Origin of the sequence: Pseudoalteromonas sp. SR41-4 (genome assembly GCF_014163985.1) — a bacterium.
Taxonomy (GTDB): domain Bacteria; phylum Pseudomonadota; class Gammaproteobacteria; order Enterobacterales; family Alteromonadaceae; genus Pseudoalteromonas; species Pseudoalteromonas rhizosphaerae.
On the sequence record NZ_JACJEI010000033.1, the window covers coordinates 1 to 50467 of the forward strand.

36 protein-coding genes and 1 other RNA gene are annotated in these 50467 nt (G+C 39.7%); 7 read left to right on the top strand and 30 right to left on the bottom strand.

The genetic code is table 11. From position 1 onward, the window contains the following. The 10 genes from H5180_RS19735 to H5180_RS19780 form a co-directional block, all read right to left on the bottom strand. The coding region (locus tag H5180_RS19735; protein WP_259399594.1) for an Ig-like domain-containing protein at positions 1 to 5895 on the bottom strand (5895 nt) is incomplete at its 3' end. A gap of 5 nt (positions 5896 to 5900) precedes the next feature. Continuing rightward, complete coding sequence (locus H5180_RS19740) at positions 5901 to 7049, bottom strand: TIGR03032 family protein (protein ID WP_259399595.1); 1149 nt, start codon at positions 7047 to 7049, stop codon at positions 5901 to 5903. Further along, on the bottom strand, positions 7039 to 8286 hold the full coding sequence (locus H5180_RS19745; protein WP_182758901.1) for a S8/S53 family peptidase: 1248 nt from the start codon (positions 8284 to 8286) through the stop codon (positions 7039 to 7041). The genes H5180_RS19740 and H5180_RS19745 overlap by 11 nt, the downstream gene beginning before the upstream one ends. 121 nt (positions 8287 to 8407) lie before the next feature. After that, the gene (locus tag H5180_RS19750; RefSeq protein WP_054205193.1) at positions 8408 to 8944 is read right to left on the bottom strand and encodes a phage tail protein; all 537 of its coding nucleotides are present in this window, start codon (positions 8942 to 8944) and stop codon (positions 8408 to 8410) included. Between the two features lie 12 nt (positions 8945 to 8956). Next, positions 8957 to 9487, bottom strand: coding sequence for a phage tail protein (locus H5180_RS19755; RefSeq protein WP_054205192.1), 531 nt, complete (start codon positions 9485 to 9487; stop codon positions 8957 to 8959). A gap of 14 nt (positions 9488 to 9501) precedes the next feature. After that, complete coding sequence (locus H5180_RS19760) at positions 9502 to 10047, bottom strand: phage tail protein (RefSeq protein WP_145242941.1); 546 nt, start codon at positions 10045 to 10047, stop codon at positions 9502 to 9504. A gap of 58 nt (positions 10048 to 10105) precedes the next feature. After that, positions 10106 to 10387, bottom strand: a complete 282-nt coding sequence (locus tag H5180_RS19765; RefSeq protein ID WP_054205190.1) for a DUF6916 family protein — start codon at positions 10385 to 10387, stop codon at positions 10106 to 10108. A 29-nt stretch (positions 10388 to 10416) separates the two neighbouring features. Continuing rightward, positions 10417 to 10926, bottom strand: coding sequence for a GNAT family N-acetyltransferase (locus tag H5180_RS19770; protein ID WP_182758902.1), 510 nt, complete (start codon positions 10924 to 10926; stop codon positions 10417 to 10419). 7 nt (positions 10927 to 10933) lie between these two features. Then, positions 10934 to 11608: an aspartyl/asparaginyl beta-hydroxylase domain-containing protein gene (locus tag H5180_RS19775; RefSeq protein WP_145242937.1), complete on the bottom strand. Its 675-nt coding sequence runs from the start codon at positions 11606 to 11608 to the stop codon at positions 10934 to 10936. A 551-nt stretch (positions 11609 to 12159) separates the two neighbouring features. Next, a complete protein-coding gene (locus H5180_RS19780; RefSeq protein WP_182758903.1) occupies positions 12160 to 13215 on the bottom strand; it encodes a phytanoyl-CoA dioxygenase family protein in 1056 nt (351 codons plus the stop codon). A gap of 137 nt (positions 13216 to 13352) precedes the next feature. Here H5180_RS19780 and H5180_RS19785 point away from each other — a divergent pair, with 137 nt between their 5' ends. Together H5180_RS19785 and H5180_RS19790 are read left to right on the top strand one after the other, a co-directional pair. Next, positions 13353 to 13865, top strand: a complete 513-nt coding sequence (locus H5180_RS19785; RefSeq protein WP_182758904.1) for a hypothetical protein — start codon at positions 13353 to 13355, stop codon at positions 13863 to 13865. 18 nt (positions 13866 to 13883) lie between these two features. Further along, positions 13884 to 14681, top strand: coding sequence for a hypothetical protein (locus H5180_RS19790; protein WP_145242932.1), 798 nt, complete (start codon positions 13884 to 13886; stop codon positions 14679 to 14681). Between the two features lie 127 nt (positions 14682 to 14808). Here the strand turns inward: H5180_RS19790 and H5180_RS19795 are convergent, their stop codons facing one another. Further along, on the bottom strand, positions 14809 to 15561 hold the full coding sequence (locus tag H5180_RS19795; RefSeq protein WP_182758905.1) for a sulfite exporter TauE/SafE family protein: 753 nt from the start codon (positions 15559 to 15561) through the stop codon (positions 14809 to 14811). Positions 15562 to 16084: 523 nt separating this feature from the next. Between H5180_RS19795 and H5180_RS19800 the strand changes: the two genes are divergently transcribed. After that, positions 16085 to 16909: a hypothetical protein gene (locus tag H5180_RS19800; RefSeq protein WP_182758906.1), complete on the top strand. Its 825-nt coding sequence runs from the start codon at positions 16085 to 16087 to the stop codon at positions 16907 to 16909. Between the two features lie 137 nt (positions 16910 to 17046). Here H5180_RS19800 and H5180_RS19805 read toward each other — a convergent pair whose 3' ends face one another. The 15 genes from H5180_RS19805 to ssrA all read right to left on the bottom strand — a co-directional run bounded on the left by H5180_RS19805 (position 17047) and on the right by ssrA (position 38050). Then, the gene (locus H5180_RS19805) at positions 17047 to 18159 is read right to left on the bottom strand and encodes a hypothetical protein (RefSeq protein ID WP_182758907.1); all 1113 of its coding nucleotides are present in this window, start codon (positions 18157 to 18159) and stop codon (positions 17047 to 17049) included. Positions 18160 to 18425: 266 nt separating this feature from the next. Continuing rightward, positions 18426 to 19736: a hypothetical protein gene (locus H5180_RS19810; protein WP_182758908.1), complete on the bottom strand. Its 1311-nt coding sequence runs from the start codon at positions 19734 to 19736 to the stop codon at positions 18426 to 18428. Positions 19737 to 19752: 16 nt separating this feature from the next. Further along, a complete protein-coding gene (locus tag H5180_RS19815) occupies positions 19753 to 23025 on the bottom strand; it encodes a type I restriction endonuclease subunit R (protein WP_182758909.1) in 3273 nt (1090 codons plus the stop codon). 18 nt (positions 23026 to 23043) lie between these two features. Further along, the gene (locus tag H5180_RS19820) at positions 23044 to 23931 is read right to left on the bottom strand and encodes a DUF4145 domain-containing protein (protein ID WP_182758910.1); all 888 of its coding nucleotides are present in this window, start codon (positions 23929 to 23931) and stop codon (positions 23044 to 23046) included. A 52-nt stretch (positions 23932 to 23983) separates the two neighbouring features. Next, positions 23984 to 24991 (bottom strand): virulence RhuM family protein, encoded by a 1008-nt coding sequence (locus tag H5180_RS19825; protein WP_182758911.1) that lies wholly within the window; start codon positions 24989 to 24991, stop codon positions 23984 to 23986. Next, positions 24984 to 26318, bottom strand: a complete 1335-nt coding sequence (locus H5180_RS19830) for a restriction endonuclease subunit S (RefSeq protein ID WP_182758912.1) — start codon at positions 26316 to 26318, stop codon at positions 24984 to 24986. Before H5180_RS19830 ends, H5180_RS19825 begins: the two co-directional genes overlap by 8 nt. Further along, complete coding sequence (locus H5180_RS19835; protein WP_182758913.1) at positions 26311 to 26511, bottom strand: hypothetical protein; 201 nt, start codon at positions 26509 to 26511, stop codon at positions 26311 to 26313. Before H5180_RS19835 ends, H5180_RS19830 begins: the two co-directional genes overlap by 8 nt. Then, positions 26504 to 27547, bottom strand: a complete 1044-nt coding sequence (locus H5180_RS19840; protein WP_182758914.1) for an Abi family protein — start codon at positions 27545 to 27547, stop codon at positions 26504 to 26506. Before H5180_RS19840 ends, H5180_RS19835 begins: the two co-directional genes overlap by 8 nt. 286 nt (positions 27548 to 27833) lie before the next feature. Further along, the gene (locus H5180_RS19845; RefSeq protein ID WP_182758915.1) at positions 27834 to 30281 is read right to left on the bottom strand and encodes a class I SAM-dependent DNA methyltransferase; all 2448 of its coding nucleotides are present in this window, start codon (positions 30279 to 30281) and stop codon (positions 27834 to 27836) included. After that, positions 30278 to 33172, bottom strand: a complete 2895-nt coding sequence (locus H5180_RS19850) for an N-6 DNA methylase (protein ID WP_182758916.1) — start codon at positions 33170 to 33172, stop codon at positions 30278 to 30280. The genes H5180_RS19845 and H5180_RS19850 overlap by 4 nt, the downstream gene beginning before the upstream one ends. A gap of 3 nt (positions 33173 to 33175) precedes the next feature. Further along, the gene (locus tag H5180_RS19855; RefSeq protein ID WP_259399596.1) at positions 33176 to 34123 is read right to left on the bottom strand and encodes a restriction endonuclease; all 948 of its coding nucleotides are present in this window, start codon (positions 34121 to 34123) and stop codon (positions 33176 to 33178) included. A gap of 528 nt (positions 34124 to 34651) precedes the next feature. Continuing rightward, complete coding sequence (locus H5180_RS19860; RefSeq protein WP_182758917.1) at positions 34652 to 35683, bottom strand: replication initiation factor domain-containing protein; 1032 nt, start codon at positions 35681 to 35683, stop codon at positions 34652 to 34654. Next, positions 35676 to 35888, bottom strand: a complete 213-nt coding sequence (locus H5180_RS19865; protein WP_182758918.1) for an AlpA family transcriptional regulator — start codon at positions 35886 to 35888, stop codon at positions 35676 to 35678. Before H5180_RS19865 ends, H5180_RS19860 begins: the two co-directional genes overlap by 8 nt. A gap of 392 nt (positions 35889 to 36280) precedes the next feature. Then, positions 36281 to 37474, bottom strand: coding sequence for an integrase domain-containing protein (locus tag H5180_RS19870; RefSeq protein WP_182758919.1), 1194 nt, complete (start codon positions 37472 to 37474; stop codon positions 36281 to 36283). Between the two features lie 219 nt (positions 37475 to 37693). Beyond that, positions 37694 to 38050, bottom strand: a transfer-messenger RNA (tmRNA) gene (gene ssrA, locus H5180_RS19875). A 300-nt stretch (positions 38051 to 38350) separates the two neighbouring features. Here ssrA and H5180_RS19880 point away from each other — a divergent pair. Next, a complete protein-coding gene (locus tag H5180_RS19880) occupies positions 38351 to 39976 on the top strand; it encodes a DUF342 domain-containing protein (RefSeq protein ID WP_182758920.1) in 1626 nt (541 codons plus the stop codon). Here H5180_RS19880 and rnt read toward each other — a convergent pair. After that, complete coding sequence (gene rnt, locus H5180_RS19885; protein WP_145237162.1) at positions 39960 to 40655, bottom strand: ribonuclease T; 696 nt, start codon at positions 40653 to 40655, stop codon at positions 39960 to 39962. The two genes, H5180_RS19880 and rnt, sit on opposite strands and share 17 nt — an antisense overlap. Positions 40656 to 40872: 217 nt before the next feature. On the opposite strand from rnt, the gene H5180_RS19890 reads away from it, so the two are divergent. Further along, entirely contained in the window at positions 40873 to 41751 is an 879-nt protein-coding gene (locus tag H5180_RS19890; RefSeq protein ID WP_145237165.1) for an OmpA family protein, read from the top strand. A gap of 40 nt (positions 41752 to 41791) precedes the next feature. Here H5180_RS19890 and H5180_RS19895 read toward each other — a convergent pair whose 3' ends face one another. Further along, positions 41792 to 42694, bottom strand: a complete 903-nt coding sequence (locus tag H5180_RS19895) for a DMT family transporter (RefSeq protein WP_149980787.1) — start codon at positions 42692 to 42694, stop codon at positions 41792 to 41794. Positions 42695 to 43081: 387 nt separating this feature from the next. Here H5180_RS19895 and H5180_RS19900 point away from each other — a divergent pair, with 387 nt between their 5' ends. Beyond that, positions 43082 to 44281 carry an aromatic amino acid transport family protein gene (locus H5180_RS19900; RefSeq protein ID WP_182758921.1) on the top strand — a complete coding sequence of 400 codons (1200 nt, stop codon included), beginning with the start codon at positions 43082 to 43084 and terminating at the stop codon, positions 44279 to 44281. Positions 44282 to 44352: 71 nt separating this feature from the next. Here H5180_RS19900 and H5180_RS19905 read toward each other — a convergent pair whose 3' ends face one another. Next, positions 44353 to 47343 (bottom strand): EAL domain-containing protein, encoded by a 2991-nt coding sequence (locus tag H5180_RS19905; RefSeq protein WP_145237174.1) that lies wholly within the window; start codon positions 47341 to 47343, stop codon positions 44353 to 44355. A 360-nt stretch (positions 47344 to 47703) separates the two neighbouring features. Here H5180_RS19905 and H5180_RS19910 point away from each other — a divergent pair, with 360 nt between their 5' ends. After that, on the top strand, positions 47704 to 48861 hold the full coding sequence (locus H5180_RS19910; RefSeq protein ID WP_145237178.1) for a chorismate mutase: 1158 nt from the start codon (positions 47704 to 47706) through the stop codon (positions 48859 to 48861). Positions 48862 to 48931: 70 nt separating this feature from the next. Here H5180_RS19910 and tyrA read toward each other — a convergent pair whose 3' ends face one another. Then, a complete protein-coding gene (gene tyrA / locus H5180_RS19915; protein WP_145237181.1) occupies positions 48932 to 50065 on the bottom strand; it encodes a bifunctional chorismate mutase/prephenate dehydrogenase in 1134 nt (377 codons plus the stop codon). Positions 50066 to 50467: the final 402 nt, after the last annotated feature.

The window sequence follows — 50467 nt, forward strand, 5'->3', positions numbered from 1 at the left end:
CTCAATCGGGGTCGTTATGGTCAAGGCATTCGGTGCTGCGTTATCTAAAATCACCGCGGTGCTGGCTGCACTGGAGGTGTTACCCGCCGCATCACTTTGTGTGGCGCTGACGGTGAGCGTGCCATCGTTAAAGCTGCTGACATCAAACTCACTACCACTGATAGTCCATGCCCCAGAGCCATCAGCCGTCACAGTACGCGATTGGTTATTCGAACCATCGCTGATAGTCACACTGACACTGGCATTGGCTTCCGCCCCAGAGCCGGTGATCAATACACTGTCATCTTCTACGGCATTGATCCGGCCATCAACCTCAATCGGGGTCGTTATGGTCAAGGCATTCGGTGCTGCGTTATCTAAAATCACCGCGGTGCTGGCTGCACTGGAGGTGTTACCCGCCGCATCACTTTGTGTGGCGCTGACGGTGAGCGTGCCATCGTTAAAGCTGCTGACATCAAACTCACTACCACTGATAGTCCATGCCCCAGAGCCATCAGCCGTCACAGTACGCGATTGGTTATTCGAACCATCGCTGATAGTCACACTGACACTGGCATTGGCTTCTGCCCCAGAGCCGGTGATCAATACACTGTCATCTTCTACGGCATTGATCCGACCATCAACCTCAATCGGGGTGGCGATCGTCAAGGCATTCGGTGCTGCGTTATCTAAAATCACCGCGGTGCTGGCTGCGCTTGAAGTATTACCCGCCGAATCACTTTGTGTGGCGCTGACGGTGAGCGTGCCATCATTAAAGCTGCTGACATCAAACTCACTACCACTGATAGTCCATGCCCCAGAGCCATCGGCCGTCACAGTCCGTGATAAGTTATTCGCGCCATCGCTGATGGTCACATTAACCGTAGCGCCAGAGTCAGCGCCGCTACCTTGTATAAGCACATGCGCATCTTCCACAGCATTGATCCGACCATCTACTTCAATCGGGGTGGTAATACTCGGTGCACTCACGTTAGTATCAATGGTTATTGTAGTACTCGTTCCATTGGTAATATTACCAGCAGAGTCCGTCGCGCGTGCCACAATAGTATGCGAGCCACTCGTCATTGCTGAGCCTACGGTGATACTCCACACCCCACCACTAACAACAGTACTGCCTATTGAGCCATCAACACTTGAAATAAGAGTAATAGTGTCGCCTGTGGTGCCTGTACCTGTAAAAGTGGGTGTTGTATTATTGGTTATATTATCTGTACTCGAAGAACCACTATCACTGGCTGCTGTTAGATCGGCTGCGCTCGGTGCGCTCGGCGCGGTTGTGTCAATTGTCACTGTAAGTGCGCTTGAGCTACTACTTACATTACTTGCTGAGTCTGTTGCTTTTGCTGAAATAGCATGGTCTAAACCGGCAGTTAAAGTGCTAGTGGTAATTTGCCAATTGCCATCGGTCGCTATGCCAGACCCGATTACAGTTGCTCCAGCACCAACTTGGTCGCTGTAAAGACTAACTGTTGAACCGCTCTCAGCAGTGCCACTAAATGTTGGCGTGGTATCGTTGGTAATATTATCCGTAGTAGATAACCCTGAATCAGCAGCCGCATTTAAATCAGGGGTAGATGGCGCACTTGGCGCAACATTATCATTTACCGTTATAGTAAACGCTTTTTGAAAAGTTGTTGTTGCATCGTTACTTTGTACGCACACAATGTAACTTCCTGCACTAAGTGCAGCTTGCGTCTGAATTAAGGTGCCACTGATCTGAAAACTGCTATTGTTTGTGTCAGCGCTACATGTACCGTTTACACTTGCGCCTGAGCTTACAAACGTATAACTATGACTGTCGGTGGTATCTACATCTGAGGTAGTGAGCGCCCCTATATTAGCACCAGGTCCAGTTGATGATTGATTTATACTTGCCGATGAAAGTGAAATATCCGTTGGTGCATCATTTTGCCCAGTAATATTCACTATCGCTTGATTTGTACCCGCGCTGTTTGCTATCCCATCATTAAAGACATAATCCAAAGTCACTGATGATGATGGAGATTCGGAACTATTTTGATAGGTAATGCTTTGTAAAACTGAGTCAACAATTGCAGATGTAGCATTAGCATTAAAGGTCAGTACCAAGGTACCTGAGGAGTTAGTCGTTACCGTTCCGACTGTGGTCGAATTATAAGTAAACGTATTGCCCTCAATTAGCGCGCCCAATAAGTTATTGTTCGCAAAAACATCTTCAGTACTTGCCCCACCGTTTCGACTAATAGTTAAACTGGCATTATTATAATTACCCATCGCGCCATTAAGGGCATCGAGCTCAGTATCAGCGATAGTCACATCTGAGTCGATAACAATTGCAGAGCCATTTTCAATGAAGGTTGCACCGCCATTCAAACTACTAAATACGGGGGCGCTATTTGGCTCAACAAAAGTTATTATGGTATCGCTACCACTTTCAGCAACGCTAAAAGCTAAACTTGAGCCTGGTGAATTACTTAATGAGAGCGTAAGCTCAGAAATATTAAAATCGGTGGCATCTGTATCAACTTCTAATGTACTCGTGCCATTAAATCGCACATTTGCACTTGAAAGCCCTGTCACGCCAGTAATCGTTAAGGTATCACCTACGGCTAGATCGGTGATGGTATCCCCTGATAATTGTGATGCACTGCCGACAAAATTATCGTTACCTGCATTGCCCGTCATCGAATCAGTACCACCGCCAGGGCGGATGGTATCTGCGCCGCTACCGCCAACAATAGTATCATCACCATTAAAATCGCTGGCTGTAATTGTCAATATGTCACTGGCAAAGGCTGAAGCATTTATTGATAGGGCTGCTGTAATTTCACCGCCACTCGCATTTGACACTGATACTGCTTGACCATTGGCATTAAAGTTGTCAGTTAAGGTTACTGTGGCATTATTGTCAGTTCCTATTGCCACGCCTTCAACAGCAGACACTGAGGTACTGGTAAAATCAAACGCCCCACCATCCATAAGTTTCAGTGTTTCAGTACCCGCACTACCCGTTATAGCAGTGCTAAAATTACCAATATTAGCGGCATCAATAGCCACTGTTGCGCCACTAGCTAACGAAAGAGTGCCTATATTTAAAAATCCACCGCCGCTAATGTCTGCACCATCAGTTACTTGTACTTGGTCGGTAACACTATTTTCGCCAATTAACGTGCCCGTGTATGCACTGTTACCAATTGCAAAAATTATGGCGTCGGTTGATGAACCAGCCGTAACATTAGTGGTCCCTGTTGATACGGTGATCGTTCTGGTATTTGTACTGTCATCAGCTACATCGTAGCTTTCAATGCCAGTTAAAGTTGTGAAATCACCATCACCGGTGATAGTAATCGTTTCTGAACCTGGCGCTGTTATGGTGCCCGTAAAACTGCCATGCTGGCTGGCCGTCATCGACACTGACGCGCCCGAAGCGAGTGTTAAATTAGTCACATTACTAATCGTGGCATTACTAATGTTTGCGCCGCTACTCATAGACAATGTATCAGCAACACTATTTTCGCCGGTAATTGTTCCCGTATAAGCTAGTGTGCCAATATCAAACGTAATGGCATCAGTTACGGAGCTAGCTGTTACTGAGTGCCCCGCGGCACTAATAGATACTGTACGCGCGTTCGTGCTATCGTCATTTAATGTGTAGCTTTCAATTGCTGATACTGTAGCGAAATTACCATCACCTAAAATATCTAGCGTCTCATTACCACTGCCTGATACAGTGCCTGAGAACAATGCTAGCTGTGATGCAGCAATACTTGCTGAACCGCCACTTGCTACCGTCAAGTTTTCAAAGCCGCTAATTGTGGCGCCAGAAATACTGCCACCACTACCAATAGATAACGTATCAGTGCCGGTGTTGCCCGCTAAAATACCGGTTGCGCTAACTGAGCCAATATTGAGAGTATCGTCGCCGGTGCTACCAGTAAAATTTTGCCCTGCAGCGCCAAGGGTGAATGCATTTGGTGCAGATAAAACATACGTTTCAATCGCACTGTTGCCTGTTAGTCCATCCGTTGCTGAGCTAATAGTTATCGTTTCTGTGCCTGGTGCTGTAAACGTTGTAAAACTATCGTGCTGTGCCTCAGTCATCAATACACTCGCACCACTGGCAAGTGTTAATGATTCAAAGGCAGATATTGTTGCACCACTAAGATCAGCACCAGTGCCAGCCTGCAATATATCGGTACCCGCAGCGCCGTTCAATGTACCTGTTACCGTGAAGGCATTAATATTAACGGTATCATCTGCGCTGCTGCCAGTTACATTTTGCGCTGCGCTACCAAGCGTAAAGATCATTGCAGCGCCAAGCACATAAGTTTCAATATCCGCATCACCCGTTAGCGTTTGATCGCCATCGGCACTAGCGATAGTAAATTGATTTGTACCTGTACCATTTATAGTAGTGAAACTGTCATGCTGCGTTTCACTTAATGTCAATGAACCATTGTTATAGGGCGTTAAGGTTTCAAAACCCGTTAAGCTTGTGAACCCAGTTAAGTCGCTCCCGGTAACAACACTGATTGTATCGGTACCGCCGCCGCCATCAGCCGTTGACCCTGTAATATGCGCTGCATTGTTAATATTTAATGTTTCATTATCGTCACTAAATATAATTGCTGGGCTTAAATTTATACCGTTTAAGGTACTAAATCCAGCAGCGGCAGAACTCGCTGAAGTAATATTAGCAACCGAAATTGTCGCTGTACGACTTACACTATTTACAGTGCCATCATTAATTACCACTGTCACCGTTCTAGCGGTTTCATCGGGCGTATTTGAAGTATTATCGTAAGTGATATTCTGCAAAAAGGTAGCCACTTCAGCGGCCGTTACGGTTGCCCCTGTGATAGAAATTGTGTCTTGAAGTATAATATCCGCCGCAGACCCACCCGTGAGTGCGTTTTGCGCCGCAGCTGTTACGTTCAGGCCTTCTGAGGCGCCATTTTGATCGTTGGTTAATGCAACGGTTATTGTTGTTATTGTATCCGCATCACTATCAGTTGCACTAGCGCTGGGCGCGATATTCACAGCACCGCTGCCTTCAGAAAACGAAACTGAACTATCTGTTCCTGCCAGCACGCCATTTAAATCAACAACCGGGGCGGAGTTTGTAGAAGTACCTGTGGCACTCAAAGACACATTATACATACTCTCATTCGCATCATTGCTACTGATCCTTAGGTTTCCTACTAACGCCCCAACTGTTGACGTTTGTACAGTAACAAGTATCGTACATTGCATACCTGAGGTTAATGTTTGCCCATTCGTAGCACATGTGCCGCCTGTAATTGAAAAGTCGCTACTACCACTTGTTATAGAAACAGCTGAAGTTGTTAAGTTACCTGTGCCCTCATTTTTTACCGTAAAGGTTTTTGTTATAGTTGCTACACCATCCGCTGCAACACTGCCAAAGTCTTCGCTTACAGTTGTCGATCCACTTTCTTCAACATCTATTTCTGGAGACGTGCCACAAGCGCCAGATATAGCACCGGGGATAATGCTACAGACAGATGTATCGATACATCTCCCATCTGCCAATAAGCAATTTCCACTTGCAAATACCTTTCTTATTAATAGATCACTTTTTACCTGTGTATTGTCGCCCGTAACAATACTCACTTTTTGTTCATTCGTTTCAAGTAATCCCTGCTCTTTTAAAAAGCTTAATGTATTATTTATATCTGGGTTTACTAAGTGTGATTGGGCTTTTTGCCCTCGACTAAATGTCGAAAAGGGGCTTTTTGACTCTGTATCAACTATTTCATCTTCAGTTTCTAACGCTAACTTTTTTGAAAATTGTTTTAAATCTACAGCTTCATTTACTGTTTCTGCGTAAGCCCCGCTAGCTATTACTGCAGAAATCGCAACGCCTAAAAAAGTTTTATTTAAGCTTAAACGTTCCATGATACTCATCCTCGACAAAATTCAAAAATATGGCTAGACAACGCGTCTGAGCTTTGAAATAGCTCTGGTTTCCTGCTGTTCGGTACAACAGCAATATCGTAAATCTGTTTTACATCACCCGAAAAAGTTAAATTACCAATCACCTCACCGGTACTTACATTCACTAACCATATTGCGCATTCACTTTGCCCATTCAATAATCTTGGGTTTGCTTTAAAGCGAATATGCTCTTCTGATTTACGTAATGTACTCGTACCGACAAGCATCAAGTCACCAAAGAACGTCATTCCCCTTGTAAAACCTTGCAACTCACATAAAATTCTATTAGTACCTGACTTTGGATCGTATACATGAATATCGCCATCTCCAGATGCACAATAATAAACCTTGCCTGCATGGCATCTTGGCGAATGTGGCATTGAAATACCTGATTTGATGACCTTATTCTCAACGACATCAATAAGCACCCCTTTATTCCCTAGCTCTTCACGCCAACCTTGTGCTGTATCTGATTCACTAAAAGCTGTAACATAACGAGGTATTCCATCTAACAACGCCATGCCATTTAAATGGCATCTATTTTCCGGCTTCAGTTCTGAAATAAACGACGGCACCCAAGCAGCGACAAAACTATGGTCAGGACTTAACTTACTTAAACAAGAGAACATCGAGTTAACTACCCACAAACCATCATTACCCCAACAAATATCATGGATGTTGATCATACCTGTTGATAAAGTCGCTCTTTCTATAAACAAACTGTCGGCTGCCTTTACACTTTTGACTTGTTCATCCCACTCTTCACGAAATTTGGGGCTATCTCTGAGTTCATTATCTTGTAATTTTTTTGGCAACTCTTCATAACGATCAAGGTTCCCATTAATAACATCAGCATAACCACTTGGTGTTTTTTGAAAGTCGATTACTTGATTTAGTGTTCCAAGCGTGACCCTATTTTCGTCGGCATAAAGTCCCATTGGTCTTGGAAATGCCTTTAATTTTGTTTCTAGCTTGCCATTATTGGAACGCACTAAAATAACACGTTGTGATTGATAACTTGTCGCAATCAACGATACGCCCAACTGAGCCAATATTTTTGGGAAGTTGTCACTGTGGGTGCTACTAAAATCTAACGGTTCCATTTCAGTGCTCATTAATTTCACTACCTTTTGATCTAATCAAAGTTACACTCTTTATATTATTTTTATTAACTACATGTGCAGGCAAAATATTTTCAACCATCGTTAATTTTGTTAACGGGTATTCAACTCCGCATGCTTTTAGCTGTGCCACAACGCCTGAAACAATAGCGGCTGATGATGAGGTGCCACCAAAATTTACATACCCATTAAGTGACGTTGATGCAATTGAAGAAGGGGCGTAATAATCAACACATTGCCCATAATTAGAAAACTCAGCAACATTCCCATTTTTATTTATTGCCCCTATAACAACCACTGAACTTAATGCCGATAGATGATTGACTTCACAAGCTTTCTTACCCGAATTTCCTGCTGAAACAACGATAATAGGTGCATTTGATGCAGATGCAACATTCTCAATTACCAGTGACGTAATACCCGATAATAACGGTAAAACCCAACTACAGTTGATAACATCCGCTTTCATCAACTTAGCGACCTGAAATGCCAATATTATAGAAGATGACCATGTTGAAACTTGCCTGATAGCTATTATTTCACTAGTCGGTGCGAAACCCTCAACCCCTATATTATCTTGCTTTGCAGCAATAACTCCAACAACACGTGTACCATGGTAATCAGTTGGGTTTTTAGCACTGGTTGCCAGTGTTTTTTCATCAGGATCATATTCAAACAATACTGTTAAATCATCAAACTCTGGGTGAGTAAAATCAAAGCCGTCATCAATAATTGCAACCCGCACAGTATTCTCTGGTTTATCGCATAAAGGAGCATTTTGTGACACAAGCACGCTGCTAGTCTGCCTGCTTGTTCCTGACGTAACTAACTTTGTGACAGGTGCAATATCTGGTTCGATCTCTAGCACATCTTGATGTTTGCTTAACGCTAAATAAACATCAAAAAAATATTCGGGTCTAGGTGTTACCCAGTAAACCAATTCACTTCCTATATTAGCGATTACTTGAACTTGTTTTATTTCATCATGTAGCTGTGAGATCTCATCGACTGATAGCAAAGAGAGTATTATTATTTTTTTGTTAAAAGCGTACATATTCCCTGCATCATCAATCAAAAAATTACTGTCATGCTTGGCAAATACAACACTACCTTTAGAGCTTTTAAATTGCAGCTTGTCTAAACTCGCCTGAGCAGATACATCTCTTGCAAATAAGCACACAACTATAATTAAACAGCTGAAAACAATATGCCAATTAAGGTATTTCAACATAAGTAAATAACAACCAACAGAGCTCTTTCAAACAACATATAACTTACTTCCTGCACAAACATAATGGTTTTTCATCATATGTAGAATACAGATTTCAAACTAAAATCTGTATTCTCACACATCAATTTCTTGGTGGATAAATTCCATCTAGTGCAATGCAAAAGTTTAACGCTAAGCTAGGTTGCATATTTTCATGCCGCTGACTCTTACCTGACGATGCTAAACTGCTGCTACTCATAGCACTTGTATTACTATCCAGTGGCGCAGTATATCGCAGTGCACCACCTGAGGAGGCAACGTCTATTGCAAGTTGATTATCACTTGGTTGGTCAGTATTACCAGCTTGAAATACACCTGAAATAACATGGTCATGCTTAGGTAGCTGTATGGGGGCCAACGCTACTTGGCTAACACCACCAAAGGTAGAAAATGGCCGAGTCGTTAGTCCTATCCCTGATCCCGCATGCATTGGTGCTCTGCCTTGTAAATCAGGGACTCCAAATGTTGTTCGTCCATCACCACCGAAATTAGTTCCCAGCAAACTAAATAGCGCTGTAGATTGTGAAATACTGAGTATTTGCCCTGCGCATTTAGCCCAAGCTCTAGGACTATACGTAAGACCAAATATTCTAATTTCAGCCATAAATGGTTCAGCCATAATATTTCTCCTTTAATTTCTTGATGGGAAGAGGCCGTTGAGGCAAATAATAAAATGTATAGCCAAATAAGGCATCATATTAGTATGCGGCTCATTAGCACCCACAGTTTCAACTGCAGCGTCATTTAGTTGCTGACTTTCTCCCGTGACAGCGCCTGATATATAAGTTGACTCAGTTGCAGGGCTTCTCGCCAAAACATTACCAATGGCTGTAGATGTAGTTGCACGATTATTATTTGCCTGCAAGCTATGGGTGTGTGCTGGCATCTGCTGTGGTAGAAGCGTCACTTTTTCTACGCCAGCCTGACGCGCTATAGGGTAAGGTTGTAATCCTGGGCCTTGCCCAAAATGTACGGGTACACGCCCTCTTAAATCAGGCAGCATAAATGACGAGCGCCCATCACCGCCATATTGTGCGCCAATCAATGCAAATAACACTTGGTTTTGACTTATTGAAAAAGTAGACCCGCTACAAAATGCCCACTGCCTAGGTGAGAATGTAGTAGCAATCATTTTTATTTCACCGACAAATGACTCAGACATGCTAGTTTCCTTTTTTAATTTCTAGCTGGAAAGGTACCTTCCAGTGCAATACAAAAATTAAGTACGAGTAAAGGTTGAAGATTAGTATGTGGCGACCCACTCCCGCTACTACTAACAACATCCTGAGCAAGTTCTGTCAAATCTAACGATGAACCGTATACGAAAGGTTCAGCTGAGGTACCCTTATTATCCTTTGATTCAGAAAATATACGATCTGTAAACGCGGGGCTATTAGCGGCTATGCTAGCCGTAGCTTTTACTGCATGCGTATGCGCTGGCATTTCATCTAACGTTAACCTAACCGTTTCCTCCCCTGAACTATCTCCAGCATAAAAGGGACGGTTTTCAGTGCTCAAAAACCCACTACCGATAGGCGTGCGCCCCCGTAAGTCCGGTAACTTAAAATCACTTGTTCCGTTACCACCAAACTGAGTCCCTAATAGAGCATACAGTGCCCCATTCTGTGTAATTGCGATCACTCCACCATTACAGAATGCCCAATTTTTTGGGGCAAAATCAAACGCAAATGGTCGTATTTCAGATATAAACGGATCAGCCATATAAATCTCCCTACTCACTTTTATTAAACGAATAATTTAGTCTATTAAACACGAAGTACTATTTTTGTGTCGTGATGTATATCTCATACTCAGTTTCGCTATTTGGTGATAGAAACAGCTCTGCATCATTAAATGCATCGTGTGTGAGTCTATATGTGCCTTGTTCTAAAGGTTCATTTGCAGAGCCTTTAAGCAAAACACGAAATGCATCCCATTGTTCCCCATTCAGTTTTGTTCTATCAACTGATGATACCTTTAACTCTACTTCACCATCTTGACCAGCAACCTTAACAATTGACCCTTGTGCTCTTTCAACATTTTCAAACGTAAACTTTTCCATATTCAACTCCTGTGTTTAACTTCGCTTAGTCACACACCACTCATTAATTTCACTGGGTGTGGGTACCACGCCATAAATTCATATGGCGGGCTAATTGATTCAACTTGAAACCCTAAACGCGCATACAACTGCTTAGCAGCAAAATTATATTGCTCAACGGTCAGTGTTAAAGGTGCACCAGATTGTAATGCAGCACTTTGAAACGATTGGATTATCGCTGAGCCAAAACCATGCCCTCTCGCACTTGGTAAAAAGCCAATATCGACGATACGAATTTCATTTGGGCCAAAATCAATGGTTGCCTTACCGATTGCTTCATGATGTTTTTCAATAATAAAGTACATTGCATTGGGGAACTTATCTCCATACTCTTGGGTTTGAGCTTTAAACTGCATTTCCACAATTGACTCTACAAAATCTTTTTCGCCATCAATTAACTGTAAGTCTTGTCGCATTAAACTATGCAGCTTTTCTAAAAAAGGCTTATCGTTTGCATTTGACGGTCTTATATTTAAGCCCTTAGGAATATTAAGTTTCATTACCTCTTTAGCTCCTTAGCTTACTTTTTTTACTACAATATGTTTTTTCTTTAGAGTTCATAATTAAATCCAACAACCACTCATTAACATTACAGTCTATGACAAGGTTGATTCTTGGTGTATCACCAGTATTTATTACAGAATGTTCCGCATCGGCATTTATATACCAACAGCTGCTCTGACTTATTGGAACTTTTAAATCATCCACTAAAAATTCAACATGTTCAGATGTCTCTAAAGAAATATGAATACGTGCCTGGGCTGATAGCTCAATACTCAATCCAAGGTCTCGGTGGGGTTTAATCAAAGAGTTGGGGGAAAGGCGCATAAGCCGTGCAGATAAAATATTACATTTAAATTGTGACAATAACTCACTAATAGAAGGTAAATATTGAAGGTGATCGCCATCAATAAAACTTGAGCTAGACTCAATTGCGAAAGATTGCAGAATCACATGCTTATCAGCATGTTCAACAGGCACTCTTAAAGGCAATACATCCCAATCGCCCTGATAACACTGGGTATTAACATGTCTAACCCATTCTAATTTTTTTGCTACAAGCAAATCGGCAGACATCTTTTTTACATTATAAAAAATTTCAAGCTTGGCAAACGAAATGACTGGAGAGACTATATTCTCACCAGCATTAACAACTTCAGGAATAAGTATGTCATCATTCATTATTTGTTCTCAAACGAAGAGAATGAATGAGCAAGTATTTAATCTTAAAACAAAGTGTATACAGGATGGGGGTGAAATCGATTTCTGTATGTATATTGTTGCGGTATGTTGAGCTACTTTCACTCACTATAACGGCTTTAGCACATGACTCTAATTGCATTTTAAGTAAAGACTTTAAATAACAAATTATTGGTTTTGCGCGCCGTAAACGCTTTGTAAGCTGTGAACTTTGTGCTTCCATACTGAAATATTCCTTTGATATCCAATTATCGTGCTAAATTCTATTAGGGAATTAATGCTACATTCAGTTAAGAGCTTAGTTTAAAAGCTATAGGGTACAACTTTAATTTTCATTTATTTTATATAGCTTTAATTTATTTGACTTATATCAAACATCATAAAAAACCATAAAAAAAATAAAAGGCTTAGTAAATGCAGCTTGATTTAAATTATCTTGAGCATGGCACAGGAGTGTTATAAAAAACATTACACGTTATTACATGGCATCATTTTTATTCTTATAAATAACTGCAGGCTTGATTTGCTTAGCTTTATAATGAGCTCATATTTATATATTGCACAATTCGAGGACTATTCGTCCTATTTGGACAATTACCATACGGCAGTGTATGTTGCCAAACAATTAAACTGCCCGCTTTTGCAGGCAAAGGCGTACTGTGCCATTGTTGGCAATTAAAATGATGTGGATTGGTGTTTTTAGGTAAGCTAGCAAGCCAGCCGTCTATTTTTTTATGAAAACCAGGAACACAACTAAACGCACCTTGATCAGCGGTAACGTCAGTAAGGTACAGTAACCCTTGCGTTGCAAAGGTGAGCGGTTTATTAAAATTAATATCCCAGTGCAGATTTGGCCTGGGAAACTGCCAACTCAATGTCTCTGGCGGGTTAAAACCAACCCTATCAGTACTTACAGTTAAATTACTTTTACCCCACAGTTGCTCAAAAACATCCCGCACCTGAGGCTGCTTCCGAATAGCTTGCATTGTTATATCATTAAAAATTTGTACCATAACTCCTTGTTTAAGATCATGATTTCGGTACCATGAAGCAGGATTGTGTTTATCCATATTCAAACGTTCATAAATCATATTACAAACGTTTTCACATAGCGTTTTTTCCACCAACTCAGGAATAATAACGTAACCATTATCATCCCAGCTTTGCCACTGCTGTGACGTTAAAACATAATGACGAGGCTGATTTAGTAATATTTTTTGTTGTTTTGGGTCTTTTTGCTGAAAAAATGCTGCTACCTTTTCATTTAACTTACTTTTAACTGTATTTGAAATAGCTATGCCATAACGCTGTTCTACCCAGTTTTCGAACGTTAAAAAACTATCCGATGAAAAAATGAATTCTATCGTCGGTGTTAGCCCTAAGCCTAAAGTATCCATGATCATGACATCAAGCGACCATTCGCCTTCTATTATTTTTTTATCCGCACAGCCTTGTTTTTGTAATTGCGCTTTGTGCCACATTCGTTTTAATTGAAATAAACCTAAACGCCCAGTTTCTTTATAACAAGGTAGTATGCTCTGCGCTGTTGTGTGCAGAGATGGCACTTTTGCTATCAATTCATTTTGCATAATAACTCCTTTTTCTTGCCTGATTTTAGACAAGCAAAACACCTTAAATTGATTTATTAACGCTAACTAAACTTAGTTAGAATAGAGTGCTATATTACTGTAAGCAACAATTGTAATTGCTAAATACAGGGAGTGGTATGAACACTGAGATTGAAAAAATTCTCGCCTTTGTTACTCATATTGGAATAAAGCACAGGTATGAAACGTTAAACGAAAAGACTTTTTTGCCGGGAATTAAAGTAGCCCAGGGAACTTTACTACTTGATTTAGAAAAATGCCTCTACCCTGGTGACATCCTTCATGAAGCAGGGCATATTGCAGTAACCTCAGAGACAAACAGAACCTGTTTAACCGGCGATATGAAAAACCATGATCACCAAGCCGCAGAAGAAATGACCGCGATTGCATGGTCATGGGCCGCAGCCTGTTACTTAAATATTGCACCCGATGTTTTATTTCATCAACACGGTTATAAAGGCAGTTCAGCTAGCTTAATAACCGCTTTTAGCAATAATACTGGCTTTGGCTATCCGCTGTTGTATTCATGGTTTATGTGCGAACAACCTGATCACCCCAACGGTTATCCAAACATGTTAAGGTGGCTTAGAGATGACGCCTACACACAAGCTCAACTAAAAAAATTACAATAAATACGATAAGGAATATACGTGCTTGATAATAACTTTTCCTCAGAGCAGCTTACTTTACTATGTGCTGACTTAGCTCAACTAAGATTAATAGCCGATTTAACACTTGCACCTACTATGCCGTACTTTGCTGAAAAACCTTATCCAATTGGCCGCTGTAGAGAAATAAGAGACGAGGTATTTACATTACTACAAGCACAACTGCCGCACACAAACAAACCTGGACTTAGCTTATTAAAAGGTCTTATTGCACAGGGCAATCCTTTACAAAAAGCCTGGGGTTCACTGCGGGATGAGTATTTTCAAAACGCATTTATTATTGGTCCTTGGTATATTGATGTTTCTAACGACACCGTGAATGCCAATAAACCCAGAGTAGAGATTTTGCCTTTAGCGACATCAAACTTTACCCCAATTAAAGATTTTACTCAGTTTGTAAAAATAGCCCGAAACTATTGGAAAGTTGAGGTGTATAGAAATGATGTATGCCCAGCTCTTGCGCCTTATATGCCACTTTTATGTGTTGGCGATAACGGTACTAGCTGGCTAGGAGCTGCAAACGACGACATGCTAAACATCGCAATAAACAGCCAATTTACCCAATCAAAAGCAATATTAAAAGTTCTGCCAAGCCCACCAAAAGAAATAATACAGCGCTGGCAATCGCTGTTATTAAACTTCACTCACGACCCTTTATTGATAACAAAAGGAGATGCAATCATCTTTTGTGATGAATACAGTAAAAAGTTACAGCACCCCGATCTAGCACACAGGGATGCCGCTGTGATTGCCTATTCATCGTTACCAAAGTCAGTGTGATTTAGAATATCAGTGCAACACTCATTGTAATGATGTGTAATAGAAAAGCCTGCCCTTGTCCCTGTACTCCTTAGAATTTATAAAGCGCTATGACACCTAGACTTATAGCGCTTTAACAAATTGTTAGCTAAAACGCTTGTAACCCCTGCCATGCCAATTGCAGCGCAAGTAAGGTTAAAACAACCCGAAAAATACGTTTAAACTTAGCCGCAGAAATCCGCTGTAATAACTGTAAACCAAGCCACGTGCCAAGCGCACCACTGATGATCATTGCCGCAACTAAAGGCAACCACTGCCAAAACGAAAAACCTACAAAGCCATACAAAATAGCTTTAAAAGTATGTTGCACACTCATACAAGCGGAAAAAGTAGCGGTATATCTTAGCTTTTCATAATTATTAACATACAAACAACTGCCCACTAACGGGCCACTTGCGCCAACAAACATCGATAAAAATGTTGTCACAGCACCAGCTGTACTGCGCCATAAAGCTGAGGTTTCACGCAACTTTGGCGTCACTCCCCATAATAAATAAAGTACAAACCCTGCCACAACAATTTTCATCAACTCAAGTGGAATACGTGTCACAATAGCCGACGCAGCAAACGCACCAATAATCCCACCAAGCGAAAAAAACACAAACATACTTTTATCAAGGTGTTTAAAGGTCAGCATAAACCTGTTGGCATTTGAACCCAGCTGCACCAATCCATGCACCGGAATTACAATACTCATAGGCAATAACGACGCCATTACCACCAACAGCATCAAGCCACCACCCGCGCCAAAAGCCGCAGAAATCATCGACGTAACAGCCGACAAAATAATAAGCCCAGCTACGCTGAGCGGCGTTAATAAATCGCCAGCTAAAAATTCCATCTAAGACCACTTGGCAGGTAAAACAGAATAACGACGTTAGCATGAGTAAAAATAAGATGCGAGTACCTAAAGCACCAGTAAAATGAAGCGCTTATTTCAATAAAATAAGCGATGAGCTATTAAAACAATAAAACACTTCGCCTTAAACATAAAAAAACCCACCAACCTGATTGCTCAAATTGGTGGGTTTTTTAGGGTTTTTAAATCAACGAATTTAAAAACCGATATTGGTGGAGCTGGGGGAAGCCCAATCAACCAAATAACCCTATGTTATTAAAGAGATAACGATATTTTAAATTTCATAATATGGTACTGGCTGTGGTACTACCAATTCGCTGTCGGAAAGGGATATGAACCGCCGTCTGAAGCACTTTAACCAAATGAAAAATAACAAATAATACTTTCAGCAGTTGTATATTATCGTGTATGTTCGAAGATTATAGATGCTGTTCCTATTCAAAGCAATATTTATGCTTTTTACAGCAATTTTAAGCCGTGTATTTTTTCATAATGAGGTGTTTTTATGGCAAGTGATCAACCAACTGCAAATGAAATTGAGAGTATTTATATTGATGGTCAACTCGTTCACCCTTTAGATATAGAAAATCCTGATGCCTTTTTTACAAATTTAGTGCGGGATGAACTTGAAAACTATTTAGTAGAGGAAATACAACAACTCGATAATCTAACAGCAGCAACGAACGTCTTTAATAAAATGGTTGATGAATTCATTAATTACGCTGTAACAACTTATCTTGGGCACGTAGAAACTGATTCAATAGTCGTTGTAAAAGAAGAAAGTACCATACTACAAGTTATAGAAGAGTATCGTGAGGCTGACGCAAAGCTAGGTGCAAATGAACTTAACCATAATAACTTAGACATTTTTGATTATGCGGGTGATTTACTAAGAGGGCTGGGAATTCCAAACTTGGGATTGGCTATAAAAGCAAAACGAATTGAAATTATGATTCGCGAGCAAACACAAATTCAACTTGAAAAAATAGGTGGGCTAAAATATTTAAATGCCCAAGCTATTGAACGCGGCAGACAAGGTGGTCAAAACAAAGCTCTTAAACAAAAAGAGCTTGTGTTTTTTGTTTTAAGGGAATACGAAAATAATTATATGAATTCAAAGCATAGCCAAGCGCGTGCTGCAAAAATGATAAAAGATAAATTAAACGAGCACATACAAAACACATCAAAACTGAGGGCACAAAACCAGCCATTTAGCGAAACCTCTGAAGCAGTTTTGAAATGGATCTCTAACTTCAATAGCTACATGACAAACCAAGTTTGGCCGCCAAAAACCTCATCTGCGGTAAAAGAGTATTATGAGTCGAGGTAACAAGTCTTTGTATGGTTTTGGTATTAATGCCGCCTCTCTTTGCTAAATTGCCAATATTACGAAAGTTGCTCTGGTTGAAAAAGGTACGGCTATAAAGCCGTACCCACTATGCCACTATGATATTTACCCTTGGAAAATTAAAGTTTTGATAAATCCATGAACTTAGCATTTTGAGGATTATTGCAGAACCTATGAATTTCCCTATCAACTAACGCTCCAAAATTCAAATGAACCCTATTAGATAATAAGTGACAAGATGATTCTGCTTCTTGTTGACGAGAAAAGTACTGATTTTTCCTTATTGAATGCCGTAACACATGGAACATCGTACTCATTATATTATATTTAGCAGCCAAATAATGAACGTAAAGCTTACCTTTCTCCTTCAATGTATTATGAATAGTGCCGTTTACATGTTCAATAGCGAAATTTTCAAAGTCCATCAAAATATTGTTATTCTGAGGCATGAGAAAACGGCTCATTGGATATATGTTCATATCAACAAATTGCATAAGACATGAGTCAAAGCTTCCATAATCGTCTTTTTTAAGGATTTGACCATTGATTTCATAATGTAACTTAGCTTTTTCTATAGACTTATAAAATGCTAACTTTTGTGCACCTTCAATATTGTCTGTAATAACTGTTATTTTTGCATTATGGTAAGCTTTTAATGATGAAAAAATAGAGTCAAACAGAACCTCAAATTTTTCAATATTTTTATCTCGCTTATTCCTTGACTTGAAATTATACTTTTTATTTAAAACTGTAGCAGAATGGAAATCAAAATTTAGCTTATGTTTTTCTAATGCCTTTGACCACAATATCCATCTTGTTAATGCCTCCATTTTACTTTCTTTAAATTCTTGATCATCATGTATCCAATTACCGCTTCCTTTAATCAACCATTCCTCAGGCTCAAGTTCTGGCCTGAATTTATATTTAAACTGTTTAACGAAACCTGCAATTGCTGAGACAAAACTATTATCAACAAGGACACCACCAACAAATGTCATACTTTTAATAAAACGCTCATCAATATATAAAGTTACCTCTCTATCTACAGTTATGTCAGTAACCAAATGAACATTTGAATTTTGGTAAACTTCATTTGCAAGCCATAAAGTTTGCTGAGGTCTTATCTCATCATGTCTCGGGATATAGTAATTTAAATCCTCTAACTTTAGTTTGTAAGCCATGGCTATCTCTGCGATTAATCGCTCAATTTTGAAGCGGGAAATTTGATTCAATACGGTTTATTTCTAACTAAGCTTCGATATTTTCCTTTCCAATATCAAAATAATGGAACTCTTATGCTGATGCCCTTACTCAGTAGTTTGTTAAACAGCACTGAGTTTAAATTAATAAAAAGCTCTTACCTTTGTCCATTAAGCACTTTTTATCAGAAATTACAATACCGCGTACTTAGTGTTTAGCAAACTATGGGAAGCCCAGTTTTTAACTACTTAATTCTATACTCTGCCAAGAACTCGAAATATTTATAGATAATATGAATTTACTCTCTCCAACTATCGCTCACAGAGGAGCTTACATTTTCAATCTCTGGTTGAGAATACCCATTTCCACCAATAGTTGGATAAAAAGCTAGGCTAAAAACTACATCTATTGAATCACCAGAAAACATCTTATCCTCATTGCTTGTACCTGAAACTGTTGCGCCCATCTTAATAGATACCTCTCCATCTTGTCTTTCTTCAACCCCAATAACATGAACATCTTCAACAAACTCAAACTCAGCATTAGTTTCTGCCATTGACCCTGTAACAGAATCCTCATGTAATAATAAATCATAATTATCTGAATCACCTGCAAACTCACTTGCTAAATCTTTGAACAAATCATCAGACATAAATCTGACAGTATCCATATTTTCAAACATTTGAACCAAGTGATCAAAAACTTCTTCTGCTGTTACGTTTATTCTTGACTTTTTAATGAGCTCAGAAAGAGCTTTGAGAATTGTTGAATTGCTATATGCAACACATGAAAGCTCCTGTAACTGAGATAATGAAAAATCATCATCTACTAATAGCTCGTCACTATTTCTATAACCGAAGCAAATCACTAAACAATCCATCATAAAATCTATAGGCGCATTTACTTCATCTTCAATAAAAGATTCTGATAAATATTTAAGAAAAACGTAAGCGGTCGGGAACCTTGCGTTTAATATCTCTTGGTGGTGATGGGCTTTTGCTCGTTCTTGAGCCAGCTTTTCTCTTTCATCTCGTCTTCTTAAATCTTTGAGTTTTAATTCTTCCTGCTCAGCTTCTAACTCTAATTTCTTTTGTTCTGCTATAGACGCCTTTTTCTGAGCTTCTAGCTCTTCCAGCTTAACCTTTTTACTGTTAGCCTCAGCTCTTTTTGTATCCGCTCTAGCTTCAAGCTCTTTTAACTCGGCTTCTAACTTTTTCCCTAAGTACGGGTTGGCAGGATCTCCTTTGTATATTACTTCGTTCAATTCCGTTTTTTTCTTAGCCTTTATTATATCAATACCAACAACCTCGCTGTGTCGCCATTCTTCCGCTCTTTTAAGTAATTTATGGCTTAAAACATTCAAATACGGTAAACCAAACGCGTATATCAATGCCACTAGCAAAGGCCACAGCCATACGCTTAAGTTTGAAGGTATAATTATCTCTTCGAAAGCTAAAAGCCTAACTTCAAGGTCTCCTTTTCCCCAAAATAATAAGAGAAAGTATTTCCAATTGAATAAAACCCACGCCCCCACAAAAGCGCCTAAAACAGGGCTTGTGATCTTCACTTTATTATCACTAAACCAGCCTTTAATTAAATCCTGTACCATTTCAACTCCTGAAAGCCTATGATTTTTTAAACCCACTCAACATATCAAATATCACTCGCGCAAATTGTTGGTTTCTTGCTGGATCTGACAGCAGCTGCATCATTTGTTCTTGGTGGGCATCACTGCTTCCTAAAATGGCGTCGTCCATTGCTTGAGGGAAATCACCTAGCATGGCTTGATCTGGGCTGTTGTTTGCAATCTGGCTCATTACAGAGGCGTTTTCGCTTAGTTTATCGCGCACTGTAAAGGCATAATTTAGCATGTCTTTATCTGTTAGGTTATCAGTAATAAAAACCTCATTAAGCTTGTCGATTATTTGCGATAAAAACGCCTCTTTTTTATCTTTCGCTTTGGCACTACCCACGTCATTACTTGGCTCTAGCTTGTAATCAGGATCACCTTCTTTTAACTGAATATCCTGCTGGCGTATTTTTGATAGGCGGTAATGGCTCATTACTACGTTGTCTAAATCAAGTTCATCTTCGGTCACTACTTTTTCACGTAACAGTGGCCGTAAATGGCGGGCGAATAAGCTTAGCTTTTCAAGCTCTTTGTCGTCGTACTCCACCAGCTGCGACATAAACTCGTAAAAGCGGGTAAAGCTGCCTAAATCCTTTTTGAATATCTCTAGGCGGTCTTTTTCTTGTTTACACTCTTTAAAGCTTGTTTCTGCGTTAGCTATTAACACTGCGTCTTCAGTCTTTTTGGTGCGCTCAAACATTTCTTTGGCTTTTATATACGCCTCAATTGCTGAGGCGTAACGCTTTTGCCAACGCTCTTTAGCTGGGTGAATAATATTGCTAATTGCCGCATTTGATTTATTTTTAGTGAAAAAAGCCGCACAAAACTGCTCAACCTCAGTCCATAAAAATATGCCGCTAGCACGCAGTTTTTCAAATAAATCAAAAACAATCTGCGGGTCAGTCACATCAGCAAGCTCTGCAGTTTGATAGTAAGGTTGAAATGCCTCTAGTATGTCTTCTGGGGCATTAAAAAAGTCCAGTACAAACGTGCCTGTTTGCGCTTTACTTGGGTAAGTACGGTTTAATCGCGACAGGGTTTGCACACACTCAACACCACCTAGCTTTTTATCTACATACATAGCGCATAACTTTGGTTGGTCGAACCCTGTTTGAAACTTATTAGCCACCAGCATTACTTGGTAATCGTCACTATCAAATGCTTTGCGCATATCGCGGCCTTTAAGCTCAGGGTTCATATTTTTTTCAGTAAACTTTTTATCTAAAAATGCAGCGCTATCGGGGTCACTTTCGGTAAATTCAACTTCGCCTGAAAATGCCACCATAGCGCGTATTGTCGAGTAACCTGTTTTTTGCTCTGCAAGCGCTTCTGCTACATACTTATCAAATGCAAGCTTATAACGTACAGCCTCTTTACGTGAGCCAGTGACTACCATGGCTTTAGCTTGTCCGCCTAATAAACCCATTACGTTATCTTTAAAGTGTTCAATAATCACTTTAACTTTTTGCGATATATTATGGTCGTGTAAGCGCACCCATTGATTAAGCTTTACGGTTGCCTTTTTACTATCAACCTCTTCATCTGCCGCTGCTATTTTTTGAGCAAGTTGGTACATCACCTTATAGTTAGTGTAATTTTTAAGCACATCTAATATAAAGCCTTCCTCTATTGCTTGGCGCATTGAATATATGTGATACGCCACTGGCTTATTTTGTTTTGATGGAGGTAGTTCTGGGTTAGGTAATCGACCAAACAGCTCTATTGTTTTTGCTTTAGGTGTGGCAGTAAACGCATAGTAGTTAAGGTTTGCACTACCTCGGCGGGCTGCAACGGTAGCATCGAGTATATCCTCTGACGATAACTCAACATCATCGTCAATCTCTTCAGTCATCAGCACTTCTTTTAACTGTCGAGCAGTAGAGCCACTTTGTGATGAATGAGCTTCATCGGCAATAACCGCATAGCTGCGCTCTTTTAAGCTGGTGCTGTTCTCTATAGCACGCAATACAAACGGGAAGGTTTGAATGGTTACTATAATAATAGGCTGAGCGTTTTCAAGTGCACTAGCAAGCTTTTCTGATTTCGAACCATCACCTTCTTTATTGTTAATTCGCCCCACTACACCATCTGCATGCTCAAACTGATAAATAGTATCTTGCAGCTGATCATCAAGTACCGTTCGGTCTGTTACAACAATCACTGAATGAAACTGTTTATTACCTTGCTCGTCATACAAGGTAGAAAGCTGGTGGGCTGTCCAAGCAATAGAGTTTGATTTACCTGAGCCTGCACTGTGTTGCACTAAATACTTGTTGCCTGTGCCCTCTTCAATTGCAGCCTCAATAAGCTTACTTACTACATCCCACTGGTGATAGCGCGGGAAAATAAGCGTTTCTTTTTTATCTTTTAGCCCTTCCCAATTTTCAAACTCTTCTATTTGCAAGTGTACAAAGCTACCTAAAATGTTAAGCAGGTTTTTAGGCACTAATACTTCATTCCACAAGTAATCGGTTGCATAACGGTTAGTGTCTTCAGGTATATCATTACCTGCACCACCTTCGCTTGTGCCTTTGTTAAAGGGTAAAAACAAAGTGTCGTCACCCGCAAGCTTAGTGGTCATATACACTTCATACTGGCTTACGGCAAAGTGAACTAATGCACCGCGCTTAAAGGTCAGCAGTGGTTCTGGCTTTTTAGTTGCGGGGTCTTTAGGTAAGCGAGTTTGTTTGTATTGCTTAATCGCATTTTCAACCGCTTGTTTAAATTCTGATTTAAGCTCAAGAGTTGATACAGGTAAGCCGTTTACAAATAACACCAAATCTATGCGCCAGCTCTTGGCTTTGCTACCTGTTGCAGCTAAGTGCTCTGCATTGGCATACGGGCTATACACTAACTCTTGCACTATACGACAAGTGTTTTGCTCGTAACGCGCTAAGGTTTCTGGGTTTAAGTTATGCTCTGGTTTAAATTGGCACAGTTCAAAACGCGCATTACGAATTTTTAAACCATGGCGTAACACACCTAATACACCATATGTGCGTGAGGCTTTATCTGTGGCGTTTATATCTGCTTTTTTAAGCTGTGCCACCAGCGCTTCTAAAAAGTGGCGTTCAGGGTCATTAGGGAATACCTTGCACAGTTTTTGCCACTCTTTTGGTTGGGTGTTTTTAACAAAGGCCAGTGCATCTTGTTCATACAAAGCGGTTTCGCAGTTATAGCCAACACCTTTGCCTTCAACCCAGCCATTTGCAACCATTTGGCTAATTATGTCATCTTGAAAAATACGTTCTTGAGTTACATCATTCATGATTTTATTCTTATTTTGTTATTTAGTATTATCTAATTGTTCAAGCTTGGGGAGCTGCTGTGGCTGCTTCTTTTTCTCATATTTTTTAGCCAACTTGTCATACACATGAGTGAGTTCGTTATAGCGAGCATTTCGATCATAAAGCTCTAAAACAAACTGGAAAACTTGAAAAGCGTATAGCAAATCGAGCTCAGCTACATCAGAGCCATGCGTCCCCTCGTTACCAATCTGTCGCAAGGCATCAAGGTATTTAGCCTCTTCAGGATGGGTTTTCTCCAAACTTTTGATCATTCGCCCAAGGTTATTACCCTCAACCTGCATATCCTTACAAAAGTTTTCAATTGCCCGTCTTAATTTAGAGGCTGACGATGGAGGATCAAAATGAAAGTGTTTAAATGCATCTAGTAACTCTTCAGCTATATGTTTGGGAACATTTTCTGAGATCGGAAATATAAAAATAGATGGAGAAAAATGCTCAACTTTTATTTGTCTAGCCTTTGATGATGACTGACTCATGCCAGTTTGATGCTCCAATAACATTCCTGAAGCACTTATATTCTGTTGACAGTTCGCACACTCAAAAAAACTGTTAAATATAAAAGTATTACCATTTGTAGGCTCAACAGCCTCGGCATAAGCGTTTGTAAAAGTTAGAAGCAATGGGATAAGAAGACCTTCACTTTTGTTACTTACTTCGCGACTTTTATCGATTAAAGCCTGTTTTCTCTCTTTTTCAAATCGGTATTTTCGACTGGTAATAAGTAGGTGTTCTTTATTAACAGGCCGAGATTGAACACTTTCTTTGCTTAACTTTAGTGAATACTGATTACAATGAGGACAAGGCAGCTCAGGGTAACTATCTAAGTCAATAAAGCCTGAAATCCTTTTCCATAATTCTATATCCATTACTTTTCTATCCCTTTGTTATTTTTTACTTTATGTGCAAAATTTATTTAAATTACTTTTCAGGTTTACCCTGCAGCTGTTTGAGTGCATTGGCTAAGTCTAAATCAACCTTTGATGGCTGAGCATCAATAACTCTACGGTACTTATCGTATTCTTGTTTTGCTTTTTCTGTCGCTTGTGCCTGTGAAATATTGCCAGCATGGTTAAGCACTTCATAGTCACTTAAGCGCAAAAAGTCATCAAGCTTGCTTGCCCAGTCTGCCATTTTCATTAGTTTACCATTACGGGCTTGCAGCTCTGCAAATTCTAAGTAGGAATTAACCAATCTATTTAAAGTATCGAGTTCTTTCTCGTCTAAATAGTTTTTGCCTGTAACCACCTCTTTGCGGGTTGGTTCTGTGCCTGCAAAGCTGGTTAAGCCTAAATGAGGTTTGTCGGCATCAATTCGTTTAAACACGAGCTCTGCTGCGGTATTACCATGTGCAGCCCAATGCATTTTATTTTGCACTTTCGCAAAAAAGTCGACACTGGTTTGTGCTTTGCCATCGTAATCTATGCTGGTGGCGTATATATCGCACACCTTACGCCAGAAAATTTTCTCTGATGAACGTATGTCGCGTATGCGGTTTAACAGCTCATCAAAGTACTGCATGTTATCAGGGTTTTTAAGGCGCTCGTCATCCATTACAAAACCTTTGGTTAGGTACTCTTGTAATGTTCCTGTTGCCCACTGGCGAAATTTAGTGCCTTGCTTAGAGCGCACGCGGTAACCTACTGCAATAATTAACGGCAAATTATAGTGCCTAGTATTATAGTTTTTGCCGTCCTCGGCAGTTATTCGGAATAACCGAACAACTGAATTTTCAGCCAATTCCTGTTCGTTAAATATATTAGTAATGTGCTCGCTGATGGTCGCTTTTGACTTGCCATACAACAGGCATAAATCAGCTTGAGTCAGCCATAACGTCTCGGCCTCAAAACGACATTCAACCTTGGTTTGGCCTTCATCTGTTTCAAATAAAATAAACTGACCAAGCGGCGGCGTAACATTATTAATCATTTGGATGCTCCCAATTACGCACGTCTATTTTGCCTGTAACTGCAGCAGAGATTAAGGCCGTGCGGCGTTCTTGCATCAATTCAATAGCATTAGTTGAATTGTTAATAAGCACATCATATTTCGAAGTTAGCGCTTCTAATTCACTGACTATTAGATCTTGTTCAGATAATGGTGGTATTACGAATGCGAAGTTTCTAATATTATCAACATTTATTCTTTTGAATGTAGAACCAACCATTGCTAGTTCTAATTGCTGACTTATTACACCGGAATGAAGAACATACATAGCAAACAAAGGAAGTAACCCGTTAGATAGTCTGATCAAACAAACATCCTGCCCCATTGCAAATGGGGGAAGCCCTTCGCTTACAATAGCGGCTTCGCCAACAGTTGCATTTCGACTATAAATGATATCTCCAACCTTGGGTTCTCGGCCTCCACCAATAAGTTCATTATAATACTTTTCACTCGTATACTTTGCTGTTGATAAATCTACAAACCATTTTTTAACTTCACTAATACTCGCTAAAGGGATGCCATCATCAAAAAACTCTGCAGTTATATGCTTACAGTCAATAACCTCGCTATAATGTTTTAAAGTTGAAGCAATCCAATGAGCTGGCACCTCACCTAACCACTCGACACCCGAATCTTTCATTGGGGCTTGTGGGTTAAGGCCTTTAGTCACTGCATGGCTTATCACCGCTTGGCGCTTTTCTTTTAATAGCTTAATCAGTTGCTGCTGCTTTTCGATCAAGGTATCGATTTTAGCCGTTTCGTGATCGAGGAAGTTGGCGATTTGGATTTGTTCTTCAAGTGCAGGTACGAGTATTGGTAGTCTTCTAAAGTCTTCAAATTTCATAGACTGGCGTAGGCCTCCACCCATGCCATAAAATACTTTTGTCGTGTCATATGAATGAAGTAACCTGTAAACAAAGCGCGAGTTCAATTCCGACTTTGTTGCAAGTTTTAAATATGCAGATGTGATAATCCCATTTTGCTTAGCCAGACCTACACGAAGGCTTCGCTTGTCATTTTGAAGATCAGTTAATCGTAGAATAATATCCCCTGAATTAACTATTTGATATGTATTAAATGATTCTGGTAATAATCCAAAGTTTTTCTCTACATCACGTTTAACTATTCGGCCGTAGCTAAGTGATAAAACATTAGTTTCTACGCCGTCTAAGTTTTTATGCGCTGTCTGATCAAAAAGAGCAAAAGTTGGCTTTAATTCCCACCCTGACGGAATATCTCTGATCCATTCAACCCCAGAATCCTTATACTCAGGATATGCCTGATATTTTCCAGCTTTTAACTCATTCATGCGAACCTCCAAGTTGAGATTTAAACCAATTGGGCAACAAGTTGTTGCCCAATTGCCCGCACAGGGCTAAAAGCTCGGCATTCACTTTAACAACGGCTTTTTGCTGGCTTAATGCCACTTTATGTTTAAGCTCAGTAAGCCATTGCTTATATTCTGCTGTTTGCTGTGATTTTAGGTGTTTGTTTTTATGCATTCTCATCATCCTTCAAAGCCCAAAATGGATGCGTTGCCCAATTTTCAGGAAACCCCATATTTCTAACGGGTACTTCTGGGTGCTTAACTATTAATTGAACAAGCTTGTCTGTCCATTGACTATCGGGACTTACTTCTTTCATTAGGTGTGCCAGCAATAATAAAACTGAATATAAGCGTTTTGCAGGCTGTATATGGCTATTAGGTAACGCTGTGGGTAACTGCCATTCTGCGTCTCTTAGTAGCTTAGGTGCAATAGGTAACTCCCTATTCCACAAGCGAGCATGATGCGCGCAACAATTTCTGATAAAGGTAAGAGTATGTAACCAACTCGCAAATTTATCCTGAGGAACATTAAAGCGCTTTGCGATAGCTTTTCTGTCGGAGTCTTTAACTAACCCTTTATATAAATGAGAAAGCTCACCCAGCGTTAGCTCTTCAATTACAGCCCAACATGGTGGTAAATTAGGCTCGTTATAATGGCTCACATAGTATCGGCAATAGTTTTCACGTTGCTTTAGATTAATTAGTTCCGCTTTTTTTTCGGGGGTATGTTGCGGCGAATTATTAATTTTTGCGGTCTCTCTTGCCAAAATGCCACGCTCTTTGTCCTGCTTATCACTTAATGATTTAATTAATCGATTATGATCATAATTGCGATTAAAGTGATTGCGGTCAATGTACCAGTGAGAGCCACTATAAGGCTCATCATCTTTTTGATACTTTGGGCCCATAACATTATTAAACATGGAGCGGGTAGCAACTTCAATGCGCTCAACCGCATCCATAATTAACAGCCTAAGCTCTCGGTCAAAAGCATACAAAGCAACCACTTGTTTAAACTCACTGCCTTCATTAAATGGGTGCTCTTCATCGTGTAACTTTTGAAAAGGCCGCATATAGGCTGATAGTCTAAAAAAGCTAATAACCTCTAAATAATGTTTAGCTCGTTCAGGCTCTTTTATACTTAGCCCACGTTGCTGGAGTAACGCTATTTGCTCATCAAGGCTAATCGAGGGTTTAAAAAATGGGATCACATCAATTCCCTATCAAAACTTTTTACTAGATGGCATGTATGTTTTAAATGGGAGGAAGTTATTAAGGCGTAGAAAAAAGAAAACCCGCACAATTTCAGCATGAATTTTGATAAATCAAAGCACATAGGCTTGGCGGGTATATTACGTATTATATTAGTTTTTAATGACGATAAGGTCAATAACAATAGTAAATTAATAATAGTTATTTGTTGGGTTTTAATCCACCATGAGGTTAGTCTTAGCTGCAAAGTCACTATATTAGATGACTTAAGATCACAATACTTCATTACGAATGCACCTCTTGCAACAATTTCATTATGTCATTACTCACAGCATCTAGCTCTGCATCAATCTCAGCTAAGTTACGTGGTGGCTGGTACTCATAAAAATGGCGGTTAAACGGTATTTCGTAACCCACGATACCTAGCTCACCGTCTTTATCATCACACTTGGTGGCGTTAATCCATGCATCGCTTACGTGCGGGGCTACTTCGCGGTTAAAGTAGTTTTCAACCATCTCTTTGGTCGTCATATTCGGTTGCTGTGCACCCTCAGCATAAGCTTCTTTGAGTGAGACGTTTTCGTTATCGCGTAGGTCGCCATCTTGCTTGAAAGTCACTACTTTACCTTGCCACTTTGTTACATTTCCTTGGTATTGAAATGCGCCGTGTAGTGGGTCTGCTGAACCTTTAAATAATTTATCAACCACGCATTCTGCCGCTGGGTTTTTAAAGGTAATGGCATCAAGCAGCTGTTTTTTCTCTTTGGTTTCGAGCTTAATATCTAAGGCTTTAAGCGCTTGTGTGTAGGTTATATCAAACTGGTTAAAGTCGTCTGATTGCAGCTGCTTACCACCAGCATCGTCACCTAATTGCGTTTGTAGTTGCTTCGCTTTTTCCATGAGTGATTTTTGGAATAACCAAAGTTTAGGCTCTAATACATCTTTAATTTGCTTTTCTTTCAGCTCAGGGAAGTCGGCTTTAATAATGGCTCTGGCTTCAATTTCAACTGCGCTCAAATCGCCGTATTGATTATCACCCGAGCTACCACCTGAATTGTCTGTAGACCACTGTGTGCCAAACTTTTCATACAGCGCCATCATAGCACCACTGTAAGGTTTAGGTGCAAAGCGAAGTGATGCAATGGCTTTATCAGATACTTGAGCTGACAATCTTAATGGGCGCTCTATGGTGATACGGCGATAACCAAACTCATAGGTATTAAATATTTTACTGGCAAAGGTCTTTGCTACATCGGCTTTAGGGTTAGCCGCTTGGCGACCTCGGCTACTTTTAGCTTCGGTTGGTTTGGCTAAGCCTAGCTCTTCAAGTGTTTTTGTTTCTACTTGTTCAAAGTTACCAAAGCTGCGAGTGATAACTTTAATGTCGTCTTCGCTCATTATATTACGTTTAGAGCCAAGAGATTTACGCATTTTACCGCATAAGTTAGCGCCATTAATTAACTGAACCTTATTTTTACGCTCAGCGCTTTGCTGCTGCGACTTTTTATTCGACAACACCCATACATAGGTAGCAATACCTGTGTTGTAAAACATATCAGTAGGTAAGGCTATAATTGCCTCAAGTAAATCGGACTCTAAAATATAGCGACGAATCTCACTTTCGCCACTGCCTGCGCCGCCCGTAAATAAAGGTGAGCCATTTAGAATAATACCGATACGCCCGCCGTTGTCTGAGGCATCGCGCATTTTACTAATAAGGTGCATTAAAAATAATAGCGAACCGTCAGACACTCTTGGTAAGCCTGCGCCAAAGCGACCACCGAAGCCCTTAATTGTATGCTCGTCTTTAATATCGCCTTCAATCTTTTTCCAATCTACCCCGAATGGCGGGTTAGACAGCATGTAATCAAACTTATCTACTGCTAGCTGATCATTCGATAAGGTATTACCTAGTTTGATGCGGCTTACGTCTTGCCCTTTAATAAGCATATCGGCTTTACAAATAGCGTAAGACTCAGGGTTGAGCTCTTGGCCAAATGCGCGCATAACCGCATTAGGGTTAAGCTCATGTACGTACTCCATGCCTGATGATAAAAAGCCGCCAGTACCCGCTGTTGGGTCGTAAATGGTACGAATAATACCTTCTTTGGTTAGGGCGTCGTCGTCTTCCATAAACACCAGTGAGGTAGTTAAACGCACGATATCGCGCGGGGTAAAGTGCTCCCCTGCAGTCTCGTTAGAGCTTTCAGCAAAGCGACGTATTAGCTCTTCAAACACTAAACCCATATCGTGATTAGATATAGCTTGCGGGCTTAAGTCGGTCGTTGCGAATTTTTTAACTACTTTAAAAAGTAAATTGGCGTCATCTAATAGCCCTATAAACTCATCAAACTTAAAATGTTCAAATATCTCGCGGGCATCGGCTGAAAAGCATTGAATATAACGTTCAAGGTTGGCTTTAATATCACCTTGCCCCATTTTGCCTAAATCCATAGGCGAGGTATTAAAAAAGGTTAAGCCTTTGTCATCATCTGGCGTTTTAGTTGCTTTTAATAAAAACTTTTCTTGAACTTCTTCAGCCAAGTTTAATGGTTTAATACGTTCAAATTCAGCGACTACTGCATTTTTAGTTGGTTCAAGTACACATTCAAGGCGGCGTAATAAAGTAAAAGGTAAAATAACACGGCCATACTGAGACTGTTTAAAATCACCACGCAGGAGATCGGCGACTGACCAGATAAAAGCAGCTTGGTTATTTGAAGTAGTATTCATGAGTAGATAGCCTCTATGCAGTTAGCTGAGTGTAATTGTTTTTGTTTATGTACTTGCTGGTGTGAAATAAATAGGAAATCATAAGTATTACTAGCATCATTTTCTTGTACTTTACTATAAAAATAAAACGCCTCCAGCCCTGAGTCTTCCTCAAGATCAATAAGTCGTACAAAGGGAAAAACCTTTAATTTATCCTCATTATTTTGTGATGAAACAAAATAGAGCTCTTCATTAACGAATGGCGTTTTTGATGATAGTGTTTTCAATCCAAAAGGATAGCAGCCCAAGCCACTATACTCTTCTAATTCATATGCATGATCATTTCCATCCCAAACACCTGAAATTGGACGAACTAAACAGTAATCGTTGAACACATCATAAAACATATCTAAAAAATCGAGATAGAGATTATCCACTAACTTAAAGGTATCTCTTGCGGCAGATTTTGTTGGGTAACTACCATGACCCGATGTTTCATTTCTAATAATAACAGCGTCATCAAACAGCTTCGCAAGTTTTTCACTGAATATGATATTTATCAGTAAGCTTTCTTGAGGTAAGTTTTCAGCTTTTGTTTTTAAGAGCTTTAGTAAATTATTCCAATTACCAAACGTTGCGTTTTTAAGATAGCGTTTTTGTGTTTTCAAGATACTCAGGACCGCATCTTGGTTAAGCTCTTTTTCTATAAAGCCTAAAGCTAATGAATTTGAAAAAATAGCTAAGCATTCAAATAACTTCAGTAGTAACTCATATCGGGCTTTATAATCCGACTCACTGATACTCCCATAATGATGCATTATATTAGCAAGCGGATAAGGTGCGACATCTAAAACTCTTGAATGTAATCCCTTATCAACAGGTAATCTGTAACGTTCAAAACGATAATCACTCTTTTCTTCTCTCCATAAGTCTTGCTCTAAAGTAATTAATTTTTTTCTCCATTTTGAACTTTCATTCAAAATTAAAGCTATTTCTTGCTGTTCTTTTAAATCTGGGAAGTTGATAACTTTTCTTAAAGTAGAATACTTTTGAGGAGAGCTCGCAACTCCATTTGTTCTATATGTTACTAACCACAGTTTCCATTTTTCGCTTTGAAAAAAAAGTTTGAGATAATCAATATCAAAATTGACATTAAATTTGAAAAAATTGTATTTGCTTTTATCAATTGAGATAGATGCGCCATAGTCATTAAATACAACTTGATGCCATCTTTTAGAAATTGCAATATCCCAACCTATATCATCTGCATCAGTTTCTTGAAAAAAATATCTAAACTCTCTTCCTTGAATACTTATGTCACTACTCAACAAATCAAATGAGAATTCTACGCCCAGCTTTCCCATTTGACCGTCTTTTGAATCAATATAACTTCTATCTATTTCATAGCCTTCATGGATATCATCTAGGGTTGACAGTAAATAAGTATCAATTTCAGTGTTTAAAGGAACTCTTTCATATTCAAACTTGCGACTACTCAGCCCTACCTTAACTTGCCTGTAACAGAAGTCGTCATTACTTAGAACTTTGCAGTTTTCTCCACCTTTAAAAGAGTCGTATTTTTCTAGTAAGTCCGTGATAGACTTTGTGTCTAAATAGGTATTTTTCATACCTACTCTTTTTCTTGAGTTTAAACCCATCACACTACCATCAATCAATTGGACTTTATTTTTTCGATTAATCGCTTTCTTGTTGGTCAAGACTAAAATATAAGGCTGAACGGATGTATTAAAAAACATATTTTCAGGTAATGCGATGATTGCTTCTAATAAATCGTCATCTAATATAGCTCGCCTGATTGCACTATCACCGCTATTTGCATCACCTGTAAATAAACAAGAACTATTGACCACAACACATGCTCTACCACCGCCATCAGCTTTAGGTCTGAGTTTACTAATGACATGCATTATGAACAACAGTGTTGAGTCACTACCTCTAGGTAGCCCGGCTTTAAACCTATTTGTACTATTTAAAGATTTGTTCTCAATCTCAATTGAGCCTTTAAAAGGTTGCCACGATAAACCAAAGGGAGGGTTAGATATTATATAGTCAAAATTAGCACTGCTAAACTGATCATGTGTGAGTGTATTTCCTAACTTTATATTATTGGGCTCTTGACCGCTAAGTAATATACGAGCTTTTGCGATGGCACAAGATTCGGAGGAGACATCTTGCCCATAAGTAGATAGTAACTGATGCGGATTTATTGAGTTTGTATGTTCAATAGCAGCAGATAAAAAGCTCCCAGAGCCGACTGTAGGATCATATAAGCTCCTTATTAACTTACTTGAGGATAGTTGATCTTCCTCTCCTGAGAACAACAGAGATGTAGTTAGTTTAACTATATCCTGTGGAGTTAATCGTTCATTTGCCCCCTCTAAAGAGCTTTCTAGAGAACGGTGACTAAGTTCAGAAAAAACAACTCCCATTACCTGATTGCTAACTTCATCCAGACCTAAATCTATACTTGCGAAACGCTCAGATACATCAATAAGTTGATTACTTAAATTAAGTTTTTGTATAGTATTAAAAAAGTCGAAAGACTTAAATATATCTAAAACATTTTTACTGAATGATTGAATGTAAAACTCTAAATCATTAACTCTATTCTCGTAACTGAGTTGATTTAAATTCATTTCAGAAGTGTTATAAAAGCTTAGTCCCGTTATTTGAAAGAGAAAATCATCTTCGGCACATTCAAACTTTGCTTCTTTATATTCAGAAAGAACCTCTAATTTAGTGCTTTCCAATAAGCAATCTAATCGCCTCAATAGTGTAAAGGGAAGAATAACACTACCGTATTGAGATTGTTTAAAACCTCCTGAGCGAAGCAAATCAGTTACTGACCAAAGTTTTGCAGCAATTGCATTTGATCTTCCATTTTTTTCCATAAACTAATCTTCCATAAAGTAATCGCTATCAAGCGCTTTTACTTCAAATATGTGTTTAGTGCTTACACCTAAATTATGAGTAAGCATGAGTTCGGTTAGTTGTGCGCCATCCACCAGCACTGTTCGTTTTTCTATCATGCTTACGTATTCGAGGGCATCTTTACTAAAACTGCTGGTGGTGATGAATACGCCCTTTTTAGCGCGGTGCATATCAAGCGCACCCGCAAAGGCTTGTATATCTGGGCGACCAACTGTTTTATTGGTGTAACGTTTGGCTTGCAAGTATATCATTTCGAGGCCGAGCTTATCTTCTTTGATCACCCCATCAATACCACCATCTTGCGTGTATTGCGTGGCTTGCCCTGCATCTTTGCGCGAACCGCCATAACCCATAGCTAGCATTAAATCGACAACTAAGTTTTCAAAAAATACGGGGGATGCTGCTAATATCGCTTTTAGTATTTCGTCAGTTAAATTGGTATTGAGGGTATCTATCGCGGCTTCAATCAGTTCTTCTGGGGTTTTGTCTGAGTTATTGCTTACTATGCTGGTGGAATTTGCTTGTGCAGGTTCACTTTCGTCTTTAGAACGTGTTTTAAAATCAATAAAAGCTGCAAACTTACTTAAGTATTGATTATTGATTGGCTCACCAGACTCGATAGCCACTAGCCCTTTTTGAGTGATCTTACAAAAGGCTCTTTTCGGTTGCTCAATTAAACCCGCTTGTACTAAATAAGTTTTAGCCCAGCCTAAACGATGATAGGCATAGGTTTGTTTACCACTGGGGATACGTTGTTTTAACTCTTGCACTGTTAATTGTAACAATGAATAAACTTGGCTATCAATTTCACTAAGCTTTAATGATTGTGGGTAATGCAATTTAAGCACCTGTAGTAAAGGCTGCATAAACGCTTGATAGTTAGGTACTGTCATATTTCCTTTTGCCAGCATTGCTGGATCCCTCAAAAACTAAACAACTGCATGTTATGTAATTTACTTATGTAGGGCAATTGTTTGCGGTAAATGAGTCAACTTCCTCCCCTCTTTTAGTCTCATCTTTGCGTGCCAGCGACTATTTCGATGATTTAACCACATTTGTCGTTATGACAAACTTTGCCAAATGACAAAAACTTTGTCATTTTAATTAGCTAATTATTCACTCTATGAATAATTTAAAATAATAGTATTCAAATAGTTAAACCTACAGAGTGAATAAACACGCCAAACGGATTCATTTTAAACGCGAAGTGGAATTACTAGTTTTAGCGTACCAAATCCTATGAATAATGGTCTTATACGAGCTGAAATTTGCCCCTTAAAACACCTTAAATATACAAAAATGGCAAACTCTATCTATAAGATTGTCATAAATCACCTCTGAGCCCTTTATACACAAGGGCTCTAACAGGCATGAACAAAGCGCCAATCTAACGAGGATCTAACATTTATCAGCAGAAAAAACGGCTAAAAAACTGTCTTTTATTTTTGAAGTAGTGCAATTGGTAACGATGGTTGATTACTTTTACTACATCGTGCAACGGAGCTTATAATTTCCGTCTCTGTCATTGTTTGATTTGCAAGAATAATTGTAGGCCCATACTGGTTACGTAAGTGTGAAAGCCGCTTATCAAGCGTTACTTTACAACGTGCTTTTACTTCTCGAACAATCGCTCTTGGCTCAACACTCTTGAGCATGCGGCTATATGCCTTTGGGTATGCTGCAACAAAATAGCTGTCTGGTGATGTAAAAATATCAAGCGGTATCGGTTGAGCCCGCTTACCTTGTAAACGTAATTCGTGACGCGTCCAATCTTTGTAAAAAGGCTCATTTACAGGTAGTTTGAGTTGCTTACCCTTTTCATAAATAACCATCTTTTTATGAGAGCTATTGGCCCCTATGTAAATTGTTCTCCCCTCGTTTGATTTGAGATCCCGTCGAGTCGGCGCAGTACCGGACTTAGGCGAGTAGTCACCTTTACTAAACGACTTTTGAACATGACGTATGTTGTATTTACCGCTTAAATCATCGAGCGCTAAATCAATTCGCCTAATGTCCAACTTAGCAAATTGCTCGAGTTGTAATAGCGGAAAAAAATAGCGGTCATCTAAATTGATTAACTCACATGCAAAACCTGTTAGCTCTAATCGAATACTTGTTTTATTGTTAGGCCATTTAATTGCACCGCAACTTTGTTTAACCACATCAAAACTGTGAAGTAATTGCCCATCATCAAAGTGTTTTAACTTAGGCTTAAACTGACTGATTTTAATCAATAGTGACTTTAGCCAGTCTTTGAGCTTTTGCATAACCTCATCAAATTGGTCCTTACAAACAAGTACTAAATTAATAGTTACATAATCAATTCGTGTTTTAATATTATTGTTTACTAAAAAAAGACCATCTGTCTTTGTTAATGACTCTTTATAAGACACTGTAAGCATATTGTTTTTACTTACTTTATTGGAATTAATTGTCGGTGTTAATGCCCCTTTTATGATCTTATTATCCATTAATGCATGCCTCCATCCAGTTTAAAATGTCGGATAATCGCCATGCTGTCGTTCTTTTATTTAATTGAATTCGCTTTGGAAACGTACCCGCCTGCTCCATCTCATAACGTGATGTACGTGATAGCCCTGTAATATGCTGGCATTCTTTTTCTCTAACAAAACGGTCAATACTAAGTGTTTGCTGTTCACAGTGATCTTTATTCATGTAAATTTCTCTATTTTTAATTTCGATTCGATCGAGTGTGATCGCATCAGTTCGAGAGCTATTAAATAGAAAAATTAAAAGTCTGAGAATCGAGCCTAGCTGCTAGGCTCAGACTTTTTTAAATTGAACAAATCGAAAAACGACTTCTTTGGCATAAAAACATAACAGCAAGCAATTGATTTTAAATAACTAATAATAAGAAATGGAGTAACTCATACAAACCGTGGATTTACATGGAGATTTATTTAAACGTAGGCTAAACAATTACTATTGATAATAATGAGGTATAAGTAGGATGTTCAAGGCCTCTTTTTTGTCAAAAGGTAGCCTTGATTATATGGCATGATTTAAAGGGTTTTACTCGCTCAGATTTTTTCCATCTGAGCTAACTATTAACTCGCTTTTGCTATGTGTTCGCTCCACCAGTCCATCATTTCTCGTCTGCGGTCGATATACTGTGCACGGTTATAAGCGCGTCTGACTTCGTTTTTTTCTATGTGTGCTAAAGCAGTTTCTATTAAGTCTGGATCAAACCCTTGCTCATTTAAAATGGTGCTAGCAAGCGCACGCATACCATGGGCCACCAGCGCACCTTCAAGCCCCATCCTTTTTATTGCCGCATTAGCTGTTTGCGCATTTGTATGACTTCGAGGATTTCTATCAGCAGGAAAAATATACTCTCTGTGGCCACTAACTGGTTTCATTAATTCCAGTAAATGAAGCGTTTGTTTAGTCAAAGGTACTTTGTGCTCCTTCCTCATTTTCATCCGCTCGGCAGGAATTATCCATAACCCGTCATCAAAGTTGACTTCAGACCATTTAGCCGCTGCGGCTTCCATTGGTCGGCACATTGTGTGTAACTGCCACTCAATCAAACATCGAGTCGTGTATTTTATGCTCGCACGATTCAGCATTGTCATTAATTCAGGCAACCTTTCTGGCTCAATCGTACTCATGTGAGTTCGTTTTGGTGATTGAAATGCACTGCGAATACCTGCCAACGGGTTTGATTGGATCAAGCCCACGTTAACAGCATAAGTCATGACTTCATTTACTCGTTGACTTAATCGCCTAATTTGCTCAAGCACACCTTTTGATGCAAGCGGTTTCATTACAGCTATCACCATGGGCGCTGTTAATGTATTAATCGGTCTGTTTGCTAATTGTGGAAATAAGTGATTTTCAAACGAACGCCAAATATCTTCAGCATATCCTTCACTGACTGATGCACGCTTTACATCAAACCATTGCTCAGAAACATATTTAAATGTATTTTGAGTTTCGTTAAGTACATCGGTTTTTTCTTGCTCGGCCTGCTCTTTCGGATCAATGCTTTTTGCAAGGAGCGCACGTGCTTGCTCTCTTAATACTCTAGCTTCTTGAAGTGTGATTGTAGGATATGCACCCAAAACCATATTATTACGCTTTTTAGTGTAGGGGCGATAGTAACGGAATATCCAAGATTTATTACCTGAGACGCGTATTCTTAAATAAAGACCGTTGCCATCTGCAAGTTCATAATCTTTATCTTTTGCCTTTGCGCGCTTTAATTGGGTGTCGCTGAGAGGTTTGATCAATTTTGCCATTAGTTACCTTCTTAAACTTAGCTACAATCAACTGAAATTTATAGTAAAAATGCTTTTTGGTACCACAAGTTTATTCTCAGCGGTTTATGGTACTTGCAATGGTACTTAGTGTTCCGAATAGTACCATACATCTTCGAACCATTTAGAAACAAAAAAGCCCTTAACTCATTAAAAGTTAAGGGCTTTTTGAACGTATTCGGCACTTGCCGAACACTATATTGGTGGAGCTGGGGGGATTTGAACCCCCGTCCGAAAAGCCTCGACCGTCGGTACTACATGTTTAGTATTGTCATTTAATTAACCTTTAAGTCCCGGACAAACACGGTAAGTAAAGGCGAGGCCGCTTAGTTTTAGCGCTTCAACCCCGGCCAGGGTTTCCGTCGCGATCAGGTGTTAGGGTGACACTCCAAAATCCAGTCCACAAGAATACATGGAAGGAGCGCTAGCCAGCCTAAGCTGCTAGAGAGTAGTTATCGTCGTTTGCGATTACTTTAAATTGCGGCTTTTTAACGAGGCAAACCGCACCTCGACATGCACCTTGGGCTTCTTGAATTCCGTCGAATCCTAATCAGCCCCTGAATTAGTAAACTCATTCAGAGCGTGCAGCCAGTATAACCGAGTAACGCGCTGATACTCAAGGCCCTTTTATGCTTTATTTTATATTGCTATGGCGTTGCTGATTAAATATGCAAATATATGTTAATCCTCTTCATTGCACCAAACAATAAAATAACATTTACTTAACATTGCTTAGGGGTTATGCTCAGCAGCGTGTTAGTTTGAAAATACCCAAAAACGGTTTAGTCGAGCAGCATGTAAATTAAAGCATCTAAATAAAAATAATAAAAACAGGCATATTACATAGGAAATCGATAAATGTCGTTGTTTATACATAACCCTGTAACGGGTTTTGTGTCACTGCTTGAGCACCCTAAAAATAGTGGTTTCCCAGTGACTAGCGCGCAACTTATTGAGTTAATCGAACAGTCCCCGTTCGCTGATTTCGATATAGTCAGTGCAAATATTGGTAAGTTATTCTCACCGAGCAAAAACTATCAGGATGATTCTTTAATTGTTGCTCGTGCACTCGATGCGTCGATATTCATTCAGGTTGATGAAAAAAATATGGTCGCTGAAGCCACATTAACCACTGCTAAAGGTGGGGCCTTAATGTCGATTGACAAGGCTCGCGAAGCACTCGTTGATGCTGGCGTATTACATGGCATTAGCACTCGTGCACTGGACAATTTTTTAGGTCAGCAATTTGACAAGCCTGCGGGTGTTTCCTATAAAGCGATTGTTGCTCATGGTCGTAGACCAAAAGAAGGCAGCGACGCTAAATTTGTACGTTTGTGCGCTACAGCACAAGATCGTGTATTGAGTCCACAAGCAAAAGAAGGTGGTAAGGTCGATATGCGCAATTTAGGCGCGATCATCACTGTAAAACCAGGCACTCCTCTAATGCAGCGTGTTGCTGCAACTCCTGGGGAAGATGGTTATACGGTATTTGGTGATGTGCTGCCCGCCATACCAGGTAAAGATCTACCATTGCAACCATTTGAAGGCACTAAACTCGATCCAACTAATCCCAATGTACTGATTGCAGATTGTAAAGGTGTGCCTGTCGCCCTCCCTCGTGGCATGCGCGTTGATGACGTGTTGTGTTTTGATAATGTTGATATTGGCACCGGTCATGTTGATTTTGACGGCAGCGTAATTATCAGTGGCGATATAAAAGATGGTATGCACGTGCGTGCCAGTGGTGATATCACGGTATTGGGATTTGTTGAATCAGGCCAGATCGAAAGTGCCAGTGCGGTCACAATTATGCTCGGTGCAATTGGTCGTAAGCGTGAAAATGACGAAGCGTTTACTTGCAAAATTAAAGCCGCTCGGACTATTTCAATTGGCTATGCCCAGTATTGCCATATTCATAGCGAACAAGATCTCTTTATTGAACGACAAGCATTACATTGTGACTTGAGTGCTCGGCGGTTGATCCGCGTTGGTAAAGCAAATAATCCGCGCGGTAAAATTATTGGCGGCAATATTTTAGATGCCATGCGAATTGAAACCGGAGAGCTAGGTGCCCCATCGGGCACAAAAACCCGAGTTTTCATCGCGCAGTATTGGCATGACTTGAGACAAAAACAATTGCAAATTGCCGATTTTGAAAAACTGTTAGCCACTAAATCCGCAGCATTAAAGCAAGCACGTAAAAAAGCAGTTAAAATTCCAGCACCAGCAAAACGACAATTATTTTTAGACAAAATTAGTGCTAGCGAGCAACAAATTAATATTCGTATTGCCAACACCAAACGTAAAAAACATCTAGTAAAACAAAAAATAGCACAGCTTTTAGCTACTAGCCGTTTAAAAATTAATGAGTTAATGCATCCCGGTGTGGAGCTAAAAATCGCAAAAGATTCAAAACACTTTTCGCGTATTTATCCGCCCCACTTAGTTAAAATGAGCGAAGGTAAAATTACTCAGTCGTTTTAACGGCTGAGTCTTCGTTGTCACCAGCTTGCTCTGCATCTTCCGGCACTTCTGCAGCTAAAGGCCAGCCACCCAGCTGTTGCCAACGATTAACTATCAAACAATATAGCTCTGCCGTACGTTCGGTGTCATATAATGCTGAATGAGCCTGTTTGTTGTCAAATTCAATGCCAGCTGCACGACATGCTTTAGCAAGTACCGTTTGACCAAGTGCCAAACCCGCTAATGAGGTTGTGTCAAAACTAACAAACGGATGAAATGGCGTACGCTTAATATTATTACGTTCTATTGCTGCATTTAAAAAACCATGGTCGAACGCCGCATTATGAGCCACTATGACTGAACGTTGACAACCCGCAGCTTTTTGAGCTTTACGTACCACTTTACAAATTTCTTTGATCGCTTCCTCTTCAGATACTGCGCCACGTAATGGCGAGAAAGGATCAATACCATTAAAATCAATAGCGGCTTGTTCAATGTTTGCGCCTTCAAATGGCTCAACATGAAAATGCACAGTATGATCAATACTGAGTAGGCCTTCATCATCCATTTTTAATACTGACACCGCAATTTCTAACAGTGCATCGGTTACTTTATTAAAGCCTGCAGTTTCAACATCAATAACCACCGGGAAAAAGCCACGAAAGCGTTTTGCGAAAAGAGTTTGTTCAGTATTTGCCATAGTATTCTTGGTTTGCCAGAGTAAGCTGGCTATTATGTCAAAAATCATAGTGGCTAGGCTAGCGCTTTACAGATTAAATTAACACTTACATTTAGGCATATAACTTGCTTTACTTAACTAGAACTAGAGCTAGCTAACGACACCTTGATGACTGTTAGCCTCTGTAAATGCAGCTTTTGCCAAGATATTGGCGTAATAAATTGTTGGAGATCCCGTAATGAAGCTTTCAATGCTGTTTATCAGTCTAAGCATTGCAACTGCATGCCTTTCAGATACGGCCAGCGCTGCAATGCGCCAGTACACAGCCACGGCAGATAACTCACAATGGGAAGTTGTAAAAACAACTCGCTTACAATGCCAATTAAATCATGAAGTTCCATATTATGGCGAAGCTATTTTCAGCGCTACCGCGAGCAAAAATAAAGACCTGCTATTTAACTTGGATATGGTTGTCCGTCCTGACAATTACAGTATTGCTGGTTTAAAAGCAGTCCCGCCAATCTGGCGAGCAGGTTTACCAGCACGTGATATTGCTGACATGAAATTACTACGAAAATTTGACGGCGAACTGGGTAACAAAACGGCATGGGAAATGTTGACCGAGCTTGAAAAAGGCTACCAACCTACTTTTTATTACCAAGACTGGCAAAATAGTGCCGATAAAATTGCCGTTGGCTTATCGAACATTAATTTTAAACAAGCCTATTGGGCATTTTTACAATGCCGCGATGAATTACTGCCATACAGCTTTGAAGATATTTCCTTCACGATTATGAATTATCAACCAAATACCAGTAAACTTACTAAATCATCAAAACAACGTTTAGATAAAATTGCTGAGTATTTAAAGTACGATACGACGATTGCGGCTATTTCGATTGACTCATACACAGATAGCTACGGTGGTCGTTGGAACAACTTAGAGCTGTCTAAAAAACGAGCTCAAGCGATCAAAGAATATATGGTGAGCCTAGGAATTGATGAAACTAAAGTTGAAACGCAAGGCTTTGGTGAAAAACGTCACGTAGCGACTAACGATAATATTTTGGGCCGCGATAAAAACCGCCGCTTAGTGATACAAATTGAGAAAATGTAGCTAAAAGAAGTAATGCCTTTTAGCTACATGACGACTGTTGTTAAGGGTTAAGCTTTTTAAACGTGGCTCTTTTTTTCAACCAACCATCACCAAACTGAAACACCGCTAAGCTCAGTAATATAATGACAGCGCCAATAAGTAATTGTTGATCAATTGCTTCATTATTTAACCAGCCCCCTAAGCCAATCGCAAAGCTTGGTGTGATCAAGGTGGTTAGCGCCACGGTACTAGCTGGTAATTTTTGTAACACATGAAAATAAGCAAGCGAACCAACCAATGAGCCAAACACGCCCAAATACACAATTGACCACAGTGATTTTACTGTCCACGTACTCGTATTGAGCTCACCATCGAACAACCACCAAGTAATAAAAAATAAGGGCGTAACAAATACTAATGCACCAAATGTGGTCGCCATTGGATGAATAGCAATTTTTATTCGCTTGATCATCACACCACTTAAACTAAAAAAGCACACAGCCATAAATACGTAAGCTAAACCCTGCATTTGCATCAATGAGCCTTGCATGTGTTTTTCACTTACCAAAAATAACCCCAATAGCGCAAATGCTAACGCAATTAGTTTAACAACGCTGAATTTTGGCTCGTTGAGTAATCGCTGTGCTAATAAACCAGATAAAATTGGTGCCAGACCAAACATTAATGATATCAGCCCTGATGGAACTGTTTTAGCTGCCATATAACTCAACAGCATGCCACCATATATGCCGATACTCGAATAACCATACAAAAAACACGCACGACGGTGCCAAGGGACACGAATATTAGCAATCGCCACAACTAATGCAGCCAGCACTAATCCTATCGACATCCGTAACAATACCGCGAGCGTTGGTGTAACAGACTCACTGCTCCAAACAATTCCCAAAGGCGTTGTTGACCAAATTAAGACCATTAAAAAATATGATGCTTTAACGCTCACAAGCGGATCCTTTTAGCAAAGTGGCGATAACAAAGAGGAAGGAGATACAGCACTAACCGCTTTGAAATCGCGGTTAGTAAAAAACAACTTAACCGCAGCGCAGCAATGGGCGCACAACTGATAGATTCAGCCATGGGCGCATGGTTAGGGCTCGGTTAACTTGTTGCATGTAAATAGTATTCTTAATAATAAATTGAATTTATAGAAATAGCAGAACTGGTTAATAAGTCAACTGCTAGAGTGGTTTTTATACCAAAAACTGACTTCACAATGATGGCTTGTAAATCATAAGTTACATTTAATTTCTTTGATTTGTAACAAAACTATTTAAGTTTGTGCCAACTAGTTATATCTTGCCTGCCTCTCACGATGTTTTAGGGGCAAAAAGTGCTTAAAAATAAAACAATAGGCAGCATGTTAATTGTTGCAGGTACCACTATCGGCGCAGGGATGTTGGCGCTACCAATCGCTTCTGCGGGACTTGGCTTTACAACCGCATTAGCATTAATTATTTCAATATGGGCGTTAATGACTTATACCGCATTATTAATGCTCGAATTACATCAACATGCTGATCGCGATGCCACGCTAAATACGTTAGCAAAATCATGGTTAGGTAAACGCGGCCAATATCTGGCTAATTTTTCGGTGATGTTTTTATTCTATGCGCTTTGCTCAGCTTACATTGCAGGTGGTGGTGCGCAACTACAAGAAAAAATAAATAACGGCTTTAGCCTCGATATTGCTCCGCAAGTAGGTTCAATCATTCTAGCGATTGTAATAGGCACAGTTGTTACCTTAGGCACCAGTAAGGTCGATAAGCTAAACCGAGTGTTATTTAGCATCAAAATTGTGGTACTGGCGAGCTTATTTTATATGTTAACCCCGTATGTTCATGGCCAACATTTACTCGAAATGCCCATTGAACAAGGCCTTATTTTATCAGCTATTCCGGTGGTATTTACCTCTTTTGGTTTTCATGGTTCGATCCCATCGATCGTTAAATATGTTGGTTTAGATATTAAAACCTTACGCCGTGTCATGATTGCCGGAGCAGCTTTACCGCTGGTTATTTACATTTTTTGGCAGTTGATCAGCCAAGGTATGATGAGTCAAGCTGAATTACTAAAAAGCTCTGGCTTACCAGGCTTTGTGGCAAGTATTGCCAGTATCGCTAATAACGCAGCTGTTGCCACTGCAGTTAACCTATTTGCAGACTTAGCACTGGCAACCTCATTTTTAGGGGTGAGCCTAGGATTATTTGATTTCTTTGCTGATGCCTTTAAAAAAGGAGATGGTAATAAAGATCGGATAAAAACAGCCCTCATTACTTTTATCCCGCCATTAGGATTTGCATTGTTTTACCCACAAGGTTTTATTATGGCGCTTGGCTATGCAGCTATCGCTTTAGTCGTACTAGCAGTGTTTTTACCCGTAGCAATGGTTTATAAGCAGCGTAGCAGCGATAAAGGCGGCTATACAGTGCGTGGTGGTAATTTTGGTCTGGCAGTAGCGGCGCTTTGCGGCGTGCTTATTATCAGCGCCCAAGGGATGCAGATGGCAGGTTTAATCCCCGCGATAGGTTAATGCAAAAAGGCACCTAAATGGTGCCTTTTGGTATTTTAACTAACTTGAGTTAGATTAAACATGTGTTTAACTCAATCATCAAGCTTTGCAAATAGCTTTGGCAAATCTTGCTCTGCTATAGGCGGGCTGTAGTAATAACCTTGCACTATAAAGCAGTTATTGTTTTGTAAAAACTCCACTTGCTCTATAGTCTCAACGCCTTCGGCTACCACATTCAATTTTAGCTTTTGTGCCATCGCTATAATTGCCGCAGTGATCTCCATGTCATTTGGATCATCCGGTATATCTTTAACAAACGAGCGATCAACTTTTAAAATATCAACCGGAAAACGTTTTAAGTAGCTCAATGACGAATAACCCGTGCCAAAGTCATCTATCGATATTGACACCCCAAGCGCTTTTAACTGATGTAATTGCGAAATTGCCGCTTCCACATTCCCCATTAGCATGCTTTCGGTTAATTCCAGGTGTAACTGCTTAGCCGGCACCTTGGTTTTCTTAATAATCGATGCCAACAACGGCACTAACTTAGCATCTTTAAACTGACGAGCAGAGAGGTTAATCGAAATATTATTTTCTCGCCCTTGCGCTGCTAATCTTGCTGCAAATTCACACGCTTCTTGTAGCACCCAAGCACCTAACTCAACTATTAAACCTGTTGCCTCAGCTATTGGGATAAACTTGGTAGGCGGGATCATCCCTTCAGTTGGGTGGAACCAGCGGATCAAGGCTTCATAACCGACCACATGCTGCGTGCGACTATCAACTTGTGGTTGATAAAAAATCACAAATTGCCGAGCTTTGATTGCTAAGCGCAGTTCATTTTCAATAAACAGCCGCTCATTCGCAGCGGCATCAAGTTCTTGACTATAAAAGTGATAAGTATTGCGCCCTTTAGCTTTGGCCTCATACATAGCTAAATCAGCGTGTTTTAATAACTGGTCTTCTTCTTGGCTATCGTATGGCGCCATTGTGATGCCAATACTAGCACTAATAATGACCTCGTTATTGCCAAGCATAATTGGCACATTCAATGTTTTTTGAATAGTGTTAGCGACATCCATTGCATGCTCTTGACGCTCAATACCACTAAGTAAAACTGCAAACTCATCGCCACCTAAACGGGCAATTGTATCTTCCGCACGCAGTCGTTTTTTCAAACGGTTAGCAACTTCAACTAATAGCTGATCACCGGCATCATGACCAAGTGTGTCGTTAATACGCTTAAACTCATCTAAATCAAAATAGAATAAAGCAAACGCATAATGGCCACGCTCTGCAAGCGCCATTGACTTACGTAATTGCATTCTAAAGAAAGTACGGTTAGCCAGCCCTGTTAAGGTGTCGAAATAAGCCAATTGCTCCATTTTTCGCTGGCTTTCTTTAACAAACGAAATATCTTGTGCTGAGGCAACATAACTGGTGATGCTGCCACCGTCTTCGCGAATTGGTGAGATACTGAGCGATACCCAGATTGGCTTTTTATCTAAACCTTGGATCAAAGTATCGCCACGCCAATAATTTCGGCTGCGTAAATCGATATCAATGTCATCAACCAAAATAGCCATTTCTTTGGCGATAATGCTTAATAGCGGTGACTGCATAAAATGGTTTTCTTCAAACCCAGTCATTTCTAACATTTTTGGATTGACGTATTCAATCACGAAGTTTTGATCGGTGATCACTACCCCTGTGCCTGAGAAAGCAACTGCTTTAGATAATCGGTTAGCGGCTTTTTCGGCAATTTCTTTTTCTGTAATACGCTGATTCAGACCATCAATAAGCTTACGAATTTCAATCGCCATATCGCGAAAAGAACCATTTAAAGTACCAATTTCATCTTTGTTTTCTTTTGGAAATTCAATTTGTAAGTGCCCTTTGCCAAAACTGGTTACCGCATAAACTAAAGAATGAATACGGCGTAAAACGAGTTGGTAAAGTGCTTGATGTAATAACAGTGCGACTAAAATGGCATATAAAATAAACAATCCAAAAAACTTCACCTTTAGCTCTTCAAGCGCTGAAAGTGCTGATGAACGTTTTTTGTAAATACCAATATACCAGTCTAAATTATCAACTTTACGAATATTAATGATGTGCGTTTCACCATCTTGTACAAAAGAGTCTGCGTATTCTGGTAAATGCATTTTGATAGTCTGATTGATCAGCTCTTGTAGATCGCCATTAACAAAATCATGAGTACGTAATGGTTTGCCTGCTTTACCGTAGGTTTCGTAAAGATTTTTATTCAGATCAGGATGAGCAAGTAATTGCCCTTGGCTATCAAAAACAAATAAGTGCTGCTCCTTGTCACCGATCGGTAATTGCGAAATAAGCGTATCGAGTGCTAAATCGCTGCCAGTAACACCTAAAAATTCATTTTCAAGATAAACTGGCACCAGTAAACTCACCACCCATTTATGCCAAATTTTATCGTAGTAAACTTTAGACCACACAGCCGAACGGGTTGGATTAAGCGCTTCTTTAGCGTAATTAAAACTTTGATTATCAATAAACTGATGAGAGCCTGGAACATTCAGAGCCCAATTAGGTGGCGCAATACGGATAAAATTATCTTTGGTGATTAAATAAAAGTTAAAGAAATCTTGGATCAAGGTAGGCGCTACGATTTTCCATAACGATTCAGAATCATTAATGAGTTTTTTATAAAAAGGTGAGTACTTATCTTGTGGCATAAAAGCCGCAGATAAACCATCATCAGAGGCGCTGCGAATACTGCCATCGGGGTCAAAGCTGAGCTGCGCACTTTGGCTACTGAGCAATTGCGAGGAATTATAGAATAATTGGCTAGAGACGACGTTATTCGCTTGCTCCGCAATATTAATTTTGGTTTTCACCAGAGTATTAAACTGACGGATCAGACGTTCGCTGGAATGCTTGAGAACTTCATGTTCTTCAAATACCAATTGTTTTTCTTCTGATTTTAGCATCAACACCGCCGCACAGATCCCAGCAATTAAACAAATTGCCGAAATTAACAGCGAAAGCTTCATACTCAACGAATTTACACCAAAGCGTGATGGTGGGCGTCTATACACCACAGGACAACCTTATTTTTAATAATTATTTTTATTTAAATTCACCTAAATAAATATACCAGATCCCTATTTAGATTTATAAATTTTTCGTTGAAATTACTGAAAAAATCCCATATCAAAAATAAACTATCCTTTGGCGGCGATAAAACCCGCTAGAGTGTTGACTTTATAGCCCACTCTCCATACATTAAGAGTATGAATATAATATTTTCGCAATTACATTTTTCGTTTTTTAGCTTCTTTAGATAGAAGAGGCTTACCTGTTTGCGAGATTAAATCAACCGAATAGCAAAGCCTCCCAATTGGGAGGCTTTTTTGTTTTTATTACCCAAAAGGTAATTTTTTGGAATGAGGAACCCAAAAATGACTAATGATGTACTTAATTCACTTAGACACGATATCAATGAAATTGATTCTGACCTATTAGTGCTATTAGCAAAACGTCGCCGTATTAGCCACGGCGTTGTAGAATATAAGATTGCTAATAATAAACCGATACGTGATGAGGCCCGTGAACTTGCCTTGTTAGAGAAACTCATCGGTTATGGTAAGTCTCTTGGTTTGGACGCTTATTATGTGAATAACGTTTTCCAAACAATTTTAGAAGATTCAGTACTTAATCAACAAGCCATGTTACAGAAGAACTTAAACCCAGATGCTATGAGTGAAACACACCGTGTTGCTTATTTAGGTGGTCAGGGTTCATACAGCCAACTTGCTTGTCATAAATATTTTAGCCGTCGCCCAGGTAAACTTGTTGAAATGGGCTGCTCTAGCTTTGAGCAGATCACTGGTAAAGTTGAAAATGGTCAAGCAGATTTTGGCTTATTACCCATTGAAAACACCAGCTCAGGCAGTATTAACGAAGTGTTTGATTTACTGCAACACGCACAAGTCTCCATCGTTGGTGAAGTAACCCACAGTGTTGAACATTGTTTACTGGTCACACCGGGTACTGAGCTTAGTCAGATCAGTAAGATTTTTGCTCACCCGCAACCATTCGCTCAATGTAGTCGCTTTTTACAAGGCTTAGGTGATATTCAACATGAAACCTGCGATTCAACCTCAAGCGCTCTGCAATTAGCATTAGATACCCCTAATAGCGCAGCAATTGGTTCAGCTCAAGCGGGTAAAAATGTGGGTTTAGAAGTAATTAAATCAGGCCTTGCGAATCAACGTGAAAATCATAGCCGTTTTATTGTGGTTGCCCGTAAGCCTCTTTATGTATCAAAACAGATCCCGACTAAAACCAGTTTAATTATGGCAACCAAGCAACAAGCAGGTTCTTTGGCTGATGCATTGATGATTTTCAAAGAACACAATATCAACTTAGTAAAACTAGAATCACGCCCAGTCCCAGGCAACCCGTGGGAAGAAGTATTTTATGTGGATTTAGAAGCAAACCTGGTTGATAACCATGTTAAACAAGCCTTAGAAGAGCTAAAAGAGCACACCCAATATGTACGCGTACTGGGCTGTTACCAAAGTGAATCGCTGCAAGCTGTGAATATAGAAAGTTAAGCGCTAAGTAAAATATAAAAAAGGGCTAAAATTAGCCCTTTTTCATTATCTACTTTTCACACAGCGGTTATCAATCAAGTACTTTCGCATCATTGGCTTTGTTTAACAGGCTGCGACTTTGCGTTAAGAAATGCGCAGTAGCATCTGAAAAATATGCTTTTGCATCCGCAAATGAATCAATTAAAGCGGCCTTATCACCCGCTTTTAATTTGGCCAAGGTACTTGCAAACGTGTCTTGGTATTGTGCAAGTAATGGCTCTACGTTATCAAATTGCGCTAGCATGATGTCAGAATAAAGCTCTGGTGATTGTGCGAATAAGCGCCCTACCATCATCAACTCTAATTGGTAAATCGGTGACGAACAACTGCGGAGCTCTTCGAGGGTATGACCTTGTTTTGCTAAAAACTGGCCGTATACAAAAGTGGTTAAATGGCGCATAACCTGAATAATTTGCATAGCTTCATCGTGCTTTTGCGCATCGAGTTCAACAAGTTGACAGCCCCACACTTGCAGTTGCGATAATAAACCTTGGGCAATCTCATGGTTACGGCCTTCGCAAACCACCACTGTTTGCTTTACCCAATGAGAAATATCAGGACCAAACATTGGATGTAAACCGACTACAGGACCGCTATGCACTGCTTTTAATACTTTTAACGGTGCTTGCTTAACTGAAGTAATATCAACTAATAAACAATCATCATCGAGCTTAGGTAAGGCAGTGACCACTGTTTCTAAGGCATTAATTGGCACACTGATCATCACCAGTTTTGCACCCGCTAATATTTCTTGCGCGTTACTTTGCTGTTCTTTGTCGAGTATTCTAACTTCATACCCTGAGCGGATAAATTGCTGAGCAAACAATTGCCCCATAGCGCCTTGACCACCAACAATCACAATAGGTGATAACTGTGGCGCGCTACATGCTAATTTAGCCTGTTGATTTTGGTAAGCTTCGCGCATCATACGGCGTAGGATATCTTCCACCAATTCAGGATTAACACCTTGGTTAATCGCTTCTTGGCGACGAGCAGCTAATAAAGTAGCTTCACGGTCAGGCGCATGCAGTGGCGCACCCGTTTGTTGTTTGATTGCGCCGATCTGCTCGGTAATACTATTACGTCTAGCCAGCAGTGCAACCAACTGGGCATCACATTCATCGATCCCCTCTCTTAACTTATCTAACTCTTTTATATCCGCCACGCGACTACCACCTTAGAAACTGCAATTTCGTACATTTAAATTTACATAAAAGTAAACTAATCAATACGATAAATACTAACAGGATCGCTTAGTTGTTAAAAGGCTAAATAAGCAAAAGAATGGGATTTGGGATTTGAGATTTGGGATTTGAGTTTTAAGTACTAAGCCATAAGTTATAAGTTGGCCTAATTGTATTTGATTTATGAGTAATTCTTGGATGGGTATTTTTTTACTGGACTTCTCTGTGCTCTAATACCAATCGTGTTAAGTTACTGAGCATTTATAGCGACAGATAAATACAGTGATAACAAGGCGTAAATTTTGACATGTAGTTGTTCTACTTGAAAAAATTATAACGCAGTTAGCGCTTTATTTAGCTCGCTAGAATGGTTAAATATTTAA

Bases quoted from the DNA above. Each gene is read 5' to 3' on its own strand.
- H5180_RS19740 (WP_259399595.1), bottom strand. From the start codon at position 7,049: ATGAGCACTGAAATGGAACCGTTAGATTTTAGTAGCACCCACAGTGAC.
- H5180_RS19745 (WP_182758901.1), bottom strand. From the start codon at position 8,286: ATGTTGAAATACCTTAATTGGCATATTGTTTTCAGCTGTTTAATTATA.
- H5180_RS19750 (WP_054205193.1), bottom strand. From the start codon at position 8,944: ATGGCTGAACCATTTATGGCTGAAATTAGAATATTTGGTCTTACGTAT.
- H5180_RS19755 (WP_054205192.1), bottom strand. From the start codon at position 9,487: ATGTCTGAGTCATTTGTCGGTGAAATAAAAATGATTGCTACTACATTC.
- H5180_RS19760 (WP_145242941.1), bottom strand. From the start codon at position 10,047: ATGGCTGATCCGTTTATATCTGAAATACGACCATTTGCGTTTGATTTT.
- H5180_RS19765 (WP_054205190.1), bottom strand. From the start codon at position 10,387: ATGGAAAAGTTTACGTTTGAAAATGTTGAAAGAGCACAAGGGTCAATT.
- H5180_RS19770 (WP_182758902.1), bottom strand. From the start codon at position 10,926: ATGAAACTTAATATTCCTAAGGGCTTAAATATAAGACCGTCAAATGCA.
- H5180_RS19775 (WP_145242937.1), bottom strand. From the start codon at position 11,608: ATGAATGATGACATACTTATTCCTGAAGTTGTTAATGCTGGTGAGAAT.
- H5180_RS19780 (WP_182758903.1), bottom strand. From the start codon at position 13,215: ATGCAAAATGAATTGATAGCAAAAGTGCCATCTCTGCACACAACAGCG.
- H5180_RS19785 (WP_182758904.1), top strand. From the start codon at position 13,353: ATGAACACTGAGATTGAAAAAATTCTCGCCTTTGTTACTCATATTGGA.
- H5180_RS19795 (WP_182758905.1), bottom strand. From the start codon at position 15,561: ATGGAATTTTTAGCTGGCGATTTATTAACGCCGCTCAGCGTAGCTGGG.
- H5180_RS19800 (WP_182758906.1), top strand. From the start codon at position 16,085: ATGGCAAGTGATCAACCAACTGCAAATGAAATTGAGAGTATTTATATT.
- H5180_RS19810 (WP_182758908.1), bottom strand. From the start codon at position 19,736: ATGGTACAGGATTTAATTAAAGGCTGGTTTAGTGATAATAAAGTGAAG.
- H5180_RS19815 (WP_182758909.1), bottom strand. From the start codon at position 23,025: ATGAATGATGTAACTCAAGAACGTATTTTTCAAGATGACATAATTAGC.
- H5180_RS19820 (WP_182758910.1), bottom strand. From the start codon at position 23,931: ATGGATATAGAATTATGGAAAAGGATTTCAGGCTTTATTGACTTAGAT.
- H5180_RS19825 (WP_182758911.1), bottom strand. From the start codon at position 24,991: ATGATTAATAATGTTACGCCGCCGCTTGGTCAGTTTATTTTATTTGAA.
- H5180_RS19830 (WP_182758912.1), bottom strand. From the start codon at position 26,318: ATGAATGAGTTAAAAGCTGGAAAATATCAGGCATATCCTGAGTATAAG.
- H5180_RS19835 (WP_182758913.1), bottom strand. From the start codon at position 26,511: ATGCATAAAAACAAACACCTAAAATCACAGCAAACAGCAGAATATAAG.
- H5180_RS19845 (WP_182758915.1), bottom strand. From the start codon at position 30,281: ATGAATACTACTTCAAATAACCAAGCTGCTTTTATCTGGTCAGTCGCC.
- H5180_RS19850 (WP_182758916.1), bottom strand. From the start codon at position 33,172: ATGGAAAAAAATGGAAGATCAAATGCAATTGCTGCAAAACTTTGGTCA.
- H5180_RS19855 (WP_259399596.1), bottom strand. From the start codon at position 34,123: ATGCTGGCAAAAGGAAATATGACAGTACCTAACTATCAAGCGTTTATG.
- H5180_RS19860 (WP_182758917.1), bottom strand. From the start codon at position 35,683: ATGGATAATAAGATCATAAAAGGGGCATTAACACCGACAATTAATTCC.
- H5180_RS19865 (WP_182758918.1), bottom strand. From the start codon at position 35,888: ATGAATAAAGATCACTGTGAACAGCAAACACTTAGTATTGACCGTTTT.
- H5180_RS19870 (WP_182758919.1), bottom strand. From the start codon at position 37,474: ATGGCAAAATTGATCAAACCTCTCAGCGACACCCAATTAAAGCGCGCA.
- H5180_RS19880 (WP_182758920.1), top strand. From the start codon at position 38,351: ATGTCGTTGTTTATACATAACCCTGTAACGGGTTTTGTGTCACTGCTT.
- rnt (WP_145237162.1), bottom strand. From the start codon at position 40,655: ATGGCAAATACTGAACAAACTCTTTTCGCAAAACGCTTTCGTGGCTTT.
- H5180_RS19890 (WP_145237165.1), top strand. From the start codon at position 40,873: ATGAAGCTTTCAATGCTGTTTATCAGTCTAAGCATTGCAACTGCATGC.
- H5180_RS19910 (WP_145237178.1), top strand. From the start codon at position 47,704: ATGACTAATGATGTACTTAATTCACTTAGACACGATATCAATGAAATT.